General features: G+C 43.6%; 54 protein-coding genes (2 of these 54 cut by a window edge). 47 read left to right on the top strand and 7 right to left on the bottom strand.

Annotation, left to right across the window (positions count from 1 at the left end):
* On the top strand, window positions 1-240 hold the final stretch of the coding sequence (locus BLR88_RS04700; protein ID WP_091260066.1) for a globin-coupled sensor protein. Its footprint begins 1,467 nt before the window's first position; the window shows 240 of its 1,707 coding nt (coding positions 1,468-1,707); its start codon lies off the left edge, out of view; it ends in the stop codon at window positions 238-240.
* Window positions 241-652: 412 nt separating this feature from the next.
* Here BLR88_RS04700 and BLR88_RS19390 read toward each other — a convergent pair whose 3' ends face one another.
* A complete protein-coding gene (locus BLR88_RS19390) occupies window positions 653-790 on the bottom strand; it encodes a hypothetical protein (RefSeq protein WP_175493556.1) in 138 nt (45 codons plus the stop codon).
* Window positions 791-1,009: 219 nt separating this feature from the next.
* Between BLR88_RS19390 and BLR88_RS04695 the strand changes: the two genes are divergently transcribed.
* Complete coding sequence (locus BLR88_RS04695; protein ID WP_091260065.1) at window positions 1,010-1,444, top strand: DUF2935 domain-containing protein; 435 nt, start codon at window positions 1,010-1,012, stop codon at window positions 1,442-1,444.
* Window positions 1,445-1,507: 63 nt separating this feature from the next.
* Here BLR88_RS04695 and BLR88_RS04690 read toward each other — a convergent pair whose 3' ends face one another.
* A complete protein-coding gene (locus BLR88_RS04690) occupies window positions 1,508-3,199 on the bottom strand; it encodes a PucR family transcriptional regulator (protein ID WP_091260063.1) in 1,692 nt (563 codons plus the stop codon).
* Window positions 3,200-3,369: 170 nt separating this feature from the next.
* On the opposite strand from BLR88_RS04690, the gene BLR88_RS04685 reads away from it, so the two are divergent.
* The 18 genes from BLR88_RS04685 to BLR88_RS04600 all read left to right on the top strand — a co-directional run bounded on the left by BLR88_RS04685 (window position 3,370) and on the right by BLR88_RS04600 (window position 23,569).
* Window positions 3,370-4,839: a CoA-acylating methylmalonate-semialdehyde dehydrogenase gene (locus BLR88_RS04685; protein WP_057898620.1), complete on the top strand. Its 1,470-nt coding sequence runs from the start codon at window positions 3,370-3,372 to the stop codon at window positions 4,837-4,839.
* A gap of 16 nt (window positions 4,840-4,855) precedes the next feature.
* Entirely contained in the window at window positions 4,856-6,214 is a 1,359-nt protein-coding gene (locus tag BLR88_RS04680) for an aspartate aminotransferase family protein (protein ID WP_091260061.1), read from the top strand.
* 305 nt (window positions 6,215-6,519) lie between these two features.
* On the top strand, window positions 6,520-7,146 hold the full coding sequence (locus BLR88_RS04675) for a hypothetical protein (protein ID WP_057898622.1): 627 nt from the start codon (window positions 6,520-6,522) through the stop codon (window positions 7,144-7,146).
* Between the two features lie 173 nt (window positions 7,147-7,319).
* Complete coding sequence (locus BLR88_RS04670; RefSeq protein WP_409359883.1) at window positions 7,320-8,309, top strand: ketoacyl-ACP synthase III; 990 nt, start codon at window positions 7,320-7,322, stop codon at window positions 8,307-8,309.
* A 221-nt stretch (window positions 8,310-8,530) separates the two neighbouring features.
* Complete coding sequence (locus BLR88_RS04665; protein WP_057898624.1) at window positions 8,531-8,914, top strand: FixH family protein; 384 nt, start codon at window positions 8,531-8,533, stop codon at window positions 8,912-8,914.
* A 371-nt stretch (window positions 8,915-9,285) separates the two neighbouring features.
* Entirely contained in the window at window positions 9,286-10,263 is a 978-nt protein-coding gene (locus tag BLR88_RS04660) for a glutaminase (protein WP_091260056.1), read from the top strand.
* Window positions 10,264-10,340: 77 nt separating this feature from the next.
* Window positions 10,341-10,928 carry a TetR/AcrR family transcriptional regulator gene (locus BLR88_RS04655; RefSeq protein ID WP_091260054.1) on the top strand — a complete coding sequence of 196 codons (588 nt, stop codon included), beginning with the start codon at window positions 10,341-10,343 and terminating at the stop codon, window positions 10,926-10,928.
* Between the two features lie 91 nt (window positions 10,929-11,019).
* Complete coding sequence (locus BLR88_RS04650; RefSeq protein ID WP_082706175.1) at window positions 11,020-11,418, top strand: DUF5367 family protein; 399 nt, start codon at window positions 11,020-11,022, stop codon at window positions 11,416-11,418.
* Window positions 11,419-11,989: 571 nt separating this feature from the next.
* Window positions 11,990-12,682, top strand: a complete 693-nt coding sequence (locus BLR88_RS04645) for a response regulator transcription factor (protein WP_057898679.1) — start codon at window positions 11,990-11,992, stop codon at window positions 12,680-12,682.
* A gap of 1 nt (window position 12,683) precedes the next feature.
* Entirely contained in the window at window positions 12,684-14,879 is a 2,196-nt protein-coding gene (locus BLR88_RS04640; protein ID WP_457911990.1) for a sensor histidine kinase, read from the top strand.
* A gap of 309 nt (window positions 14,880-15,188) precedes the next feature.
* On the top strand, window positions 15,189-16,058 hold the full coding sequence (locus tag BLR88_RS04635; RefSeq protein WP_057898681.1) for a 5-oxoprolinase subunit B family protein: 870 nt from the start codon (window positions 15,189-15,191) through the stop codon (window positions 16,056-16,058).
* Entirely contained in the window at window positions 16,055-17,038 is a 984-nt protein-coding gene (locus BLR88_RS04630) for a 5-oxoprolinase subunit C family protein (RefSeq protein WP_057898682.1), read from the top strand. The genes BLR88_RS04635 and BLR88_RS04630 overlap by 4 nt, the downstream gene beginning before the upstream one ends.
* Before the next feature lie 5 nt (window positions 17,039-17,043).
* On the top strand, window positions 17,044-17,289 hold the full coding sequence (locus BLR88_RS04625; protein ID WP_057898683.1) for an acetyl-CoA carboxylase: 246 nt from the start codon (window positions 17,044-17,046) through the stop codon (window positions 17,287-17,289).
* Between the two features lie 67 nt (window positions 17,290-17,356).
* Complete coding sequence (locus tag BLR88_RS04620; RefSeq protein WP_057898684.1) at window positions 17,357-18,697, top strand: acetyl-CoA carboxylase biotin carboxylase subunit; 1,341 nt, start codon at window positions 17,357-17,359, stop codon at window positions 18,695-18,697.
* Between the two features lie 26 nt (window positions 18,698-18,723).
* Window positions 18,724-19,500, top strand: a complete 777-nt coding sequence (locus BLR88_RS04615; RefSeq protein ID WP_082705961.1) for a LamB/YcsF family protein — start codon at window positions 18,724-18,726, stop codon at window positions 19,498-19,500.
* Window positions 19,501-19,619: 119 nt separating this feature from the next.
* Window positions 19,620-21,686: a sigma 54-interacting transcriptional regulator gene (locus BLR88_RS04610; RefSeq protein ID WP_057898685.1), complete on the top strand. Its 2,067-nt coding sequence runs from the start codon at window positions 19,620-19,622 to the stop codon at window positions 21,684-21,686.
* Window positions 21,687-21,700: 14 nt separating this feature from the next.
* Window positions 21,701-22,585 (top strand): 5-oxoprolinase subunit B family protein, encoded by an 885-nt coding sequence (locus BLR88_RS04605; protein ID WP_091260053.1) that lies wholly within the window; start codon window positions 21,701-21,703, stop codon window positions 22,583-22,585.
* Window positions 22,586-23,569: a 5-oxoprolinase subunit C family protein gene (locus BLR88_RS04600; protein ID WP_091260050.1), complete on the top strand. Its 984-nt coding sequence runs from the start codon at window positions 22,586-22,588 to the stop codon at window positions 23,567-23,569. It begins immediately after the preceding gene.
* A gap of 75 nt (window positions 23,570-23,644) precedes the next feature.
* On the opposite strand, the gene BLR88_RS04595 is transcribed toward BLR88_RS04600, so the two are convergent.
* Window positions 23,645-24,679, bottom strand: coding sequence for a glucose-1-phosphate thymidylyltransferase (locus BLR88_RS04595; protein WP_091260049.1), 1,035 nt, complete (start codon window positions 24,677-24,679; stop codon window positions 23,645-23,647).
* A gap of 16 nt (window positions 24,680-24,695) precedes the next feature.
* Entirely contained in the window at window positions 24,696-26,003 is a 1,308-nt protein-coding gene (locus tag BLR88_RS04590; RefSeq protein WP_091260047.1) for a UDP-glucose dehydrogenase family protein, read from the bottom strand.
* A 207-nt stretch (window positions 26,004-26,210) separates the two neighbouring features.
* Between BLR88_RS04590 and BLR88_RS04585 the strand changes: the two genes are divergently transcribed.
* From BLR88_RS04585 to BLR88_RS04550, 8 genes are all read left to right on the top strand, one after another.
* Window positions 26,211-27,308 (top strand): CotS family spore coat protein, encoded by a 1,098-nt coding sequence (locus tag BLR88_RS04585; RefSeq protein WP_057898690.1) that lies wholly within the window; start codon window positions 26,211-26,213, stop codon window positions 27,306-27,308.
* A gap of 129 nt (window positions 27,309-27,437) precedes the next feature.
* A complete protein-coding gene (locus tag BLR88_RS04580) occupies window positions 27,438-28,268 on the top strand; it encodes a HipA family kinase (RefSeq protein WP_091260045.1) in 831 nt (276 codons plus the stop codon).
* The gene (locus BLR88_RS04575; RefSeq protein ID WP_057898692.1) at window positions 28,265-29,512 is read left to right on the top strand and encodes a glycosyltransferase family 4 protein; all 1,248 of its coding nucleotides are present in this window, start codon (window positions 28,265-28,267) and stop codon (window positions 29,510-29,512) included. The genes BLR88_RS04580 and BLR88_RS04575 overlap by 4 nt, the downstream gene beginning before the upstream one ends.
* On the top strand, window positions 29,490-30,950 hold the full coding sequence (locus BLR88_RS04570; RefSeq protein WP_236781990.1) for a glycosyltransferase family 4 protein: 1,461 nt from the start codon (window positions 29,490-29,492) through the stop codon (window positions 30,948-30,950). The genes BLR88_RS04575 and BLR88_RS04570 overlap by 23 nt, the downstream gene beginning before the upstream one ends.
* Window positions 30,950-31,894, top strand: a complete 945-nt coding sequence (locus BLR88_RS04565) for an NAD-dependent epimerase/dehydratase family protein (protein ID WP_057898693.1) — start codon at window positions 30,950-30,952, stop codon at window positions 31,892-31,894. The genes BLR88_RS04570 and BLR88_RS04565 overlap by 1 nt, the downstream gene beginning before the upstream one ends.
* A gap of 283 nt (window positions 31,895-32,177) precedes the next feature.
* Window positions 32,178-32,900 (top strand): glucosaminidase domain-containing protein, encoded by a 723-nt coding sequence (locus BLR88_RS04560; protein WP_057898694.1) that lies wholly within the window; start codon window positions 32,178-32,180, stop codon window positions 32,898-32,900.
* 294 nt (window positions 32,901-33,194) lie between these two features.
* The gene (locus BLR88_RS04555) at window positions 33,195-33,761 is read left to right on the top strand and encodes a helix-turn-helix domain-containing protein (RefSeq protein WP_057898695.1); all 567 of its coding nucleotides are present in this window, start codon (window positions 33,195-33,197) and stop codon (window positions 33,759-33,761) included.
* A 3-nt stretch (window positions 33,762-33,764) separates the two neighbouring features.
* Window positions 33,765-34,463, top strand: a complete 699-nt coding sequence (locus tag BLR88_RS04550) for a YhfC family intramembrane metalloprotease (protein ID WP_057898696.1) — start codon at window positions 33,765-33,767, stop codon at window positions 34,461-34,463.
* Window positions 34,464-34,663: 200 nt separating this feature from the next.
* Here BLR88_RS04550 and cydS read toward each other — a convergent pair whose 3' ends face one another.
* From cydS to BLR88_RS04540, 3 genes are read right to left on the bottom strand one after another with little or no spacing between them, the layout of a single operon-like run.
* Complete coding sequence (cydS, locus tag BLR88_RS20515) at window positions 34,664-34,771, bottom strand: cytochrome bd oxidase small subunit CydS (protein WP_408863232.1); 108 nt, start codon at window positions 34,769-34,771, stop codon at window positions 34,664-34,666.
* Window positions 34,772-34,784: 13 nt separating this feature from the next.
* Window positions 34,785-35,798: a cytochrome d ubiquinol oxidase subunit II gene (locus BLR88_RS04545; RefSeq protein ID WP_057898697.1), complete on the bottom strand. Its 1,014-nt coding sequence runs from the start codon at window positions 35,796-35,798 to the stop codon at window positions 34,785-34,787.
* On the bottom strand, window positions 35,795-37,156 hold the full coding sequence (locus BLR88_RS04540; RefSeq protein ID WP_091260043.1) for a cytochrome ubiquinol oxidase subunit I: 1,362 nt from the start codon (window positions 37,154-37,156) through the stop codon (window positions 35,795-35,797). Before BLR88_RS04540 ends, BLR88_RS04545 begins: the two co-directional genes overlap by 4 nt.
* A gap of 609 nt (window positions 37,157-37,765) precedes the next feature.
* Between BLR88_RS04540 and BLR88_RS04535 the strand changes: the two genes are divergently transcribed.
* From BLR88_RS04535 to phnW, 19 genes are all read left to right on the top strand, one after another.
* Window positions 37,766-38,353: a DUF1641 domain-containing protein gene (locus BLR88_RS04535; protein ID WP_057898699.1), complete on the top strand. Its 588-nt coding sequence runs from the start codon at window positions 37,766-37,768 to the stop codon at window positions 38,351-38,353.
* Window positions 38,354-38,914: 561 nt separating this feature from the next.
* Window positions 38,915-39,505, top strand: coding sequence for a TetR/AcrR family transcriptional regulator (locus BLR88_RS04530; protein WP_091260040.1), 591 nt, complete (start codon window positions 38,915-38,917; stop codon window positions 39,503-39,505).
* Window positions 39,506-39,561: 56 nt separating this feature from the next.
* Complete coding sequence (locus BLR88_RS04525; RefSeq protein WP_246615625.1) at window positions 39,562-40,830, top strand: FAD-dependent monooxygenase; 1,269 nt, start codon at window positions 39,562-39,564, stop codon at window positions 40,828-40,830.
* Between the two features lie 286 nt (window positions 40,831-41,116).
* Window positions 41,117-41,851 carry an alanyl-tRNA editing protein gene (locus BLR88_RS04520; protein WP_057898701.1) on the top strand — a complete coding sequence of 245 codons (735 nt, stop codon included), beginning with the start codon at window positions 41,117-41,119 and terminating at the stop codon, window positions 41,849-41,851.
* 30 nt (window positions 41,852-41,881) lie between these two features.
* Entirely contained in the window at window positions 41,882-42,691 is an 810-nt protein-coding gene (locus tag BLR88_RS04515) for a TrmB family transcriptional regulator (RefSeq protein ID WP_057898702.1), read from the top strand.
* Window positions 42,692-42,772: 81 nt separating this feature from the next.
* Window positions 42,773-43,501, top strand: a complete 729-nt coding sequence (locus tag BLR88_RS04510; RefSeq protein ID WP_057898703.1) for an AzlC family ABC transporter permease — start codon at window positions 42,773-42,775, stop codon at window positions 43,499-43,501.
* Window positions 43,492-43,824, top strand: coding sequence for an AzlD domain-containing protein (locus BLR88_RS04505; protein ID WP_057898704.1), 333 nt, complete (start codon window positions 43,492-43,494; stop codon window positions 43,822-43,824). Before BLR88_RS04510 ends, BLR88_RS04505 begins: the two co-directional genes overlap by 10 nt.
* Window positions 43,825-44,364: 540 nt before the next feature.
* Window positions 44,365-45,975, top strand: coding sequence for an AraC family transcriptional regulator (locus BLR88_RS04500; RefSeq protein ID WP_057900305.1), 1,611 nt, complete (start codon window positions 44,365-44,367; stop codon window positions 45,973-45,975).
* Window positions 45,976-46,327: 352 nt separating this feature from the next.
* Window positions 46,328-47,347: an ABC transporter substrate-binding protein gene (locus tag BLR88_RS04495; protein ID WP_057898705.1), complete on the top strand. Its 1,020-nt coding sequence runs from the start codon at window positions 46,328-46,330 to the stop codon at window positions 47,345-47,347.
* A 10-nt stretch (window positions 47,348-47,357) separates the two neighbouring features.
* Window positions 47,358-48,365 (top strand): FecCD family ABC transporter permease, encoded by a 1,008-nt coding sequence (locus BLR88_RS04490; RefSeq protein WP_057898706.1) that lies wholly within the window; start codon window positions 47,358-47,360, stop codon window positions 48,363-48,365.
* 46 nt (window positions 48,366-48,411) lie between these two features.
* Window positions 48,412-49,386 carry a FecCD family ABC transporter permease gene (locus tag BLR88_RS04485; protein WP_057900306.1) on the top strand — a complete coding sequence of 325 codons (975 nt, stop codon included), beginning with the start codon at window positions 48,412-48,414 and terminating at the stop codon, window positions 49,384-49,386.
* A gap of 51 nt (window positions 49,387-49,437) precedes the next feature.
* Window positions 49,438-50,301 (top strand): alpha/beta hydrolase, encoded by an 864-nt coding sequence (locus BLR88_RS04480; RefSeq protein WP_057898707.1) that lies wholly within the window; start codon window positions 49,438-49,440, stop codon window positions 50,299-50,301.
* 226 nt (window positions 50,302-50,527) lie between these two features.
* Window positions 50,528-51,133 (top strand): nitroreductase family protein, encoded by a 606-nt coding sequence (locus BLR88_RS04475; RefSeq protein WP_057898708.1) that lies wholly within the window; start codon window positions 50,528-50,530, stop codon window positions 51,131-51,133.
* Between the two features lie 161 nt (window positions 51,134-51,294).
* Window positions 51,295-51,519 (top strand): hypothetical protein, encoded by a 225-nt coding sequence (locus BLR88_RS04470; RefSeq protein ID WP_057898709.1) that lies wholly within the window; start codon window positions 51,295-51,297, stop codon window positions 51,517-51,519.
* Window positions 51,520-51,881: 362 nt separating this feature from the next.
* The gene (locus tag BLR88_RS04465; protein WP_057898710.1) at window positions 51,882-52,958 is read left to right on the top strand and encodes a putative 2-aminoethylphosphonate ABC transporter substrate-binding protein; all 1,077 of its coding nucleotides are present in this window, start codon (window positions 51,882-51,884) and stop codon (window positions 52,956-52,958) included.
* A 20-nt stretch (window positions 52,959-52,978) separates the two neighbouring features.
* On the top strand, window positions 52,979-54,022 hold the full coding sequence (locus tag BLR88_RS04460) for a putative 2-aminoethylphosphonate ABC transporter ATP-binding protein (protein WP_057898711.1): 1,044 nt from the start codon (window positions 52,979-52,981) through the stop codon (window positions 54,020-54,022).
* A gap of 31 nt (window positions 54,023-54,053) precedes the next feature.
* Complete coding sequence (locus BLR88_RS04455) at window positions 54,054-55,748, top strand: putative 2-aminoethylphosphonate ABC transporter permease subunit (protein WP_091260082.1); 1,695 nt, start codon at window positions 54,054-54,056, stop codon at window positions 55,746-55,748.
* Window positions 55,749-55,769: 21 nt separating this feature from the next.
* The gene (gene phnX / locus BLR88_RS04450; protein WP_082705964.1) at window positions 55,770-56,567 is read left to right on the top strand and encodes a phosphonoacetaldehyde hydrolase; all 798 of its coding nucleotides are present in this window, start codon (window positions 55,770-55,772) and stop codon (window positions 56,565-56,567) included.
* A gap of 48 nt (window positions 56,568-56,615) precedes the next feature.
* Window positions 56,616-57,671 carry the 5' portion of a 2-aminoethylphosphonate--pyruvate transaminase gene (gene phnW, locus BLR88_RS04445; RefSeq protein ID WP_175493558.1) on the top strand. The gene runs 42 nt beyond the window's last position, so the window shows 1,056 of its 1,098 coding nt (coding positions 1-1,056); it begins with the start codon at window positions 56,616-56,618; its stop codon lies off the right edge, out of view.

Genomic DNA, 57,671 nt, shown 5'->3' with positions numbered 1-57,671 from the left:
AAGGTTTGTAGACTGGGTAAATGGTATTTTGATGCTACGACCCGTGAAAGATTGGAGAGTTATAAAAGTTTTAATTTATTAGATGTTCCACATCAACAGGTACATGAACAGGCACGATTAGCTGCGGAATCGTATAAGAATGGAAATATTCTTCAAGCCGAAAACCATTTGCGCTTACTTTCTAAAGCCTCTGAGGAAGTGTTATCGTACATTGATGATTTGTTAAAGTCGTTAGAATAAAAGCAAGTAGAGCTGTCTCAAAAGTTATGAGCCAGCCTCTTTGGTATGAAACGGTACATACATATAGAGACTTATTTCTTTTGTTCATGTTAGTTGGCATTAGCGTATGGGGGATTTTCACCTGGTCGCTCCATATTTCTCAAGGTTAAGCATGGGGTGTCGATGATTATGTTAAAGCCCCACCTTTTGGCATTTGTAGACCTCCTGGTTATGACATTTATTTTTTATAGAGTAAAAACAACGGAATTCATATTTGTTACTATTTGGTATATATAAGCTTCATTTTTTTTCAAACGATAGGATAACGGACTGTCCGATCAGGCAGTCCGTTTGTATGTTTTGCTTGATGCTTCCGTGCAAAAAATTGATCATCCAGCACTGTGAAATTTCTAACATTAGATTGTGAGAAGCGTCAACCTTTTGTGGATTCCAGCCATTCGGCATAACATTCGTCACACAGAAGTTCATTGCGTTCAGTATTGGAATCATAAAAAGTAACGCAATGGGCATTTTGCATATCATGACCGCAATAATAACATGTATCAGCCATTGTGTACCTCCTTCATTTGTCCTGCGAAATTTATGGCTACCTTTATTTTTTTATATGGAACAGAAAATAATGAGGAGGAATGCAGATATCCATATTTTTCAAGATTTTTGTGTAGGATGATGGCTATTCGGGGTGCGTTCTGGAGAAGATATTCACCATTTCTGTTTTGCCTACATATGTTAATCAGGGCCACATTTTCATACAGGAGGAGTTGACACGATGCAATTTTATTATGGAGAAAAAATGCCGCTCCGGATTCTGGATGAAGGCGAATTTTGGAAACTACAGGAAGCAGAACATACACAGGTGATTCGCGCTTTGGTACCGAATCTGGAGCCTGTTTTTGTTCAGGCGCTCCAGGGTTGGGAACAGGCTTTTTCACAAACGCAAGCCGCTTTTGTCAGATATATTGAACGAGTCGTTAGATTAGGTCATCGTGTAGATTCGATGGTATACAATGAAATCATGCAGCTCGTATGCTGTGCGCTCGGACAGAGCCATCAGTTTGTTCAGTTATTAAATCAACTGGGAACGGAAAGTAGTGCATTAAAAAATAACCCGACTGCAGTCACGGTTTTGAATCATATTCGTCGCGAGTCCGAATACTTTATTGGAATCGCGGAAGCATTGCTGGGCCATTATGCGTATACGTAGGAGAACAAAAGGGATGAAGGAACTGACGTTTTAAGCATTCAGTTCCTTTTCTTCATGTGGCGACTATGTTGTGATATCGCCTGATTTATCCGGGTATAGCAACTTATATGCGCGCAGCGCCAATTGGAGCGCCAACTGGTTTTCTGGAGACATAAAATCTTGTCCAAGCAGTTCTTTGATTTTTTCTAGTCGATAATAGAGAGACTGTCTAACGATATAAAGTTTTTCGGCCGCAAGCTTTTTTGAGCCGTTGTTTTCTAGATATACCTTCAACGTGTAAAGGAGATCGCTTCCTTTAAGCCGATCTTCTTCAATTAATGGGCCGAGGTAACGATGCACAAATGATTCAAGAATATTACCTTCCTGAAGATGAATAAGCAACTGAAACACGCCCAGTTCATCATAAAAAATTAGCGGCTTTTGATAATAAGGGTACAGCAAAAGCGCCTGCGTTGCTTCCTGGTAACTGAGATGCGCATTTTTAAACTGGCGATAAGATTGTCCGACTCCGATGCGCAGATGAAAATGGCCGATTTTTTGGTTTGCGTTTGCCTCTTTGATATAGTCTAATACTTGTTGTAGTCTTTCTTTGGTTTGGAGTTTTTTCTTTGATTGCCCGAATGATGTCAAATCAAGGGCCATGACTACAAGCTGGTTATTTTTAAGAGTGATGAATGGACGAAAGGCATGCTGTTCAAAAGCGGAACGCAATAGCAAAGAAAGATGGAACCCTATCGATTCAAGCGATTCCTCTGAAATGCTTTCCTTCTCATTGGGAATGTGCTCAATTTCAAATAAGCAAACCCAGTAGTTCATTTTGTTGAGTTTGTTGTAATCCGGGCCAATAAGTGTTTTGATATGCTCTTCCTCGTTGAGTCGATTGTGCAATAAATCATTCACCCACAAATTTTCGGCATGGAGTTTTCGCTCTTCCATATAACGCTTTCGTAATAAATCCTGGGCGATAGAAAGAGAGGCCGAATCCAATAACAAATCATGATATTCGCTCGGCTCTTGTTTGCTCGCCATCGCGATTAATGCCCAGACTTGTCCCATGGCACCTACAGGCTGTAGAAGCATGGTTTTGTCTTCCTTTTTTAAACGATAAGAAGATAGATTGAAAGGATGCTGGCATAATTTTTGCAAATGTCCATAAAGAAAAGTCAGCCAATCATTTTGGGCAATCGGCTCCAAGGTGGGTATAAAAACCGGCTTTCCTTGGGTTGGGAGGTAAACGATTTGCGTTTTCGTACTGTCGTGCAGCAATTTTAAAACATTCAAAGCACCTTGAGAAGTAAGGGATAGACGGTGAAATTCCCTTGAAACACTTTCAAGCTTTTGTAGCATTTGATAATGGCGATTAATGATTAACGGGTGCAAATCCTGCGTGATATCCACAAAGCGGACCGTTTTCAGAAAGATAATCAGCGGAAAGTTATGCTTGTTGGCAAGCTTAATCATCTCGTCAGGAACGGACTCTACGTATTGCCCGATTTCTAAACATAAGCAGGAGACGTTCGCGTCTATTAATTTTTGCAGATAGGATGCGAAACGTTGTCCATCCGATTGAAAACCAATGCCGGTTGCCAGAATCATTTCTTCTCCGTGAATTAGGGTGTCAAAATGAGAGGTTTCAAGAATATGAACCCAGCGGATACGGCGATGCAACCCGTGTTTTCCGGCAATGATGCGTGCTTCTTGAAATAGGGGGCGCTTTAATACATCGTTTACTGTGAGTATAAATTCAGAATGCACTGCGATTCATCCCCATTCCATTCATTTTTTATTTTTAATGTTATTATAAGTTTAAAATAAATGGTATTATTTTTGACATTTTGTCTAGTGTAAGCGTTTCATAAGCTTTGCTATAGTGAAAGAAACGCTACAGCATGTAAACAGATGTAAGAATAATGGGGGTGTGTTTTATGACAATTGCAAAAGATAAAGTAATGACATTGAAAAATTTTGTAGGTGGTAAATGGGTGGAAGCTGCTACTTCTCGTTACGAGGAAGTACCTAACCCAGCAACAGGCGAAATTATTGCTTATGTTCCGATATCCTCACGGGAAGATTTAGACAGAGCGGTACAAGCGGCGAAGGAAGCGTTTAAAACATGGAAGAAAACACCGGTGCCGCGCCGCGCCCGGATTCTCTTCAAGTATCAGCAGCTCCTTGTTGAACATTGGCAGGAATTGGCTCGTCTCATTACGATTGAGAATGGCAAAAGCTACGAGGAAGCGTATGGCGAAGTGCAGCGTGGCATTGAATGCGTGGAGTTTGCGGCGGGAGCTCCTACGCTGATGATGGGCACCCAGCTTCCTGATATTGCCGCTGGGATCGAGTCCGGTATGTACCGTTATCCACTCGGGGTTGTAGGCGGTATTACACCGTTTAATTTCCCGATGATGGTTCCGTGCTGGATGTTCCCGCTGGCGATTGCTTGCGGAAATACGTTTGTGCTAAAGCCGTCGGAGCGTACGCCGCTTTTGGCGAACCGTCTTGCCGAACTGCTTATGGAAGCCGGGCTTCCGGATGGAGTGTTAAATATTGTGCATGGAGCGCATGATGTGGTAAACGGTATTTTGGAACACCCGGACATTCAAGCAGTATCGTTTGTCGGCTCACAGCCTGTAGCGGAATATGTATATAAAACAGCAGCCGCGAATTTAAAACGTGTGCAGGCTCTTGCCGGCGCAAAGAACCATTCGATCGTTATGCCGGATGCTGATTTGGATTATGCCGCCAAAAATATCATCAGCGCCGCTTTCGGTTCCGCCGGTGAACGGTGCATGGCTTGCTCTGTCGTAGTGGCTGTCGGAGAGATCGCGGATGAACTCGTAAGCCGCCTGAAAGAGGAAGCGGATAAAATCAAGATTGGAAACGGGCTTGAAAAAGGCGTTTTCTTAGGACCTGTTATTCGCGATTCGCATAAAGCGCGCACGATCGGTTATATCGAAGCGGGCGAAAAGGAAGGCGCATTGCTTGTCCGTGACGGAAGAAAAGATGCAGCGGTAAATGGTCAAGGCTATTTTATAGGTCCTACAATTTTTGATAACGTAACAACGGAGATGTCCATCTGGAAAGACGAGATTTTTGCCCCTGTTCTTTCCGTTGTCCGCGTAAAAGATTTGGATGAGGCGATTGAGCTTACCAATAAGTCTAAATTTGCCAATGGTGTATGTCTTTATACGAACAGCGCGAAAGCGGTACGTCAGCTCCGTGATGAAATCGATCCGGGCATGATTGGCATCAATCTCGGAGTGCCCGCGCCGATGGCTTTCTTCCCATTCTCAGGTTATAAGAATTCGTTCTATGGAGATCTTCATGCCAACGGCCGCGATGGGGTTGAATTCTATACTCGTAAAAAGATGGTCACCGCGCGCTATTCGTTTTAACTGAGGAGGTGAAAATATGTCTATGTTGCAAAACAAAGTTGAGGATGTAATTGCCAGCGACCGAAAATATTTGTGGCACCATATCACGCCTTATAATGAAAAGGTTCCTCCTACGGTAGCTGTAGAAGCGAAGGGGGCATGGATCACGGATATCAATGGAAACCGTTATCTGGATGGAATGGCCGGATTATGGTGCGTGAATGTCGGATATGGAAGGGAAGAGCTGGCGGAAGCAGCGTATGAGCAATTAAAAGCGATGCCGTATTTTCCGCTCACACAAAGCCATCTTCCCGCCATTCAACTGGCTGAAAAACTAAATGAATGGCTCGAAGGAGAATATGTTATTTTTTTCTCTAACAGCGGTTCTGAAGCGAACGAGATAGCCTTTAAAATTGCGAGACAATATCATGAGCAAAACGGCGAGCCGAGCCGCTACAAGTTTATTTCCCGCTACCGTGCTTACCACGGAAACTCCATGGGTGCTCTGGCGGCGACGGGCCAGGCAGTGCGGAAATATAAGTATGAACCCCTGGCACCCGGTTTCATTCACGTTCGTCCCCCGGATAGTTACCGTCGCCCTGCTGGGCAAAGTATAGAAGAATTTAATATCCAATGCGCCCAAGCGATTGAAGAAACGATAATTTGGGAAGGCAAGGAAACAGTGGCCGTCGTGATTATGGAGCCCGCGATTACAGGTGGCGGTATTATCGTTCCGCATCCGGTTTACATGGAAAAAGTGCAGGAGATTTGCAATAAATACGGTGTGCTGCTAATTATTGATGAGGTGATTTGTGGATTCGGGCGTACAGGCAAGAAATTCGGTCATATGCATTTTGGTGTACACCCGGACATTGTGACAATGGCCAAAGGCTTGACAAGCGGTTACCTTCCGCTTTCTGCGACGGCGGTTCGCAGGGATATTTATGAGGTGTTCAAAGCATCGGACGAATACGGTTATCTGCGTCATGTTAATACGTTTGGCGGCAATCCGGCGGCTTGCGCGCTCGCTTTGAAAAACCTGGAGATTATGGAGCAGGAAAATTTAATCGAACGTGCACGTGTGCTCGGTGAACGTTTGCAGGAAGAAATGAAGGAAATGGAGAATCATCCCTTGGTCGGGGATATTCGCGGCTTTGGATTTCTGCTTGGCATTGAACTGGTAGAAGATAAGAAAACGAAAGAGCCTGCCGCACCGGCGAAAGTAGGCCAGATTATCGCGGATTGTAAAGCGAATGGTCTGATCGTTGGCAGAAACGGCGATACTGTAGCGGGCTTTAATAACGTAATTGTCCTCTCCCCACCACTATCCGTTACAGACGAAGATGTAGCATTTATTGTGAGCACATTGAAGCGCGTGTTGAAAAAACACTTATAGCGGTAAGATGTGAAAAATGGAAATTGATTTTTCGTAAGAATGAATCCCCGAATTAGGCGGAAAGCAGTCTGATTCGGGGATTGGTTTTTAATTTACCATATTTTTATTATGTAAACTAAAAATATGGATTACAAAAGATTTAAGATAAAGAAATCCCACTCTTTATTTCTGCGCGTACTTTCGCTTTTTTGTAGCGGTTAGATCATCGACAACATGATGGAGCCCTCTTGATAGCGAAGAAAGTACAGAAGACAAGGTATGGTTTGAACTTGAAAAAAATATATATGAAAACGAGGTGGGATAACTTGATCCGAAACTTTTTGACCAGTCTCGTTGTTGCGCTTGTTTTTGCTCTATCTATGTCGGCATGCACTTATTTTTCCGAACATGATTTTAGGAATATGTCTGCAGAAGTATCAAGCAACGTGCCTGATGCCCAAATGACGCAAGGAGAAGATGCTGCAATTCAAGGCACGTTCGATATGTCAGAGCCCCTGCTGACGGTGTCTGCGCAAAATGCTGCGGATTTTGGGTTGCAGGCTGCGGAATACATGAATGATTTGATTATAACTAGTGCCGACTTACAGGGGAGTATGCAAAGTGAATTTAAGCTAGAAGATTGGAGCAAAGGACTTGGTGAGAAGCTTAACGCTTACGAGGCTGCAGTAAAGAAAGCTATGTCTATTCCGAAACCGCACCCGCAGTTGAATAGGCTGTATGATTCTTATTTGGAAATGATACGTCAGTATGAGAGATTTGCAATTTTAATGCGGAAAGGCATCGAATCGGGGGATTTGACGACAATCAAAGCGGCTTTTGCACAGGCTGAAAGCATGGAAAAGCACTACGACCGGTTGATGCGGAATGCATCCGGCAAAGCAGTCGGTGCGCCGGAGGAATCAGTGATATCATCGGTGAACGGCAGCTGGTAAAAATAAAACGCTCTTTGAGATGATCGTCTCAAGGAGCGTTTTATTGGTTATTCTATAGTTTTAAGGAGTTTTCTTTACGATATTTTTCATGGGGCTTTTTCTTTAAAAATTAGCACCTGATATTAATAGCTAGTGTTATAATGTTGTATTATAAATCTTAGGAGGGAATGGATATGCAGAGTTTCTTATCTAAGGCCAAGCTTACAGCTATTGGAACTTATGTTCCGGAGCGCGTACTTACGAATTTTGATTTTGAAAAAATGGTTGATACGAGTCATGAATGGATTTTCAGCCGAACCGGCATCCGGGAACGGCGCATTGCTGGGCCGCAGGAGTTTACTACAGATTTATGCGTGGCGGCCGTAAAAGATTTAATACAAAGATATGAAAAGTCCGTACGAGATGTAGATTGTATCTTAGTTGCCACGACGACGCCAGATTATGGTTTTCCGAGTGTTGCCAGCCAAGTGCAGGCTCGGTTAGGAATAGAGAATGCAGGGGCAATTGATTTAAATGCGGCGTGTGCGGGCTTTGTGTATGCGTTGCAGATGGCGAACGCTCTGATAACGTCAGGCGTAAACAAAAAAGTGCTGGTTATTGGTGCGGAAACAATGTCCAAAACAGTGGATTACAGCGACCGTACTACTTGCATTCTGTTCGGGGATGGAGCAGGCGCTGTATTGGTAGAATATGACGAAACGAATCCAGTTTTTTTGGCTTCGCATATGACTTCTAACGGAGAAGGTGGCCTGTACCTGTACCGAACCGGACTGTCTCAGAAAATGGAAGGGCAAGAATTAAAAAGCAACGGCTGCATTGTCCAAAACGGGCGAGAGGTGTATAAATGGGCCGTTACCAGTGTGCCTTTGGGAATGCGGTGTTTGATAGAAAAAAGTGGATACCAATTGGAGGACGTGGACTGGTTTGTCCCACACAGCGCGAACTTACGCATGATTGAGTCGATTTGCCAGCGCAGCGGTTTTCCGCTGGCAAAGACGTTGTGGAGTCTAGAATATTATGGGAATACATCATCCGCTAGCATTCCGCTGGCATTGGACAAAGGGGAAAAAGAAGGGAAACTACATACGGGAGATAAGGTTATGCTCTACGGGTTCGGAGGAGGACTTGTGCAGGCGGGTCTATTGATAAATTGGACGCTATAAATGTCTTAGTCTTTAAATGTTCATCCTATCAATCAGAATGCAGGAACGGATGCGCTAACCGGCTCCCACATAAACATAAGTTTCCGATAGACTAATCAATTTTCTTCGGCGCGGAATAAGCGCGAAGAAAGGCCGATGAACAGCCTGGTTGTGCTAAAATAAAGACGAAACCGAAACACTCCAGACTTTTTTATCAATTGTCGGAAAGGGAGAGAGACCGCTTGAGAAGATGGAAGTTTATAGCCGGGTTATTGCTTTGTTTTATACTTGCGCTTGCTGCCTGCACTGGGGAAACCGACACGCACGAAATGCCGTTAGAAGGGAAGTTCGTGATCAAACCAGAATCTAGCAAAGCGGGCGAAACGGTTACGATTTATGTTGAAGTCACCCAGGGCAAAGAAAAAGTGGACGATGCTTCCAGCGTCGAATTTGAAATAGGAAAGGTCGGGCAGAAGACTGGCGAGCGGATACAGGGTAAACATCTTGGAGAAGGGCGGTACGGCATTGAGAAAGTTTTTAAAGAAAAAGGAAAATATAAGGTATCTGTGCTTGTGAACGCCCGCGGTCTTGCTATGCCGTCCACGCAAACGGTGACCATTGAATAAGACAGCGTTCCTGTATACAAGGCGCAACGAGAGAAAGCGGAAAATACGTTCCGCTTTTTATTTTTGAAAAAAAAGAGGGTGCTAAGAGGCGCACCGAGCAAGGAAGGATAACCGGGGATTTAAAAGAGGTATCCTACGAGGTTTTCACTGATTATTTTATCGTGATAACAAGGGAGATGAAACAAGAATCGCTCGTCAAATTCTACTCTCTATGTGCAATAAACGACAAAAAACAATAAAAAAGCGCCTGGATTTGTGAAGATACGATCGATATGTGTAGTAGAAATGTGGGTTAGTTGCATCAATTTTGGAAAGAATATGTTTATGTATTGGCATAGCAGATTTTTGAGAACGGGAAGAGGGAAAAATTTATGGATGATAATCGCTACCAAACGGAAGACAAGTGCGTCGAACAGCTTTGTTGTTGGGTTCGACAGTACCGTAAGTATACCCTTGAAGGCGCATGCGCGTCGTATATTCCCGCGCTTCAGCATGTCAACCAGAGCCAGCTCGGCATTTGCATTATTGGTCATAACGGAGAAGTAATCAAGGCAGGTGAAGCGGATGTTACGTTTACCATGCAAAGCATCTCGAAAGTTATCAGTTTTATGGCCGTTTGTCTCGATAAAGGAGTTTCCTACGCTCTGGAACGGGTTGATGTAGAGCCGACAGGAGACCCGTACAATTCGATTATGCGCTTGGAATTAAAAAAGCCCAGCAAACCGTTTAATCCGATGATTAATGCGGGCGCTATTACGATCGCATCTTTGCTTCCGGGAACGACAAAAGAAGAAAAGTTTGATTCTTTGTTAGAATTGCTTGCGAAGTTGTTAGGGCGTCATCCCAAGGTGGATGAAACAGTATTTATGTCCGAGTGGAACACCGCCCATTATAATTTTGCGCTTGCCCACTTTCTAAAAGCTGAAGGATTCCTCGAATGTGAAGTGGAAGAGGCGCTGTACGTATATTTACGGCAATGCGCCATTGAAGTGACCACCGAAGATTTGGCGCGCATCGGGTTGATTCTTGCCTGTGATGGCTACCATCCGTTGAAAGAGAAACAGATGATTCATCCGGAACTTGCCCGTCTGACAAAAGCGATTATGCTAACGTGTGGCATGTACAACGCTTCCGGAAAATTCGCTGCTTTTGTAGGAGCCCCTTCCAAAAGCGGAGTTTCTGGTGGAATTATGACGGCGGTTCCATCGCGGATCCACAAAGCTACGCCGTTTCACAACGGCTGTGGCATCGGCATCTACGGTCCGGCGATCGATAAGGCCGGCAACAGCGTCGCAGGCGTTAAGCTCCTTGAGCATATATCGAAAGAGTGGGAGTTGAGCGTGTTTTAATATTGACATTCCAAACTATTCATATTACAGTCATTTATATAAATTAGTTATTTAACTAACTAAGAGGAGAGAAGGAAATGGCCAGACCAAATGTCACTTCGAAAGGAACATTAATTGATTCGGCTAAGAGATGTATTGTGGAGCATGGAATAGAACAGCTGACGTTAAAAGCGGTAGCAGAAAAAGCAAATGTGACACAGGGAACCGTATATTATCACTTTCGTACAAAAGAACAGCTTATTTTTGAAGTCGTTCGAGATGTTTGCTACACTTCATGGGCCAATTTAAAAACCGATCCGAAGCCAGCAATTGAAAAGATTAAAGAAGGACTCATTTCTGCCCAATCACGAACAAAGGAAGATTCCTGTTACCATCAGTTATTTTTAACGTTAATTGTATTTGGATTCCAGAATGAAATGATAAAAAATCAATTGAGTCAACTTTTGGACGATGAAAATGCGTTTTTAACAGATCAACTCTCTAATATATGGAGTTGTTCTCCTATTGAAGGAGTATCTTTAAAAACTTGGGGGATTTTATTGAACGCATTAGTTGATGGTCTTGCATTACAATCTTTAATTTCATCTAACTTTTCATCTGAAGAGGTCTACAAGGAATTGGAAGTTATTCTGCTGAAACTAACAGAAAAGACGCAAAAGCATTGATTTAGTTGCTCTTATCTTGTTAAATTACTTGGGTGAAAATAACTTTATACGATAGTGTCTTTTAAATAAAGGAAGGGCAAAGAGGATGAACATGTTTACACACAAATTAGGTCTTACATTTCTTTTTTCTTTTCTTGTTTGGTTAGGTGCAACGATGTTCTTTGTACTTTTTGGAGACTTAGTCCTAGTGGATCCTAGTAAAGATAACTTTTTGGGAACTTTCTTACTTCTAGAAGCTGCGACAGCTATTGTTTTATATGTTGTGTTACTTATTTATAAAAAACTTGACAAATCACCGTATGCAAGTATTAAACTTGGAATTTGGGGTTCTGCGATCGGTTTGTTTATTGACACTTTTTCAGTATGGAATCATTCGATTGTTTTTCCAAAACTTTCAGAAGATCAAGTCATTGCGTTCACGATCTGGATGGTATGTGCCTATGCTATGTATCTGATCATTCCACTGGGATTATCAAATAAGAAGGAGTAGAATAGAGAAACTAAATGTTATTATTTCTGCTCTTCTTAAAATCTTTAAACGATATAGGTGCTTAACGTTTCGACATTTCAGGCAGGCAACTAATGTTAGTTATAGAAGAGGGGAAAATTGACGCCACTTTCTTTAATTACACGGAAACTGGGGGCTGTCTCAAAAGTCATGAGCCAGCCCCTTTGGTATGAAACGATACCTACATATAAATATTCATTTGTGCAAAAAATCTAAATATATTGTTTCGAGCGATAGAAAACTTCCTCACTTACACTTTTGGAACACCCTAAGTTAATTAGTCAACATGAATCTGTGAAAGTAAATATAAAACAAAAAAGAAAACGGGCCGATAACTTGGTTTATGTTGCTTGTGGTTTCCTTCACAAGTATGCCATGTACCTACATGAGAATTTATGAAAAAGGGTTATACAATGGTATATCCTTAAGAAAGAGTATAAATCTTAAGAAAGTCTTAAGGATTCCCTTAATTTAATGTTAAGAAATACATCTTACAATATAGAAAGTCCCGGGAACTGACCATGATATGCTTTTGAAGGGAGCGTGAAAAAATATGAATCATTATTCCATATTAGTTGTCGATGATGAAAAAGAGATCAGGGATGGTATCGAAATATATTTAAAAAATGAAGGGATGACGGTTATAAAAGCAAAAGACGGCATCGAAGCGATTGAAAAATTGAACGAGCATGTTATTCACCTCATTATTTTAGACATCATGATGCCGCGCCTTGACGGTATCGCAACTACATTTAAAATACGTGAAGAAAAAAACATTCCGATTATTATTCTTAGTGCCAAAAGCGAGGATATGGATAAAATTCTAGGTCTTCAGGTTGGTGCTGATGACTATGTCACGAAGCCGTTTAATCCCTTAGAGCTTATTGCTCGAGTGAAGTCACAGCTAAGAAGATACGTGACTCTGGGCACTTACGAAGGAATAGAAAAAGTGATTCATCTCAATGGTCTTACATTAGATCAGTCGGCAAAAGAAGTAACGGTTGACGGTGAAGTTGTGAAATTAACGCCGACTGAATATAAAATCGTTGAATTGCTTATGACAAATGCCGGACGTGTGTTTTCTATTAACGAAATTTATGAACGGGTATGGAAGGAACCAGGTTTTAATGCTGAAAATACTGTAGCCGTTCACATCCGTAAGATTCGTGAAAAAATCGAAATCAATCCAAAACAACCAAAATATTTAAAGGTGGTATGGGGAATTGGATACAAAATCGAAAAGTAAGATGATATTCGTGATTTGGATTTTATTATTTACTTTCGGATTAAGCGGTATTATCTCAGGGTTATTTAACGGAAAAGACTATATAAAAAAAGATTATTTTCAGACTCAACAGTTTGAAGATGAACTAAATCAGTTTGTTGATTATCTAAAGATGTTTGAATTAAATAATATAAATAAAGAAGAACTCAAAAAGAAGATTACCGTTACAGCTGAGGAAATTGAAGAACACCGCTATCGCTATGGAGATTTATCGACACAAGTCTCAAATATAAAAGGTCAATATGAGCATAAAATTCAGGATGCACTGTTAGCAGGCAACAAAGAAGTAGCTGATGCCTATATTGCTGAAAGAGATAAGAAAATAGAGGATATTACAAACAATTTTAAAAGCGACGAACATGTCCGGGCAAAAATCGTTAAAGAAAAAGAACAAAAGATTGACGAATATTTTCGTGAGATAGAAAATTACCGTTCGGATTTTATGAGATACAAAGCGCTTTTTACGTATTATTTAAAGAACACCGCAACGGGAGAAGTTTATACGAATGTAAATATAAGCAGTGGCGATTCAATAGATACGTTTATAAACAATAAAAATATGATATTTATTCAAAGCTATCCTTCGTCAAAATATGCTTACCTTTCAACTGGCGGACAATATCGCTTTGTTGGTGATAATGATGTGGTCACTCCGTTAATAGAAAAGGAAACGAGCACGTTTGAGGGGAAGATTGCGTTACCGAAAGCAGCGTCTTCAGAAAACCCTATTCTGGCAGATTATTATGATTTTCAACAAAAACAAAAAATCTTTTTTATCTACACCATTAGCGGTATTCTCGCTTTTCTGCTGAGTTTTTATTTAAACAAAAAAACAAGGGTCATTCAATGCATTCCTACAGGGAAATGGCAGCCTTACTACAACTGTATTCCGATAGACGTAACAGTAATGGCTTTAGTATTTACGGGACTTCTCACGCTTTTGCTATTCATAATGGATAATACCCTATCCTTACATCAAAATTTATATATCTATATTAGAGATACACTCTTTCGTTTAATCGTTACAACCCTTTTTGTTGCACTAACACTTATTCAAGGAAAATTTTTGTTAGAGAGAGCAAAGGCCCCGGCGAACCTAAAAGCAGATTGGCAAAAGGCCCTGCTACACAGAGCATACCAAGGCATAAAGGAAGCGTTTCTCATCCGAAGTATTGGTATGCAACTATTTATTCTGTTATCGGTTGTGTTTGCTTTTGGCGTTGGTGCGGCAATTGTTCTTATAGAGCCCATATATATATGGATTTATATCCCTTTATTTATTGTGATCTGCGTTCCAATTTTCATCATAATTATAAAGCGTAGCGGTTATTTTAATCGTATTGTTACCAACACGGACGAGTTAGTACATGGAAATTTCGAGCAGGATATACCTGTGATAGGGAAATCGGCGTTAGCCGTTCTTGCAGCCAATATTAATGCATTAAAGCATGGTATAAAAGTATCACAAAAGGAACAGGCGAAAAGTGAACGATTAAAAACGGAACTAATTACAAATGTAAGTCATGACTTGCGAACACCGTTAACTTCTATCATTACATACACAGAGCTTTTGAAGACATCAGATGTAACAGATGAAGAGCGTGACGCATACATTGAGATTATTGACCGTAAGTCTAAACGATTAAAAGTGCTCATTGATGACTTATTTGAAGCATCCAAAATGGCAAGCGGGAACATTGAGCTTGAAAAAGAAAAAGTAGATCTTGTCCAGCTTTTACAGCAGGCATTAGCTGAATACAATGAAACAATCGAAGAGTCAACATTGCAATTTCGGATCACTACCCCTGATACACCTGTTTATGCTGTTGTCGATGGACAAAAACTGTGGCGGGTGTTTGACAACTTAATTGGAAACATCCTCAAATATTCATTAGAAAATACGAGAGTATATATTTCAGTGAAAAAAGCAAATGACAAAGCGGTAATTGCTTTTAAAAATATTACTAAATACGAGCTTAGTGAAGATATAGACGAACTGTTTGAACGATTTAAACGCGGTGATACATCTCGTCATACAGAAGGCTCAGGACTTGGGCTTGCTATTGCTAAATCGATTATAGACCTTCACGAAGGCAGTTTAGACATTGAAGTAGATGGTGACTTATTCAAAGTAACCGTTTCATTGAATACCAAATAAGGCAAAAGCCCGGAATTCAACCGAATTCCGGGCTTTTGATGTGTAATGACTTTATAACGACATTTAAAAGTTGGTTGTGAAGGTGTGAAATGATAAATTTCAAATTTGAAAGATATTTTTCAATTTTGAAAGATTATGCTTGGGTGTTTGGTTCGTTTCGAATAGGATAGGCCAGCCAATGCTTTGAATTAACTGTATATAAAATTTATTTATTATATTTTGTCTATTTGGTATCGTTTTTGCTATTGAATTTTTATGGAGTAAGTCAAAAAGAAGCTATGCCATTTCTTGAGTGAGGTGAAACGAACGATGGTACGTTATGAGTATGGCGGAGATGAATTTGTCTTTGTGGAACTGGCGGAAGAAATGAGCCTTGAAGTGAATTTCCAAGCCATGGCCATCACTCGAAAATTGAGAGAAAAACAGCTTCCGGGTATCCTGGATATTTGTCCTTCCAATGCTTCCTATATGATTCGGGTTGATCCCGACCAGTTGCATCCGGATGTGCTTATTAAGGAATTGAAGGACTTGGAACACTCTGTTTCGATCGATGACTTTGAAATATCCGCGCGCATTGTTGACGTCCCGATCTTGTTTGAAGATCCGTGGACACACGAAGCATTGATGCGCTTCAGAGACCGTCACCAAGACCCGAATTCTACCGATCTGGAATATGCTGCTCGCATTAATGGGTTCGCATCCAAGGAAGAGTTGATCCAGGCTATCACCGATTATCCCTATCTAGTGTCTATGGTCGGGTTTGTCCCTGGACTGCCTTGGTGCTATCAGATGGTGCCCCGGGAGCAGCAAATCGAGGTGCCGAAATATGTTCGTCCGCGTACATATACGCCGGAGAGAGCTTTTGGCTTTGGCGGAGCCTTTGCCGTTATCTACCCGGTGCAGGGAGCAGGCGGATATCAGTTGTTTGGCATAGCGGCCGCTCCTATTTACGACAAGGAGCAGCGGTTGCCGGATTTTGCAGATTCTATGACTTTTCCCAGGCAGGGAGATATTTTCCGTTATCGCAGTGTGACAAAGGAAGAGTTCGAATCGATCCGGGAACAGGTGGAAGCAGGTACTTTCCGTTATTTAACGACGGAAATTACTTTTACGCCCCATGATGTTATCGAGAATCCGAAACAGTTTTCTGAAAACGTGTTAGGGAGGTTATATGTATGATTAAAGTGATAACCCCCGGGCTTCAAACGACGGTTCAGGATCAGGGCCGAATCGGCTACTACGAAATTGGAATGCCGCCTTCTGGCGCGATGGACAAATATTCTTACGTTATTGCCAATTTACTTGTAGGAAATGACGAGAATGCGGCGGCTTTGGAGATTACATATATGGGTCCGACGCTCGAATTCCAGCGCGATTCTGTTATTGCGGTGACGGGCGGCGAAATCCCCCCGAAGATTAATGGACAGCCGGCCCCGATGTGGGAGACAATCGCTGTTAAAGCCGGTGACCAGCTATCTTTTGATTTTATCAGGCAGGGGGCGAGGGCTTACCTTGCTGTAGCTGGTGGAATTAATGTTCCAGTTATTATGGACTCTCGTTCAACCTATACGCTGTGTGGAATTGGCGGTTTTGAGGGGCGCGCCCTGCAAGCCGGGGATGGACTCTGCATCGGCAGCGACATCCGCCGGAAGATCAGTGCGGGAACCCGCATTCCGGAGACTTTTATCCCAAGATTCTCCAAGTCTTATGAAATCCGCGTGCTTATGGGGCTTTGCAGTTACCGCTTAACAGAGGAAAGCAAGGAGCGCTTCCTGTCCCTGGATTGGACTGTAACGCCGGAAGCGAACCGTGTCGGGTACCGCTTCAAGGGTGAACGCTTGAATTTTGTCCCCCGGGAGCAGCCTTTCGGTGCCGGAAGCAATCCTTCGAATGTTGTTGATTTAGGCTATCCCATTGGCTCCATCCAAGTTCCGGATGGAGTGGAACCAATCGCTTTGTTGAATGACGCGGTAACGGGCGGCGGCTATGCTACTATTGCTACGATTATTAGCGCCGATCTCAATCGGATGGCACAAATTAAGACGAATGAAAAGGTGCGTTTCGTGTCTGTCAGCCTCGAAGAAGCTCTGCGGGCGAGGCGGGAAATGAAGGACAAGATTGCGCAAATAAAACAAGTAATTTCAGAGAATGGGAGGTAAGAACTGTGGCAGAAAGCAAATCCATCCTATCCCCGATTCCTGGCGTGTTTTACCGCAGACCCGCTCCGGACCAGGATGTATATGTAAAGGAAGGAGACACCGTGAAAGTCGGGGATACTATCGGCTTAATCGAAGTTATGAAGAATTTTTATGAAATCAAAGCGGAATCAGACGGCGTCCTTGAACGTTTTTGTGTGGAAAACGAAGAAATCGTGGATGCCGGACAGGAAATAGCCGTGATCAAAAGGTAACAGTGATGCTGATAGGGATTCAAGTTTGTTTGAATCCCTATTCCAACACGTAACATGGGGGTAGAGTATGAGTTATTTTGACAAAATTTTAATTGCCAACAGAGGAGAGATTGCCAGACGGATTATCCGAACCTGTAAGCGGTTGAAGATTCGAACTGTAGCTGTTTATTCAGAAGCGGATATGGACGCGCCTTTTGTCGAGGAGGCGGATGAGGCTGTTTGCATCGGTCCAGCTCAGGTCAAAAAGAGCTATCTGGACATTGAGAAGGTGATCCAGGTTGCCAAAGAAACAGAGGCAAACGCGATTCATCCCGGATACGGGTTTCTGTCGGAAAACCCGCGTTTTGTTCGTCGCTGTGAAGAAGAGGGAATTGTGTTCATCGGTCCGGATGCTAGGACGATCGAGTTGATGGGCAGTAAGATTGAGGCGCGCCGTCAGATGCAGCAGGCGGGGGTGCCAGTGGTTCCTGGATGGGATGGAAAAATTGATTCTGTTACAGAAGCGTTGTCTATCGCCGACCAGTTAGGGTACCCGCTTATGCTAAAAGCGAGCGCTGGTGGTGGAGGGATTGGGATGCAGGTGATCCATAATCCCGATGAACTGCAAAAAGCGTTTGCGTCTACCATGCAACGGGCTCAGTCGTATTTCGGTGATGGGACCTTATTTTTGGAGAAATGGATTTCTGGCCCACGTCATATTGAAGTACAGGTGGCCTGTGATGCCTATGGCCATGCGGTACACTTATTTGAGCGGGAATGCTCGGTACAGCGAAGAAACCAGAAAGTCGTTGAAGAAAGCCCGTCTCCTTTTCTGGATGAAGAAACCAGAGCTAAGCTGTTAGAGACCGCCTTGCGGGGAGCAAGACACATTGGATATTCCAATGTGGGGACGATGGAATTCATTTTCGATGAAAATCGAAATTTTTACTTCTTGGAGATGAATACACGCCTGCAAGTTGAGCATCCGGTGACGGAGGAAATCACCGGTCTTGATTTGGTAGAATTGCAAATCCGTCTTGCTGCCAAAGAAAAGTTGCCATTTCAGCAAGAAGAAATCCGAAAAACAGGTCATGCTATCGAATGCAGACTATATGCCGAGGACCCGAAAACTTTCTTTCCTTCGCCGGGCGTTTTGAAGCGGTTAGCTTTGCCGAAGGAGGAGGTGCGCCTGGACTTTGGCGTGATCGAAGGCAGTACAGTCACACCATTTTATGACCCGATGATTGGGAAAATCATTACGCATGGACGCGATCGTTCCGATGCCATCCACAAGATGGAAAAGGCCCTGGAACAAATCGCGGTGGAAGGTCTGACGACGAACGTTTCCCTGCTTCAAAAGATTGTTCAGGACAAAGATTTCCGGGACGGACATTATACGACACGTTTCCTTGAGAAATTGCTTGTCTGACTATTCCTGAAAAGAGGTGGTACGAGTTGCATAAAGTGGATTTGAATTGTGATATGGGAGAAAGTTTCGGTTTGTATGAGTTGGGTAATGATGAAGAAATGATGCAGTACATTACATCCGCCAATATTGCCTGTGGCTTTCATGGAGGGGATCCGCATGTAATGCGGAAAACGGTGGAGCTGGCCAAACGATACGGAGTCGGCATCGGGGCGCATCCTGCTTTTCCGGATTTGCTAGGGTTTGGTCGCCGCTATATGACATGTACAGCGGCAGAAGTTAAGGATTATGTTACCTATCAATTAGGAGCCCTGCGCGAATTTGCCGTGGCGGCAAACATAAAAATTCAGCATTGTAAACCCCATGGCGCATTATATATGAAAGCTATGGAAGATAAGGCGCTGGCCCGGGCGATTCTAGAAGCGATTGCGGAAGTTGATCCGCAAACCGTTATCTTTGCCTTGAACAATTCCGCTGTACTAGAGGAAGCAAAAAAAATGGGGATTCCGGTCGCACGGGAAGCTTATGCAGATCGCGAGCATACGACGACCGGTTCGATTATTTTAACGAGAAAAGGGTCACAGATTAAGGATTATCATGAGATGGCCCAGCGTGTGGTTAGGATGGTCAAAGAAGGAAAAGTTATGACACATGATGGTGAAGAGATAGCCATTCAAGCGGATACGATCTGCATTCATGGGGACACGCCAGGAGCCTCACAACTGGCCAAAACCATTGTAGAGGCTCTTCGTGAAAACGGGGTTCAGATTGCTCCTATTAGAGAAGTTTTGAATGTGGGCTGTTGATGATCAACAGCCTATTTATTTCTAATATAATTTCATTTATGAAATTAATTTCAATTTTGAAAGATTATTTGTTATAATTTAGAGGAAATGATTTCGTTTGTTAGTAGGAGGTGTATGACGTGATTACCTGGAAACAAATTCTGCGGCCGATTTCGGCGGTGGTGAACCGGGAAAGTACGATTCAGGATGTTCTGCGTGAAATGCACGAGCGGGGAGCCGATATTGCTTTTGTCATGGATAAGGGAAATATTGTTGGCTTCATCCATACGGATTCTCTGTTGGAACAATTGCGACATACACCAGACCTTCAGCAACCCATCCAGTATCGAAAAGATATTCTCAAAGTTCCTTACATGCACCCTGTTGAGTACTATCACAATATTTCTGTTGTACTAGGGGTAAATCCGGGTGGAGAAATCATCGGTTACAGTTTGGTGCAGCAAGCGCGCCACCAGATGAATGAACTGCAACTTAGACACATGAATCAAATTTTAGACGGGGCCGGGGTAGGAATCATCAGAACAAACACTCGTTTTGAAATTGAATTCATTAATGAAACAGCAGAGAATATTCTGGGGCTGTCTCGCTCGTTTCTTTTGTCTCGTAATTACAAAACGCTACTTACTATGGATAAGGATTTGGATCGAGTGATTCAAGGAGAGACATTTATCAGCGTGAACAGTTCAATTAACTTCAAGCAAATCAGCGGGAATTTCTCTCCGCTCCGAATCGACGGTCGGATTACAGGTTTGGTACATGTTTTTTTTCTTCGTGAAGCGTTTGAGGAAGCTGTTCAAGAATTGGAATTTGTGCGTAATTTGTACTCTGATTTGCAGGCGGTTTATTCTTCCTCCCATGAGCAAATTCTTGTCGTCAATCCAAAAGGTGAAGTGATTCGGTTGGCAGGTACATTTTTGCAGGAGTTTTGGGGTTTGGATCAGCCTGAGAAGGTCATTGGTAGAAATGTTGCTGAATTCGAACGCAAGGGAGTATTCCGGCCTAATATCGTCGATCTATGCATAAAGAAAAAAAAGAAGCTAACCATGATTCAGGACACTGTTCATGGACGGAAAGTTTGGTCTGTCGCAACTCCTGTTTATCATGAAGGGAAACTGGAAAAAGTCGTCGTTCTTTCGCGCGATATTACGAAAACGAATCAACTGCAAGAGGAATTGAAGCGAGTTACTAAGAAATCGAATACATACAAACAGGAATTGGACCAGCTGATGAACCGATACAGTGCTGATAAACCTTTAATTTATCGCTCTCGTATTATGGAGGACTTAGTCGAGGAAGTGAAGCGGATCGCTCAGGTCGACTCCACCGTTCTGCTCGAGGGAGAATCAGGGGTGGGGAAAGAAGTGTTTGCCCGTACCCTTCACGCAGCGAGTCGCCGCAAGGATTATCCCCTCATTCGGGTTAATTGTGGGGCGATTCCTGAGAATCTGATCGAGAGCGAATTGTTTGGTTATGAGAAGGGAGCCTTTACCGGCGCGGATCAGAAAGGAAAGCCAGGTCTTTTCGAAATGGCCCATCGGGGGACGATTTTCCTTGATGAAATCAGCGAGTTATCATTAAACATGCAGGTCAAGTTGCTTCGGGTTCTGCAGGAGAAGGAAGTGACACGGATAGGCGGTGTACAGACCATTCCTGTGGATGTCAGGGTGATTGCGGCAACCAACAAAAATATAAAGGATATGATGGAGCAGGGGGAATTTCGAGAAGATCTTTACTATCGGCTGAATGTTATTCCGATTCATATTCCTCCCTTAAGGGAACGTACGGAAGATATTTTTTCCCTGGTTCTTTATTTCTCTCAACAGTTTAACCGAACGTACCAGATGGAAAAAGGATTTTCTCCGGGGGCGCTTGAAGTGTTGGAAAACTATGATTGGCCGGGGAATGTTAGGGAGTTGCAGAATATTGTTGAACGGTTGATTGTAACGAGCCGCGAGGAATTCATCCAGCGTGAAGATGTACTGAGGGTGCTGTACGGTGAAGCAGGGGGGAAGCGCAAGAAAACGATGGTGTTTGAGCTGATGCCGCTTAAGGAGGCCGTAGCCGAACTGGAAAGTCAATTGATTCAGCTTGGGCTCAAGAAATATGGAACAGCGGCTAAAGTATCGGAAGTGCTGGGAGTAAGTCCGGCCACCATTAGCAGACGAATGAATAAGTTGTTTAAATAAAGGGAGGTAGCCATTTGTTTACATTGCCGGAAACGCGGTTTGATTTTGGTGGAGATGAATACATTTACGCGGAAATTTCCCGTGATATGAGCGCAGAAAGCAATTTTAAAGCATTGGCTATCGTCAATGAATTAAGGAAGCGCAATATCCCGGGTATTATCGAAATCGTTCCTTCCAACGCTTCGTATTTGGTCCGTTATAATCCGGAGATTATACCAGCTAGGGATTTGCTTGATTATTTGAAGGACATCGATATTACGAAAAGCAATCCGGCAGAGTTGAATTTATCGGTTCGTATGGTAGAAATCCCTGTCTGGTATGATGATCCGATTACGCGGGAATATTCTAGGCGGTTTAAAAGCCGTCATCAAGAACCTGATATTTCTAATTTCGAGTTTGCTATGAAGGTAAACGGATTCAGAGAAAAAGAAGCGTTTATCGAGGCGCATACACGCATGCCCTATTTAATTACGATGGTTGGCTTTCTGCCTGGGACGGCTTGGGGGTTTCCACTGGGTTTGCATCCGCAAGAAATTATTCAGGTTCCGAAATATCTAAGTCCTCGAACGGACACTCCCAGACAAGCTGTAGGAGTTGGCGGAGCTTTTACTGTAGTTTATCCTGTCAATGGCCCGGGGAGCTATCAGTTAATCGGCATATCAGCAGTTCCTGTCTACGATAATGAAAAACGTCTGGTAGATTTGGAGGATACTTATTTTTTGGCGCGACCGGGAGATATTTGGAAGTATCGCTCCGTTGATGAGCGGGAATATAGCCGGATCGTAGAGGAAGTGAAGCAGGGAACGTATCGCTATCGAATGAAATACATCGAGTTTTCGCCGCAGGAATATGTGACAAAGGGGAAGGTATATATTCGGGAATTGATGGAGGGATTCTGAATGCTACGCATATTGGAACCCGGTTTATGGACCACTGTACAGGACATAGGACGCCAAGGTTATTATCATTTTGGGCTTCCTCCTTCAGGAGCCGCAGACAAGTACTCTTTTATGGTGGGTAACTTGCTGCTTGGTAATCCGTTGGAATTTGCCGGGCTGGAGATGACCTTGCTTGGCCCAAAGGTTGAGTTTTTGAAAAAAACGGTCATTGCTATAACGGGAGCTCCGATGGAGGCGTATCTTAACCAGCAGCCGATTCCCCTATGGGAACCCGTTCAAGTAAACGAGGGAGATATTCTTTCTTTCAAGTTTTGTAAACAAGGGGTAAAAAGCTATCTTTGTGTTTCTGGAGGGATTCAAGTTCCAGAGGTTCTTGGAAGTCGTTCTACTTATACCCTGAGCAGGCTTGGAGGTTTTCAAGGGAGAAAATTGGATGTTGGAGATGAATTGGAGATCGGCGAACCGCTCCCAGGAGCCTTTAAACAGGTCGGAAAACGGCTCCCTTCTGAATTTATTCCTGAATACAAGAATTTTCAAGACCTTCGTGTGGTTATGGGGTTGTCCGGACACCGGGTGAGCGATGAGGGAATCAGAGCCTTTTTGAACTCGGAATGGACAGTATCGACGGAATCGAATCAGGTGGCATATCGCTATACCGGAGCGAAAATCGCTTTCAAGGAGCATGAGCCCCCGTTCGGAGCCGGTGATGGTTTCTCAAATGTCGTCGATTTTGCCTATCCGATCGGGGCGCTTATGGTTCCAAACGAAGAGGAGTTGATTATTTTACTCAACGATGCCACGTCGGGTGGGGGATTTGTCACAATCGGCACCGTAATCAGCACGGATTTGGACATTGTTGCTCAATCCAGGCCAATGTCGAAGTGCCGTTTTTTGGCTATTACCGTAGATCAGGCCATGCAGGTGCGGCTCGAGAGAAAGAAAAAGCTGACGAGATTGGCCGAGCTTTTGAAGGAACACGGATAGATCACAGAAGCAGGCCATGCAGTGAACAATATTACGACATGGCCTCGGTTTCAGCAGCATATGATCAAACACAAGTTATCGTTCATTTGGTTTGGTAAGAATGGAGATCTGTGAATGATCTCCTATGATAAAATGTACATGTTCTGTTTCATTGGGGATTCCCTGTACGATGGTTTTTTGTCCAAAAATGCTGCGGCAAATTAGCGACTGTACATTCGCAATTTTCGTGTTTTGAAGACAGATGCTATTTTCTACCATGCAATCTGTAAGCATGGAGTCATCTTGAATGGAAACATACGGTCCAATAACGGCATTTTTAATTGTACAATTATTTCCAATAAGAACAGGTCCTTGCAAAATACAATTTTCCAGGGTGGTATTTTTTCCTACTTGTACTTTGTGCCCGAGTTGTTCTGTTAACGTCCATTGATTGGCATCCAGCCATCTTTCAATTGTGCCGACATCTGTATATGGTTTTTCAGTAATCGAATAAGAAATAGAGTACCCTTGCTCGATCATCCACTGAATTGCATCAGTAATTTCATACTCTCCTCTTTTTGAAGGCGTAATATGTTGAATTGCTTCGAAAATAGAAGAATCAAGCATATAAGTACCGATAATCGCAAGATTGCTTTTCGGCTTCTCAGGTTTTTCTTCTACCTTTATAATACGTTCATTCTTAATCTCAGCAATTCCGTAATCGCTCGCATTTTCTACTTGGGAGAGAAGAATAGAGCCTTTATGTCCTTGATACGCTTGTATTAATGTGTGCAGAGGTTCCATAATTAAATTATCTCCTAACATCAGTACGAAAGAATCATCACCAACAAACGATTGCACCTGAATAAGCGCATGCGCAATGCCCAACGGTTTCGCTTGGTACATGTACTTTATCGTTACCTCTCCTTTGTATGCGGAAACATAATCAATAATCATTTTTTGCCGAGGATGGATCACGATTCCGATTTCCCGGATTCCTACCTCTTTCATTTTATTTATACAATGATAAAGAATAGGCTGATTTAAAATGGGCAAAAGAGTTTTTGGAACCGTAGAAGAAAATGGCTGCATGCGCGTCCCCTTGCCTGCACATAAAATAACGCCTTTCATATATTTCTCCTTTTAATTAAGCATGGGGTGTGCCTACCCCTACATAATGGTAGCCGAATGTTAACATTTCCGAGGAATTAAGCGCATTTCTTCCATCGAACACAAACGGTTGAGACATGATATGTTTAGCGTTTTGCCAATCTATATTCACGATTTCTTTCCATTCCGTTACGAGCAAAGCAGCGTCCGCTTTTTGTAGCGCCTCCAGTGGAGTAAACGTGTAGTGAATCGCGGGATACAATTTTTTGACGTGTTCGACACCTTTTGGATCATAAGCCGTAATGAAAGCTTTTTCCTTTATAAGATAATCAATGATTTTCAAAGAAGGCGCTTCACGAATGTCGTCGGTTTCTGGTTTGAACGTAAGACCCAGGACAGCGATCCGTTTTCCGGAGAGTGGGCCTATTGCTTTTTGTACTTTCTCCATAAACCAATCTGTTTGTGTTTGATTAACGGAAGCTACAGCTTGTAAAATATGCAGAGGATTTCCGTTTTCGGAGGCTAAGGTAAGCAAAGCCTTTATATCCTTCGGGAAGCAAGAGCCACCATATCCGATTCCTGCCTGGAGAAATTGGAACCCAATCCGACTGTCCATTCCCATGCCTTTTGCTACTTGGATAATATTTGCGCCTATTTTTTCGCATATCCGCGCTAATTCATTGATAAATGAAATCTTAGTTGCCAGAAATGCATTGGAGGCGTACTTAATCATTTCCGCATCTTTGTTGCTAACAAAGAGTATGTTCGTCTTTATATCTTTATACAATTCTTGCATGATTTTCTGCGCTTTCTTTGTGTCACAACCGATAACAATTCTTTCCGGATGCAGCGCATCATATAACGCTTTTCCCTCCCGCAGAAATTCAGGGTTGGAAACTAGATCGAAAGAGAGAGCCAGACGCCTTTTTTCCAGCTCATTTTTAATGATTTTTTTTATTTTGTCACATGTACCTATCGGTACGGTACTTTTGATTACAACTACTTTGTAACTTTCCATTGTTTTTCCAATTTGCTGTGCTACTTCTTCCACATGCGATAAATCTGCTGAGCCATCTGACGAAGAGGGGGTACCCACAGCAATGAATAAAACATCGCATTGTGTGATTGCTTCTTTCATATCGGTTGTAAAAGAAAGGGTTCCGTCTTTTACAAGTTTTTGTAGCGTCTCTTCCATGCCTGCTTCATAAAAAGGCAGAACCGCTTGCTTTAACTTCTTTATTTTTCCCATATCATTATCGATAGCAACAACCGTATGATCATACATAGCAAAAGCAATGCTCGTTGAAGTCCCTACATATCCACATCCAATGACCGCCACTTTCATAAGGCTCACCTCGCTCCTTATCTCTTTATGATTTATACAGCTTACGAAGCAAGCAGGACGAGTGAAACGGTGAAACACCTATATTTCAGCGCCTAGTTTTCGCATTCACAAGATAAATTTTTGAAATTTAAGACGTCAGCCTATACTATAATCCTTGTCTTAGCATATCTTGTCATAGACATTTTAAGCCAAAGAAGGAGGAAAGAAATGACGGATTATCTCATTCAGCCATGGGGAACCGTAGAGGAAGACTTGGCCACCGTACCTCCAGAAATCGAAGATATGGCAAAACAAGTGGCTACACATTATGAAATGGAAGTAACAGGCATGACACTTATTACATCTAAGCCAGATAAAGGAGGAGCAATCTGGCGAATTGAAACGGATAAAGGGCCGCGCAGCTTAAAAGTGTTACATCGTTCTCCGCAGCGCAGCCTTTTCAGCATTGGCGCACAGGAATATCTAGTAGGGCAGGGGGCACGAGTGCCAAAGCTAATTCAGACGAAGGAAGGCCAGAACTATGTGGAACGCGGCGGAAAGCTCTGGATTGTCACAGAATGGATCGAACCATTAACACAAGCCAGCAAAATTGATTTGGAAGGGGCGAAAGTACTTTGTTACGGGCTTGGTGAATTTCATCGTCATTCGCGAGGTTATGTGCCGCCAAAAGGTGCGCAGCGTGCAACTCGTCTTTATCGCTATCCAAAATTGTATCAAAAAATTATTACGAAAATCGGGTGGTTTAGAGTATTGGCTACTACTTATTCCGATATGTCCGCCAGCAAGCATATCCTTTCTATGGTCGATGTGTATGAGCAACAGGCGCGCGAAGCGTTTGAAAAATTAAATCGTTCTCCTTATGCCGATCTAGTAGCCAGAGGTGAAGAGTATTGGGGCATTGCCCATCAAGATTACGGTTGGTCCAACGGACAGCAAGGGCCGGGTGGCATCTGGATTATCGATTTGGATGGAGTCGCATATGATTTACCCATCCGCGATTTACGCAAGTTAATCACAAGTACCATGGATGATATGGGGAACTGGGATGTGACATGGATGCGGGGCATGATTGAAGCATACCATGAAGCAAATCCTATTGAACCTGAGTTGTATCAAGTGCTGATTATTGATATGTCACTACCGAATGAATTTTATAAGCATGTTAAAGAAATGGTATACAGTCCAACAACGTTTCTAAATGATGAATTAAGTAGCCTTCTGCAGCGGCTGGAAGCATCGGATGCAACGAAATGGCCTGCCCTGCAAGAACTAAGCAACAATTGGACATTTACTTCTTCCTTATGAAGTGAACCGGCAGGCACGCCTTATGGATTGAGAGCAACGATGAATCACAGCCTACATGCCGCGAGCATCAAAAGAAGGGGATATAAAGGCGATGAAGATATGAGATGTTCTATATAGGAGGCATCTACTGTGACAACAATAACAGCGGCTCGTTATATAAGGCCGATGCGTACCGGATTTTGTCGGCCGCAGTTATTTGAATGCGATGACGGGAATCAGTATGTAATTAAGTTCATGTCCAATCCCCAAGGAATCCGGATTTTGCCGAATGAGCTGATCGCGTATCGCTTGGGAAAGCTTTTACATCTTCCTGTTGTTGAGGGAAAAATCATTTATATTCCGGAACAACTCATCGTCACAACGCCTGACCTTTCTCCTTTTCACCTGACGCCCGGACCGCACTTCGGCAGCGTCTTTTACCCAAACGCAATACACGCTACGAATGACTCTATCTCTAAGTGTGCAAATCTTTGTCAAGTGCCATTAATCATTGTATTTGATTATTGGATTAATAACAATGACCGGGCCGGGAGCAGCGCCAATTTCATTGTTACTCGGGAAGATGTATGGACCCTGCGTCTGATTGATCACGGAAGTTGCTTCTACGGTGCTGGATGGACCAGTGACATACTAAGGCAAAACAGCTGTCATATTGAAGCATATTGGGGCGAAGTGTATGAAAGATTCGTGCCCTTCATTGATGGTCCCCGCCCGTTTGATGAGGCGCTTGCCTTGCTTGAATCATTAAGCAGAACACAAATCGAAGAAGCAGTCATCGATATACCTGAGGAGTGGGAAGTTTCCCAGGATGAATTGCATGTGTTAACTGAACACTTAATCCAGCGGCAATCGCACGTGCGCGAGGCCATCGAGCAATTAAAGCCGTATTTCCTTATATGGAGTTCAGCAGTCGACTTCTTTGAACACAATGAAATCCGGCCGGAAAGGAGGAAAAAATGAAGATTTTATTAGCCTCATTTTTTGCCCTTCCTAGTATAGGAGGATTATGGACATACGTTCAGCAACTAAAGCAATATTTGGAACGAATGGGGCATGATGTCGATGTATTCGCTCATCATCCAGAAAAGCGAAGCTACTATATGTTCCACCAGACGAATGACTTTGACATTAAAAAAGCTAAAACACAGGTTTCTCCTGTTTTTTCACCGGCTTATTACCAGGTTGATTCACTATCTGATCCAAAGATTGCAGATATGGAACTACAGCGGTGCATTTACGAAGCAGCCGCGCTTCATCTTGGGGTAACAGAGTATGACATCATCCATACACAAGACATTATTTCTACTATGGCAATTGCACGGGTGAAGCGAAAGGAAACCCCTTTGATTGCAACCATTCACGGATGCTATACGGTGGAGATACTAGAGAATGGAGTTATCTCATCGAAAGATTCCCCTCATTGGACATATAGCTCACTGCTTGAATATTACGGAGTTACAGCAAGCGACGTGACGATTGTTCCTTCGCAATGGATGAAAAATCTCCTTGTTCAACAGTTCAACGTACCTTCCCATTATATGAAAGTGATTCCAAATGGAATGGACATTGAGCGGTTCCTAAAAGAGATGGAAAGCGCTGACGAATTTGTGTCGCCTTTGGATAAAAAAATAATCGCTTGTGTTGCCCGGCTTCATAAACTAAAAGGTCACCATCACCTACTTGAGGCACTTGCTAGACTAAAAAACGAAAGAACGGATTGGGTATGTTGGATTATCGGAGCTGGCAGTTTACAGAAAGACTTAGAGCGCCAGAGTCAAGATTTGCAGTTGGAAGAGCATGTCATGTTTTTAGGTGCCCGTAATGATGTCGCCGCCTTGCTGAAAAAGGTGGATATCTGCACCCTTCCCTCTCTACAAGAGAATTGCCCTTATTCTGTCATGGAGGCACAAGTGGCAGGAAAGCCCATTGTAGCATCCGCAGTTGGTGGTATCACGGAAATGGTGCAGCACGAAATAACGGGCCTTCTTTCACCTCCCGGCCAAGAAGAGCCTTTATACCTTAACTTAAAAAGAGTGATGGAAGAAGAAACGTTGCGCCATCAAATCGCAGATAACGCGAAAGAATGGGGACAGAAACAATGGTCTCTGGAGATGATGATGAAGCGTACGCTTGCCGTTTATGAAAAGGCATTGCAGAAAAAGCATAAAGGAGGAAAACGTTTTGAGCTACAGCCGAAAAAATGAGGCATCGGACAGACGCGTGAAACAGTTCGTGGTTTCTGTGAATACGCCAAAGAAAGTATCCTGGTCATTTCCTGTGCTGAAAAAGGCCAATACGAACATAAAACAATTGAGGGTCAAACAGGGTACGGTATGGAAGCGGCCGCGTCCAAAAGATGTAGGGAAAATCGAAATCACTGAAAGTGATGAAACAGTACAAATATTGGAGACACAAGAAGTTACCGAATCGGGTGATACCATACTGCTTTCTCCTGAAATATACGAATTGCCTAAACCGGCCAGAATTTTGATGATTTGTACGGAAAAACTTCCGGTTCCGCCTGTGCGCGGCGGAGCCATTCAAACGTACATTGATGGGGTTGCTCCCATACTCGGTGAACATCATCATGTTACCATCCTTGGTATTGCTGATCCGGAGCTTCCCACACAGCAGAAAATTGGGAATGTAAACTATGTACGGGTTCCTGGTAAAGTATTTGATATTTATATGGAAGAAGTCGTTTCTTACCTGAGTCAGCATACTTTTGATTTGATTCATATTTTCAATCGCCCTCGCTTGGTCGCTCCTGTGCGCAAAGTGGCTCCGCACGCACGTATTGTGCTAAGCATGCACAATGACATGTTTCTTCCGGAGAAAATTAGTTCTTCCGAAGCAGAGACAGCGATTGAGGAAGTAGATCGTATTATCACTGTCAGCGACTATGTGGGCCGAACGATTGCCGGATTGTACCCGCAGGCAGCTGATAAATTACGAACGATCTACTCCGGCGTGGATCTTAAGCGATACATTCCGGATAGTCCTGGTACGGCAAAAAAAGAGCGGGAAGGTCTAAGAACCCTATATGAACTCAGCTCCAAAAAAGTCATTCTCTTTGTGGGTCGCCTGTCACCAAAGAAAGGTGCGGACATCCTTGTGCGAGCCATGACCGATGTAGCCGACAGGTACAAAGATGTGGCCCTCGTTTTGGTAGGAAGCAAGTGGTATAGCGACGATGAAATTAGCGACTATGTAGCGTACGTTCGTGCGCTTGCCGCACGCTCTCCCATTCCGATTGTTACAACAGGATTTGTGCCAGCGGATCAAGTTCATAAATGGTTCTGGGCCGGTGATATATTCGTCTGTCCTTCCCAGTGGGAAGAGCCGCTGGCTCGTGTCCATTACGAAGCGATGGCCGCCGGATTGCCGATTATCACGACAGCGCGTGGCGGAAACGCAGAAGTCGTTGTTCACAATGAGACCGGGCTTATTATCAGCGAGCCGGAAAACCCAAAAGCATTTGCCGAAGCAATTACTACTTTGTTTTCCAATCCGAAACTTATGGAACAAATGGGAAGCAAAAATCGCCGCTTGGCTCTTGAACGCTATAGTTGGAACCGTGTGGCACATGAAATTCTTGATGTTTGGGAAGCAAAAGTTGTCATTAGAAAGAAGGCAAACTAATGGGAAAGGTACTGGTTACCGGATGCGGCGGCTTTATCGGCTCAAGTCTTTGCTATGCGCTGTTACAGGACGGATATTATGTAACAGGTATCGACATATTTACATCTAATTACGAACGCTGGATAAAAGAACGCAATCTGGAGTCGTTAAAACAGTTTAGCCGCTTTCGCTTTATGGAAGTTGATCTTGCCGCCTTTCCGCTTGCATCGCTTCTTGACAAGGTGGACTACGTTTTCCATTTGGCGGCGATTCCGGGCGTGCGCACGAGTTGGGGGGAACACTTTGCAAAATATGCGAAGAACAATGTTTTAGCTACGCAGCTGTTGCTAGAAGCAGTAAAACATTCTTCGATTAAAAAAATGATATACGCCTCTTCGTCTTCCGTATACGGGGGGATGATGGGGTCTACGGATGAACAGCGAACTCCGCATCCAATTTCCCCTTACGGCGTGACAAAACTAGCGGCTGAACACTTGTGCCAATTGTATGCGCGCAATTTTCACGTCCCCGTCATTTCGCTTCGGTACTTTACCGTATTTGGCCCAAGACAACGTCCGGACATGGCTTTTCACAAAATGATTTATTCCATTTTGCAAGATGCGCCTGTTACGATTTTTGGCGACGGAGAGCAGTCACGAGATTTTACCTTTATTAAGGATGCGGTGACGGCCAACATTTTAGCCATGCAATCGCCCTATATAGGTGAGGTATTTAATGTTGGAGGTATTTCGCGGTTGCGGATCAACGAAATCATTGATATTATTGAAAAGCAAACGGGACAGAAGGCCAAACGACAATATTTGCCGGAGCAGCCGGGCGATCCGAAACATACATGGGCAGATATTACCAAAGCAAAAAATATGCTACAGTATGATCCGCAGTTTGATGTGGAAAAAGGAATGTACTTGCAAATTCAGGACGTTAAAACGTTGTATAACCTTTAAAGAAATAAGTTTAGGTTGCATTGTTTCTGTTTCCTCCTGCGCCAAAGCAGGAGGTTTTTTAACGTATAGGAAAAAGGCGAAGACGAGCGGCAATGCCCGCGAGTTTTTCTCATTTAACTCTATTCTTTGGTTTTGAGTCGAAAAAATGAAAAATAAAAAATGAAAAAGCAAAACTAAATGGAAGAAATGAAGTCTAATAAAAAATGATAGGAGTATTTAATAGACTCTATTCTCTTACATAGGTTACATATATTTTCAGCAAAAAATGAAAAGGAGGATGTGAGTGCAAACCTTTCGTACTGTTTTATACGTTAAGAGAAAGGGATTGTACAATAAATATATGGTAAGAAAAGTCGTATTTGTTGCGGTTGCTACGAGTATGGTATATACAGGAGGAATGCTCCCGGTTTCTAGTAAACATATTACATATGCGCAGAGCAATAAAGGGTCTTTGTACTCTGTCACTTCTGTACCTTTATCTCAATTACTGGAAGAGAAACAGCCGATTATCGGAGAATCAATAGCTACAGAAGAACAAATGCTTGCATTCGCTCGTGCTGTAAACCCCAGCTTTCCTGCGGAATTGCCTAAGCTGTATCTCGAAATTGGTAAAAAATACGGTATACGGGGCGATATCGCCTTTTGTCAGATGATAAAAGAGACGGGATATCATCGATTTGGAGGAATTGTTGAGGCCAACCAGTATAATTATGCCGGAATCGGTGCCACTGGGAATAGTAAAACGAATAAGGGAAACTCATTCCAAAGCCCGGAACAAGGAGTGCTGGCACATATTCAGCATTTGTATGCATATGCTACAAAACAAAACCTTCCCCAAGGTGAAAAGTTGGTAGATCCGCGTTTTAAGTATGTAGCCAGAGGGATAGCGCCAAGCTGGCAAGATTTAAATGGTCGCTGGGCTGTTCCGGGAAAGGGGTATGGAGAAGATATTCTAAGAATTTATTATCAAATGCTCCAAACACCGACTTCGTCTGAAATACAATAAATCATTAAACTCTAGTAACACCCAATATATCAAAGATCGTTTTTTTCTCATATCGGTGGGGGGTTCGCCTGTTTTTTTGTAGGAGGTTAAACAGGCGAAAGAGGATCTTTGATAGCTATTGGGTGTTTTTTTGTAATGATCAGATTTTTATCCGGTATTATATGGTGAATGGTCTGACTGTTTTTCTTGCTTTGGTGTAGAAGTTGCTGCTGATTGTGATTTACTTTAAGGATTGACAATACTAGTCAATTTTTATTATCATTATTAATAATAATAAAAAAGAGGTGAACAATAATGAAACAGTCAAAGGCAGACTTACTCCTTCATCCAATCCGACTGCGTATCGTTCAAGCTCTCATCGGTGGTCGACATCTAACGGCTCAGCAATTAATAGAGTTGTTACCAGATGTCCCGCAGGCTAGCTTGTATCGACACCTTAATAAGCTTTTTGAAGGAGATATTATTTATGTAATCGATCAACGTCAAGTGCGTGGAACAACAGAGAAAGTTTATGCACTGATGGAACAAGGAGCAAATTTGACAAAGGATGACTTAGCAGACTGTAGCCGTGATGAGCATATGTTATATTTTTTAACTTTTTTAGCTTCTCTTCAATCTGATTTTCAAAGGTATCTTCAGCAGGAACAGTTTGATTTGGAAGCAGATGGGGTTAGCTATCGAAAGGCTACATTGTACGTAAATGATGAGGAGTTTTCTCAATTGATAAAAGCGCTTCGTTCCGTTGTTGAACCATTTTTTAAAAACCATCCTGCCCCGGGTCGACGTCCCCGGACACTTTCAACGATCATCATTCCTCAGCCGGAACAAACGTCTTCAAATGATAATAGAGAAGGGGATTAATTTATGCCTAAAAATGAAAATGCTTTATCTGATCAATCACTTCAAAACATTGCTCGCAAGTTTCTCTTTGTTATCCCTTTTTATCTAGCTGTTCCTCTATCAATCGGGATTTTTTTTCACTATGTGTTTGGCTACATTCATTGGAAAGCATTTGGTTTGGGTGCTCTTGGCTGGGTGGTTGCGCTTATGTTGCGCGGACCAGTCACTGTACTTATGAAAGGATTGCCTAAAGAGAGAGCCATGCTTTACATTGGTTTATCTTCTGGACCTTTAGAGGAAGGGGTTCGTTTGATCCTTTTGTTGCTGACTGGATCTTCTTTTTCTTGGGCTCTCTCAGTTGGGCAAGGATGGGCTGCGATTGAAGTATTGTTTACCATTATCAATGGATTGGCTTTGATCTATGTTCTTCAGCAAAATGACGAAAAGGCGATTCAGGCAAAAGAGTTTTTAGAATCACAAGGAACGCTTTATTTAAATCCATGGTGGGGTGTGGTTGAACGGATCTTTGCTACTGCCTTTCATATTGGAGCGACCCTGCTTATAGCGAAAATCCCCTTGCTAACCTTGATTCTTCTTATTGTGCATAGCTTGTTTAATCTTACCATTGTCTGGATAGCCCGTAAAAACATGATTTTCGCACAATTATTAGCAGCAATTGTAGGTACGGGATTACTAGTATCTGGATTCATTGTGTTCAGATGATAGTGAACGACTCACCGCTTAGCTAACGCTTGAAGCGGGAGTCGTCTTGGCTTATTACGTTAAATCTAATGCTTAACTGAATCAAATAAGTCAGATTTGAATATCCTGCTGAGGACTGCTTTATTTGCATTGGTTCAGCGGGTAGCCCCTCGATTTGGGAACAGATATCATGTTCGATCGATTGCCAGTTGATTTTTGTTTTATTTGATATGCTTTAAAAACTTTCCTTTGGCTCCCCATATAAACATGCCAATAACAGAGAGGGCTACTACGAGAATGGGCGCATACGTAATCAGAAATTGTTGCATCGTATCTTCCTCCTTATCGTTGACCTTGGACGTATTTTTTATCGAACAGAAACAGTCGCAACAACAAATATAAAGAAGGCAGAAGCAAGCACAATCCGGCGATAAAGGCGACGATGAGCGCGATAGCCATCGTTTGATTCGTAAATCCATCATAAATGGTTAAGTAAGGATACAATAGGTACGGGTAATGGGAGAATCCGTAGCCGAAGAAAGCAAACCCGTATTGTAATGTCACAAGACCAAACGCGGTGCCGTACCGCTTTTTCTTATAGAAAAGATACACTGCGGCCGCGAAACACAGAACGGATAACACAAATACCCAGGCGATGTCGAGCATCCGCGCAAAGTGCATGGAATTGTGCTGCTTGAGTGTAAATAGTACGACAAACGCGGCTAAAATTGATGGCAAACTCCAGAGCAATGTATAGATGCGGAGCAGTGCTGTTGCTTTTTCGTCCCCGGCAGCATGAGCATAATAGGTCAAAAAACTGGCCGAGATAAACAGTACGCTAACAATGGCTAACAATACCACACTCCACGAATAAGGACTGGCAAACAGTTTGCTGTATAGCAAGCGTACGCTTTGGTCTGTTACTTCGATGAAACCTCCTTCGGATATCGTCAGTACGGTTGTAAATGAGGCGGGAATGAGAATACCGGTTACACCATACAGAAAGGTATAGAGTTTATTGTCTTTGGCCCCGTATGTGCCGAACGCATAATAGGAGCCGCGAATGGCAAGCAACATAATTGAAATGCTGGCCGGAACCAGCAGTGCCGTGCCATAATAGTAGGCGGTTTTCGGGAAAAAGCCCACGATTCCAACAAAGAAAAACACAAGGAATACATTTGTTACTTCCCATACTGGCGATAGGTAGCGTTGAATGACTTTGTGAATAATATGCTTTTTGCCAGACCAGTCGCTGTATGTGCTGAAAAACCCGGCACCAAAGTCGATCGAGCCGATGATGACATAGCCGAACAAGAACAGCCAAAGAACCGAAATTCCAACCAATTCGAGCGTCATACGTTCACCTCCTGTGAGGCGTTCATTGTTTTGAGTTCATGTTCTACCGGATTGTTTTTAAATATTTTCCGTAAAATGAATGTACTTGCAATGGCGAGTAGAACATAAAGGATAATAAAGAAGATGAGCAGCACATCCACATAATCGGCGGTTGTTGCGCCAGCTACTGTTTTCATGTACCCGCGCAAAATCCACGGCTGTCGTCCTACTTCAGCAAAAATCCAGCCGAGTTCAATGGCCAGGAGCGCAAGCGGGCCCGACAATAGCACAAGAAACATGAGCGCTTTATGATACAGATTGATGTTGCTACGTTTCTGTTTTTGTTTCCACAGTACAAGATAGGTGAAAGCAACGATTGTCAGCAAAATCCCGATGACGACCATTAGGTCAAACAAATAATGTATATAGAGCGGGGGGCGTTCATCCACTGGAAATTCATTCAGGCCGGTTACTTCAGCGGAAGGGCGGTTATGCGCCAAAATGCTTAACCCGTACGGAATCTCGATCCCGTTTTTGATTTCGTTGTTCTCATCCAATGTACCGAATAAGATCAGCGGAGCTTCTGGTTTTGTCTCAAAATGCCATTCGGCAGCCGCTAGTTTTTCTGGCTGATATTCGGCCAGAAATTTTCCAGAGAAGTCACCGACTACGATTGTAGCTAAGGAAAACACAAAACCAGCAACGAGCGTCAAATGCAATGCCTTCTTATGGTACACATGCGTTTTTTTGTTGCGTAACAGATGATAGGCCGCAATGGACGCCAGCACGAAGGCCGATGTCATATAGGCCGAAGCCAGTACGTGAGCCACTTTCGTAGGCATTGCTGGATTAAACATGGCCACGAGCGGTTGAATATTCGTAATGACCCCGTTTTTGAGCTCAAAACCTTGCGGCGTGTTCATAAATGCATTCACAACAGTGATGAAAAAGGCAGACAGCGAGGAGCCGATCGCGACCGGGATCAGCAAAAGAAAATGCTTCATTGGTTTTTTAAAGCGATCCCATGTATATAAGTAAATGCCAAGAAAAATCGCTTCAAAGAAGAAGGCGAATGTTTCCATGAACAAAGGTAAACTGATCACCTGACCTGCCAGTTCCATAAATTTCGGCCACAGCAGGCTCAATTGCAAACCAATGGCCGTTCCGGTTACGACGCCGACAGCTACGGTAATGACGAAACCCCTTGTCCAGCGGCGCGCCAGCAGGATAAAATGCGGATCGTTTTGTTTAATGCCGATCCATTGGGCCAGCGCAATCATTAATGGAATGCCGACACCAATGGTGGCAAACAGAATATGAAACGCCAACGTCACCTCGGTCAAAATTCGGCTGTATAATGTTGCATCGTATGCAAACATGACAATCCCCCTTATTAGCGAAACAGTCGACCAAGCATCGACAGGAGCATAACCATTGCCACAGTTATGGAAACCATTAGTAGATATCTTTCCTGTTTTCTAATCATAAGGTATCCTCCTTGTATGCCCCGGGGTGTTTACCTGTATTGTACAGAAAAAACGGGAAAAAATTGCGGGGAAGGTATGGCAACTTTTCAAAAGTTATGTTGACATTGTGTGAATGATGCTTTCTCCTTTTCAAAGCTCCTATTTGCAATGTAAGCATTATTCTAATATATTATTTAAATAGGGGATTGTAGTAATTAGCTTACATATTTAAGAAGGGCTGTTTGGCACATAATGGAATCCTCCATAATACGGTTTGCGTATAGTTATACTTTCTGGCTGTTTGCAACAGGAGTATAATAAACTTGGGCTAGTTGGATTTTATGTAACCGGTCTCCTTGTGAGCCTTTTCCGTTTCGCCATATGCGGGAGCGATTGTTACGTATGAGCAGGCATGTATCTTAGAGATTGTGAAACTAATCACTAAGGATACACTCCTTATGCAGCAGAATCGAATGGTGAAAAGGTTCACGCAAAATGTTTTTGACGAAAGGAAGAGAATAAATGGACACAGAAATTAAACAGCAAAATTTGAAGCAAGATTCAGCTCTATGGATAAACGAGCTGTCCAACCCGGAAGTTCAAGAAGCATTGGCTATGCTTATTCAGAAGCTCCCTCAAGTGAAAGAAGCAATCGTAAAAGTGGAACAAGGCGTAGAAGTGGTTTCAGCTTTTGCCAGTGATACCGATTCTATTAATTATTTGGCTGAACGCGTGGATAGGTTCTCAAAACTTGCTCTTAACAAGGAAAATATGGAAGCCCTTGCGGTTATGATTGAAAGTCTCCCGAGAATTGCAAAATGCGTAACGTTGCTTGACCGATTATTTTCGACCATTGAACCTCTCATCACAGATAAGGAATCCTTGGCATACCTGGCAGATACGGTTAAACTGGTCACCACGCCAGTGACGGAACGTGTTCAAGAGGGCGTATCGATCGTGAAGGAAGCAAAGGAAAGGGCAGCACAGAATCAAACGAATATATCCATATTTGGCCTGTTGAAATTGTTAAAAGATCCTACAGTTCAGGATGGACTAAAATTCGTTCAGGCTTTGCTGGAGGTTTTATCAGAAAAGAAGGTTGTCAAATAATTTGATGTAATCCTTGTTCTGAACGTTGTCTGATAAGAATTTATACGATATTCTTCACATGAATTCAAACAGGCAATGGCGAACGGAAAAATGAAAAATGATTCAGCCTGTAAATCCTGTTCCTTGCAGAACCCTGTCTTCAATCTGACACCAACACATTCGTTGGTGTCTTTTTTCTCGATATTTATTTAGGTAATAGTAACATAGATAATCACTGGTTATATAAACGTGATGATAAGCCAATTTTCATTTTTCCTACCAATCAAAAGTAACTTGGTGGAAGAGCCGGAGGCGATATCTGAAGCGGTGGTTGAAAGACCGGAGTTGGCCGAACATGGAAGGAGACCGCTTTTTTTGCTCGTGAAATGTAGAAAACAATAATTTGATCGTGTAGAACGGGTCGGGGATCAGAATATAAGCTTTTCTTAAACAGAACCCTGTCAAGTGTTTGGTGAATTCATTCATGAATGGAGGATATAATTGACAAAATAGAAAATACACAATATTATTAAGTAAGTACTTAATTAATTGAATCTTAGTTTCTGCAAAGGATGAATCGCAATGAAGATGAGAACCAACCGCCAACTAAAGGCTTTAGAAACGAAAAACAGGCTGATCGATGCCGCACTCAGAACGTTTTCACGCAAGGGCTTCAGTCAAAGTACGACTAAAGATATTGCTAAAGAAGCGGGGGTTACTGACGGTTTAATTTATCACTATTTTCAGTCGAAGGAAGATCTGCTTTGGGCGATCTTAGATAAGTACACGCTCCTTCATTCTTTGCAAGAAGTGTTGAATAAGATGGACAATCAGGCATCGCTTGAGCATAATCTGACGGTTTATTTCCACTCATTGTTTCGCAGCTTGCACGAGCAGCAAGATCTGATTGTTATGTGTTTTGGCGAGGCACAACATAATTCTGACGTTCGCAAACGGCTTGAGGGGGTTATTCGACAAGGTGTGGAACTGTTACATGCTTATCTTGCACCCCGTGTTCGAGTGGCAACGCATGATCTGCTGATCGCCATCCGTAATATACAGACCGCCATGGTTCTTTATTTTCTGATGACCGATCGGTTCGCCGATAATGAAACGGATCGTAATAAATATATTGAGACATCCGTTCGCCAGTTTTTAAAAGTTTTACAATAATTTTTTTACAATATTTATTTACTAAGTATTTAATTAATTAAATGGAGGTTGTCCAAATGAAAAGTACAGAGATGAGTAAGTCAACCCCACTGAACAGATTTGATGTTGATGTAGTCGTCGTCGGAGCTGGACCGGGTGGCTGCATGCTCAGTTATTTGCTTGCCCGGAGTGGGGTGAAAACCGCACTTTTGGAACGGCACAATAGTTTGGACCGTGAATTTCGAGGCTATTTTTTTCAACCTTTAGTGTTAAAGCTATTTGATCAGCTCGGATTGCTGGAAGACATTTTACGCATCCCACATGAGCGCGTTGATATGTTTAAGTTTGTGGATCACGGAAAAACGTTGTTTGAAGTTCGTTTTGACGAACTTGAGCCTCCTTACAATTACGGGTTAAATATTTCGCAGCCTCCGTTGTTGGAATATTTCATACAACAATCTTCTCGATTCTCGAATTTCACCTATTTTGGCGGAACGACAGCAAAGAATTTAATCAAACGAGGTGATTCCGTACATGGAATTTTGGCGATAAACCAAGAGGAGGAGATCGAACTGCACAGCCGGTTAGTGGTCGGCGCCGACGGACGCTATTCCACGATTCGGAAACTGGCGGACATAAGCCAAACGATGGACAAATTTGAGTTTGACTTTGTCTGGTTCGATATGCCCAAAGCCTTGGGAAAAGACTATCCGTTGCAAATAAAGATTGAGGACGAAGGTATGCTGATCTATATTCCGAAAGGAGAGGATCAGGTACAGGTCGGTTGGGTGATTAAGAAAAAAACATATCCCGAGCTTGTAAAAAAAGGAATCGATGATTTTATTCGCACATTGATTGTCATCGAGCCGGATTTGCAAGACGTGTTGCCTTATCATCTTAAAAGTTTCAAGCAGTGTTCTGTCTTGGACATTCAGGTAGGGATGACAGATACATGGGTGCGGGATGGACTGCTATTGCTTGGAGATGCGGCTCACATCGCTTCGCCGTTTTCGGGACAAGGAAACAGTTTGGCGATTCAAGATGCGGTCATAGCTCACGACTCTATCATGAAAGCGATGACTACTCAAGGATCTGGTGTTTTGCAAGAATCCTTTTTAAAAAATTACGAGCTATACCGCAAACCGGCGGTGGCGGAAATTCAAAGAATTCAAGCGATGCAGGCCCGCTTGATTGCAATAAAAAATCCGACCTTTCTCGGATTGCGTCGTACGGTCGCACCCGTGGCGCGGCGTACTTCCCTCTTTAAGAAAATGAGGGATAAAATTGCCATGGGAGTTCAGAAGATAGAAGTGAATACATCGTTCTTTTTATCCCAGGAATCGTGAAAGAACATGGATAGGGAACGATTCGATTCCCCTCGTCGCTTTGATTGAAATGCTTGACATTTTGGAAGTATCTGAATTATAGTGGGTAATAATATAACTACTTATATTTGGACGGTTTATTTTTGATACAGGAAATAAAAAAATAAGTGGGTGGCATTTGACAAGTGTAGCTATGTGATATACATAGAGTCGCCCGAAAAACGGTTCACTTCGTGTTGAGCCGTTTTTCTTCCGTTCATTTTAAGTAGTTAGTATAATAACTCCGAAAGAGAAAGGGAGATGACCCTTGACGAAGGAATTATTTTTGACCGACAGCTATCGAAGGGAATGTGAAGCCTCCGTTTTAGAAATCGCGGAGGACAAGGTAATTTTGGATCAAACCGTTTTTTATCCTACAGGGGGAGGGCAGGAGCATGACACTGGCATGCTCGTACAAGGCGAGCAGATGTTTGAGGTCTACCGGGTGAAACGGGAAGGGGGGCGAATTGTTCACTATGTGAGAAATGCGGAGAAATTGGAAAAGGGCCCTGTCTTTGCTCGAGTTGACTGGGAGCGCCGCTACGGACTGATGCGGCACCACACACTTTTGCACGTACTCAGCGCGGTCGTTTACAAAAAGTACGGCGCGTTGTGTACCGGTAATCAAATTTATCCTGACCGAGCCCGCATTGATTTTAACCAGCTTCACGATTTGACACCGGAGCAGCTTAACGACGTCATGGAAGAAACAAATCGCATAATTGATTCGGATTATCCGATTTCGTACCGCACGGTAAGCAGGGAGGAAGCAGAAAATATTCCCGGCATGATCAAGACGATGGTCAGCCTGCTTCCGCCCTCTGTTACCCATGTCCGTCTTGTCTCTATTGATTCTGTCGATGAACAAGCATGCGGAGGTACGCATGTGAAACGTACCAGAGAAATTGGTCAAATGGAGATTACCAATGTAAAAAGCAAAGGAAAAAACAACAAGCGCCTGGAAGTGAGAATTATTCATGCTCCACAGGAGGTACGGTCATGAACACGAACGTAATGATTGGGTGTGTGATATATGGAGGAAATCTTTAAGGAACTGCAAAAGTTTGGTTTTTCGCTGTATGAGTGCAAAGCTTACGTTAGTCTGCTCAAGGTTCATCCGGTAACAGGATATGAAATCAGCAAGCGTTCAGGCGTGCCTCGATCAATGATTTACGAGGTGTTGGGGAAACTGATGGACAAAGGCGCTGTCCATCTTGTCCCTTCCGAACCGGTAAAATACTCCCCGGTACCCGCTGATAAGTTAATCGACCGGTTGAGGAAACAATTCGATCGCTCATTTTCCTATTTAGAGAAAAAACTGACCATGCTGCAGCAGGAACGGGAAATGGACGTGATATGGCATATTCGCAGCGACGAACTGGTCTTGAATGAAATGACAGAGATGATCGGCAGGGCCGAAAAGGAGTTATGGCTTTCCGTCTGGGAACCGCAAGTTCCGATGATTCAAGAGGCGGTAGAACGACATCTTCGGGAAGGGGTTCATGTCTTCTCCGTTCTTTTCGGGGCGCCGGACATAAAAATCGGGGCAACCTTTCACCATGATTACATGACGCCTGAAGTCGTAAAAGAGCGGACGAACGGCCATTTGACGATTGTAGCCCGAGACGGCCAAGAAGTGTTAATCGCCAATTTTTCGGATGAATCCACCTCTTGGGCAGTTAAGACACACGATCCGGTGCTCGTATTAGTTGCGACAGAATATATTCGACACGACATTATGATCGAAGAAATTACCGCTGAGTTTGGTTCAGAAAGGTTGGATGCACTTTGGCGAAATAACCCCGATTTGGTTTATGTCGTGAGGGGAAAACGGTTCGACTAGCAGAGAACCGTTTTTTAACACATGCATGTTAGTGTTTATAACAATAACTTCTTATATAGAAAAGTTCTCAATGGAGGAATCATGAGCGAGAAAGAAGTTTACTTGGATTACCCGACAAGTAACGACGAAAGTTTTATTCAAGGTGTGAAGGATTGCTTGCCCACGGTATTAGGTTATTTGAGCATCGGATTTGCTGCTGGTGTGGTGGAGAAAACGGCCGGTATGTCCTTGGCTGAAATTGCTCTAATGTCTTTACTGTTGTATGCTGGTTCGGCTCAGTTCATCGCTGCCGGGATGATGGCAGCAGGTAACCCGGCTACAGCTATTATTTTCACCGTGTTTTTTGTCAATTTGCGCCATCTTCTAATGAGTGCGGCGATCGCCCCTTATTATCGTCATCTGCCTGTATGGAAAAACGTCTTGATCGGATCTCAATTAACGGACGAAACGTTTGGCGTTGCCGCTACTCGGCTGTCTGGAAAGGCAAGGGGAAGTGACCGATGGATGTTCGGTTTAAATTTTACCGGTTATCTCAACTGGTTGCTAGCCAATATGGCTGGAGGGATTTTTGGCCAATGGCTCACTTCGCCGGAGAAGTTCGGTCTGGATTTCGCTTTACCTGCCATGTTTGTCGGCTTATTCATGCTACAATTGATAGAACGTTCAAAGTTTGGCGTTGATCTGGTCGTTGCGATCAGTGCAGTCGTTATAGCGATCGCTGGAACTGTTTTCGTATCCGAAAACGCTGGAGTATTGATCGCTATCATTATCGCTGCAAATATAGGGGTGTGGATCGAGAAATGGAAGTGAGATGGAGTTTTCTATGGATGCTTCTGGGAGCCTCACTTGTTACTTTCATACCAAGGGTTTTACCGCTCGTTGTGCTGAGCCGGATTCGTTTGCCGGATTGGGTGCTTCGCTGGCTTAATCATATTCCGATTGCCGTTATGTCCGCCTTGCTGGCCCAAGAGCTGCTTATTTCGAACGGATCTTTCTCGCCGTCGCCCACTGGGCTCATTGCCGCCCTGCCAGCGTTTGCTGTCGCTTATTTTACTCGAAGTTTGCTTGCCACGGTCATGACAGGGATCGTGGTAATGGCGTTGCTTCGTTACATATTATCATTTACCTTGTAACGATTTTATTTCAAAGGGACGGCAATCATTAGCTTTCTACCGCGCCGCATTGTCGGATTTGTTTCCGATTGTGGGTCATCCTATTAATGAACGTATTAATTTCGACATTCATATCTATATTAGTTGATTAGATGATTACTATTTTCAGCCTTGATAGGCTTTATGCCTTTCAAGGTTTCTTTTTTGGAGAGGGCTACTCAGTCACAAATGAGTTACCTTCTCCACATCATACCTCGAAAACTATGGCGAGAAGAATTTTAACATGCTTCCGATATAGAGCATAGAACAAGCTTGATAGCTTGGTAAAATGACTCTCGTTGGAGAAGCCTCCACCTCGCGATGCAAGCCAATAATCTGCTGTTGCAGGGGAGGCCAAGATAGGAGAAAAGGACACAGATTAAGCCACTGAGCATAATAGATCGGTCTCGCAGAGAGACAGATCTATTTTTGTATCTTGAATCTGTTTGATCGTTGTTCGTACTCTATGTTAATTTATCAATATGATAATGATTATCATTTTCGTATTGGATAGAGGTGTCCATATTGCTAAATCCACGTATTGATAAAGAACATACGTCTATTTTTTTGGACGATCTTTGGTGTAAATTGCGAAGCATCGAATTAGTGCGTGTCGGACAGATAGAGCAACAACTCATTGAGTCGCATGTCTTGATTATAGTAAAGAACGGCGAGGGACGTTTGACGATCGATTATACGGATTACCGATTGAGACAGGATGCCGTTCATTTCGCTTTACCCGGACAAACCATTGGAATATCTACAGAGGAAGGGGAGAGGGGGGAGCTATATGTCATCAGATTTGATGTATCTTGGGATTCGGATTCGAGAGAAGCGTTCCCACTGCAAAGAGAGCTTCCGATTTATCAAGATACCCAGATGGTTATGTTATGCGAGTTGATGTACAGGAGTTGCCGCAGTGAACATTCATTGGAACGGTTTCGTGGGCAGTCCGCATTTCAGGAATTGCTGTATTGGCTGCTGAAAAATATTCGGCTTTTTCCTGAGTCAGACCAGCGAACAGCGCTGGATCGCACCAAGGCCTATATCGACAGCCATTACAACGAAAGCCTGACGATTGAGTTCTTGGCTCGCATGGCGGATATTAGCCCTAAATATTACGTCGACTTATTTAAAAAAACGTACGGTAAAAGCGCGATCGATTATATAACGGAAGTGAGGCTCAACAATGCCAAGAAGATGATGATACAATCGGATGCCCGGCTGCGCGATATCGCTCATCAAGTGGGCTATAATGATGAATTTTATTTTAGCCGCAAATTTAAAAAAGAGGTAGGGGTATCTCCTACAGTCTATATGAAGAATCGTCGTCGCAAAATCGTAGCTTATACGTCTGCGATTCTCGGCCAAATGCTTGCGCTCAACATCATTCCCTATGCCGCTCCGCTTCACCCGAAATGGACGGCTTACTACCACAAAATGTATCGGACAGATATTCCGCTGCATCTCAGCGCATACCGGTTCAATCAAGACTGGGAATCCAATATTGAGGCGCTGAACGTTGCTCAACCGGATGTTGTGATATGCGACAAGGACAATCTGCATCCCAATGAGAAGAAACAGCTGGAAAAAATTGCACCAGTATTTTACATTCCCTGGAAAGAAAAGAATTGGCGGGAGCAATTTCAGCTGACGGCGCAATTCCTTGGAGCTGCGCGAGAAGCAGATTACTGGCTGGATAACTATGAGCATAAGGTGAAGTCTGCCAGAGAACGACTGAATCGGGAATTAGGAAACGACACCATGCTCATTATGAGTATTCATAAGAAAAGTTATTATCTTTGCCCCGCCCGCGGGATGAAAGATGTGTTATACGATGATTTACAGCTGAATATGGTGCCTCGATTCAATGATGCTGAATACAAACAAGCTGTCACCTTGGAGCAATTAGCGGAAATGGATGCTGATCGGATTCTACTGAATATATGCCAGGAACCGCAATCATTGAACCAATGGCAATTGCTGCAAACTTCCCGGCTGTGGCAAGACTTGAAAGCCGTCCGCAGGAACCATGTATATTTAATTTCCTCCGATCCATGGCGGGAATATTCTGCGTATGCCTGTGAACGAATAGTGGATGACCTGTTGAAGCAACTATTTCAGGCCGTTTAGAGAGCCCTTTTCTGATGCCGCGTTTTATGGAGATTGTCCAAATTAATTCTGGATATTGTCCATGTTCGATTGTGAAAGTCGTAGTTTATAATTTTAATGAGAATCATTATCATTGAAATGATAATGATTCTTAAAAAAGAGTCGGAGTTCATTATTTAGGAGGAATGTCATAACACCTGTTTGCTTATTAAGAAAGAGTACATAGGCTTTCAGGATTGTCCGTCTGGAGGTGGAATGTCTTCATTACGGAGAGTACAGTGCAGCATGCAAATGACAAGGTTTTAACACATAATTTACGGAAGCTCCTACAGGGATGCTTCTAATGATATGACAGTAGAGAGGGAGCAGTAGAATGAATAAGAAAGTATGGGCATTAGGTTTGGCAGGTATGATGATGTTTGGGGTGGCAGCTTGCGGAGCGAAAGAGGAGGCCAAGCCAGCAACCGCTGCAACGACGAGTTCGCAAAGCAAAGGCATGTCTGAAAACAATTCTTCCAAGAATACGGTGAACGCTACAAACGAAATGAGAACCATTCATTACTTAGGCAAAGAGTACAGCGTTCCAGTGAAAGCAGAAAAAATTGTCATTACCGGGTCGGTGGAATCAATGGAAGATGCGCTGGTACTTGACGTTAAACCTGTGGGAGCTATGACAACCGGCGGCAGGTTCGCGCCACTGTTTGCCAAGATTATCGAAGGTGCGGAAGGGGTCGGGGAGAAGACTCAGCCCAATATGGAAACCATCCTGAAGCTTAAGCCGGATGTTATTCTGGCCAGCACTAAGTTTCCTGCCGAAACAGTGGAAAAACTGAACAAGATAGCCACAACGATCCCCGTCTCACACATTTCCACTAATTGGGAATCTAACCTAAACTTGTTGGCTGAGCTTACAGGGAAGCAGGAGCAAGCCAGACAGGCATTGCAAAAGTACAATGAGGAGGTTCATGGGCTTAAAGAAAAGATCGGAGTTGTTTTTAAAGACAAGAACGTTCTGGTTATGAGGGTGCGGGCAGGCAGCATCATGATCTATCCTGAAAATGTGTTCTTTAATCCATCAGTATATTCCGATCTGGGGGCTATGGTTCCGAAAGAAGTGAAGCAAGCGAAGGCTCAACAAGTGATTTCTCTTGAAAAGCTGTCTGAGATGAACCCGGATTACCTTTTTGTTCAATTCTCGGAAGCTGAGAATAAAGACACACCTAAGGTGCTTGAAGATTTGCAAAAAAATCCGATTTGGAAAAGCATCAATGCAGTAAAAAATGACAACGTGTTTGTCAATTTGGTCGATCCGACTCTTCAGGGCGGTACGGTTTACAGTAAAATTGCCTTCTTGGAAGCCATTAAAAGCAGCAAATTAGTTCAAACAAAGTGAGTAGAGCGCTATGCGATCAAGGATTTCTCCATCTGCCCTGATCCTATGGAGTTCACCATTTCTCATTGTACTTACGATTCTTTTGTCGATTTTATATGGAGCCAAGAACATAGAGATAAGCACGATTCGTGATGCGTTGTTCTCTTTTGATCCAGGAAATGTGAATCACCAGATTATTATGCATTCCAGATTCCCAAGGGTGGTCGGGGCTCTGTTAATTGGAGCTTTTCTGGCCATTTCAGGAGCGCTTATGCAGGGTATGACAAGAAATTATCTTGCATCTCCCTCTATTATGGGGGTTTCTGACGGCTCGGTTTTTGCGATTACGATCTGTATGATCTTTATGCCGAATTCTTCGTCTATAGAAATGATTCTGTACTCTTTTATGGGATCGGCGCTTAGCATCGTCCTCGTGTTCGGGATGGCAATTCTGCTTCCCGGAGGGCTCTCGCCGGTTCGGATGGCGATTTTAGGTACGATCATCGGTACGTTTCTAAGCAGCATTTCCGCAGCGTTATCGACCTATTTCCAAGTCTCGCAAAACATCAGCTTTTGGTACAATGCGCGGCTGCACCAGATGGATCCAGAACTGATTAAGCTCGCGATCCCTTTTGCCGTGGTCGGCATTGTGATGGCAATCCAGCTTTCCAAATCCATTTCTGTTCTATCTCTTGGTGAAGAGATTGCCGTTAGCTTGGGGCAAAAAACGACGCTGATCAAGTTTGCTGCTACATTCAGCGTTGTCATTTTGACGGGCATCTCGGTGGCGCTTGTAGGGAAGATTGGATTTGTAGGGCTTATCGTACCTCATATCGCCCGTTTTTTGACAGGTGCCGATTATAAATGGATAATTCCATGCTCCGGGGTGCTTGGAGGACTCTTTCTTGCACTGTGTGATGTGCTCAGCCGATTCCTTAATTATCCGTTCGAGATGCCGATTGGTGTGGTCACGTCTCTCCTTGGCGTTCCTTTTTTTCTTTATTTAATCAGAACGAGGGGAGGCGGGACGCGTGAATAATGTTTCTAGAAGTCGCTATGTCATCGCGTTAGTTATCGGTATTGCCATGATGTTAGTTACTATGTATATGAGTTTGACGAGCGGCGCTTTTGATATTAAGGTCATGGATATTATTCGGACATTATTGCGAATGGATTCGCAGCCTGATCAGGACTTGGTCATTTTTGAATTTCGTCTGCCAAGAATCATCATCGCCATGCTGGTTGGAATGGGGTTGGCCATCGCAGGGGCTGTCATTCAGAGCATTACGAGAAACGGATTGGCTGATCCGGGGATTCTGGGAATTAACTCGGGCGCAGGTGCAGCTATGGTCATTTTTTTGTTTTTTTATCAAGGACAAAGTAAAGGAGACGAATGGACGTCTATTCTGGCGATGCCGCTATTTGGCTTGATAGGCGGGCTTCTCGCAGCGTTCCTTATCTACCTGTTTTCTTGGAAGAATGGAAAGCTGGAATCGCAACGTCTCTTGCTGACCGGTATTGCAATAGCATCAGGCTTAGGGGCTGTTTCGCTTTATCTGACATTGAAAATGAATCCTAACGACTTTGAGATGGCAGTGGTATGGAATTCGGGCAGCATTTACAATGCCAATTGGAAATATATCATTTCTATTCTTCCATGGTTTGTACTTCTTGTTCCTGTCATTGTGAGCAAGTCATATATTCTGGATTTATTTCAATTGGATGAAGACAGCGTCATAAGCGTGGGTGTAGCCTCGCAAAAAGAAAAAGCGGTGCTCTTATTAAGCAGTATCGGCATTGTGAGCGCATGTGTATCCGTATCGGGGGGGATCGGATTTATTGGTCTGATGGCCCCTCACATCGCGAAGTATCTTGTCGGCAATGCACATAGACGAATCATTCCAGTATGCGGAGTTGTCGGGGCACTGTTAGTGATGATCTCTGATTATATCAGCAAGACGGTCTTTGCCCCGGCAGAATTGCCCGTAGGTATCGTCACTGCAATCATTGGCGTTCCGTATTTTATTTTTTTGCTTTACAGGAAAAAGGGGCGGAGCTAATTGAGAAAAGTTTAAAGGATTCTATTAGGATTAGGGGAGGAAATGCTAACAATGGCTCGCAAGATAATCAAGCAGATTGAAACGCCGGTCAAACATACTGCAGGCAGTGAGGTTACAATACCGCATACAGAACAGTGGGAGCTGCATTCTAGCGTCCACAACCGTAAATATCGAATCTTTGTCGCTAAGCCCAATGAGGCTCCGCCACCCTCGGGATATCCGGTGATCTATTTGCTGGATGCCAACTCTGTATTTGGAACGATGGTAGAGACTGTGCGCGTACAGGCGCGTGCGCACGAGAAGACCGGAGTTGTTCCGGCAGTTATCGTTGGGATTGGCTATCAGACCGAAGCCCCGTTTGATTCCGCACGTTATTACGATTTTACTCTGCCGACTCCAGCTGAAGATCTGCCCAAAAGCCCTGACGGAAGAGCATGGCCGGAGCTCGGAGGAGCAGAATTATTTTTGCGATTCATCGAAGAGGATCTGAAACCCGAGATCGAGCGCACGTTCAAAATTGATAAAAGTAGACAAACTATCTTTGGCCATTCACTTGGTGGTCTCTTTGTGTTGCAAGTGCTTTTTACTCATCCGCATGCTTTTCAAACGTATGTCGCGGGCAGCCCCTCCATTCATTGGAACAAGTCGTTCATTTTTGAAGCGGAGCGGCAATTCGTTTCCTTTCTGGAGCAGGAAAGTATAAATGTTAGCCTCATGATCGCGGCGGGAGAGCTAGAAAAATCACATAAGAGTCGCATGAACGAAAACGCGAAGGAGCTTTCAGAACGTCTATCTGCCTTCGCAGACTGTGGAGTGCACGTAGAGTTCAAAGAGTTCGAGGAGGAGGGCCATATATCGGTGCTGCCGGTCTTGATCAGCCGCGGTGTACGGTTTGCATTGACATCTATATCTTGATAAAAGATTTGTATACCGTTGACGAGAATAACAATCCTTTAACGGTGACCATGTGACAGCTGAGGAGAAGCAAAATACTGGCTCGCTCGTTATGATCGTTTTCTGTCAGAAGCCCAAAAACGACTGTCTCCGGATATTAGAACGTGTGCTATACACTCTAAGCTTGACTGAGAGACTAATGTTTTATATGATAATGATAATTATTATTGATTAGAGGTGTGGATGTATGAATCATTCAATAGCGAAAGGAAAAGTAGCAACTGTCATTCAGGAGCGAAGAACGATAAAAAAATTCAAATCTGATTCGGTGTCCCTTGAGATTCTGAATGAGCTGCTTAATGTGGCGGTATGGGCGCCCAATCATGGACTACGGGAACCGTGGCGCTTCATTGTTTTTAAGGATAGTGGAAAGACTGTATTAACAAATGCGATCAGCGAGTTTTTAATTCATGGTCCTTTGAAGATGGATGTGGAGACCGTTAATAAGCGAATGGATTATTTTAAAAGTATTCCGTTGCTTCTGCTTGTCGTCATGCCTCTTCATCCGAACGAACATGAGAGAGACGAGGATTTTGCCGCTGCCAGTGCTTTGATTCAAAATTTGCAGTTAGCGGCATGGGAAATAGGGATTGGCGTTTTATGGCGAACGAATCCATTTTTGCAGGAAGAGGATGTGAAAGAAAAGCTGGGTGTAGGAAGGGACGAGCGCATCGTCGGTTTGCTACAAATCGGTTATCCGGAGCAAATTCCGCCTGCACATCCAAGAACGGCGGCCGAGAATTTGCTGACAGTTATAGATCATCCGGACGTTCCCGTACAAACCGGCTCATGATTTCTGCGCTTTTTCATGACAGAAAATGCCGTTTGAAAGCACACTGGCTTTAGCTGATCGATAGCACAGCTTTTAACATTCTTCCGAAATTCATCTCTCACTTTGTTTGCGTACTTTCGTACAGTCTGGAAGCAATGCCCCGTTTCTTTTGCGATGGCTCAATGATGAATAAATACTTTTTTATCACTCTTGGGCTAATGATTTTTGTGTTGAATGCATGTCTTTTTCAAGAGAAAGTCCAAGCTAAAACCGTAATTAATGGTTCTGATTATGAGGCGAATTTTGATGGAGTACAAGATGATACCGCTGCTATTCAAAACGCTATTAACATGGCTCCAGAAGGCTTTATCATTCAACTTCCTGTTCCAAAACTGAGGTTACGATAACAGGAAATAAAGGTAAACAATTAAAGAAGTCACTCTTTGATTGTAGACAAAGTCTAACTTTCAGACAGGTCTACAAGCTGCAAAGAGACACTCTTTTTTCTATGAATATTTTCACATCAGACAAAAACTCGCAGTGCGTGCCAAAAACTTTTTTTGCATGTCTGCGAGTTTTTTTACATTTAATTAACACGAATGGTAACACACCAAGGTGAAAGGAAAAGAGAAAAACAAATTAAAAACAGGTAAAAACAACGAAACAAACAAAAATTAATGTGGAATTAATATTAGATTAACATTTCTTCTTTATAGTGAGAGGTGTCAAGCAATTACAAATTTGATAAAACGAAGCGAGGGAGAAAAAGATGAAGCGATGGAGCAAGCTGTTGCTGGTGATGACGCTATTGCTGTTAGCTATCTTGACAGGATGCGGCGGTGGAAAGGCAACGACGGGAGAAAAAACGCAGGGAAATGGGGAAGGAAAAGCAAAAGAGTTAACGATCTATACGGCACTAGAAGATGACCAAATTCAAACGTATTTGGAATCATTCAAGAAAAAATATCCTGATATTAAACTGAATATTGTGCGCGACTCGACTGGTGTCATTACTGCTAAGCTTCTCGCGGAAAAAGAAAATCCGCAAGCGGATGTTGTGTGGGGGACAGCAGCGACAAGCCTGCTGGTGTTAGATCAAAATCAAATGCTGGAAGGTTATTCACCAAAAGGAATTGAACGTATTGTTCCACAGTTTAAAGATAAAGCAGAGCCTGCGCATTGGGTGGGAATTGACGCTTGGGAAACAGCGATAATTGTAAATACAAAAGAGTTAGAAAAGCGTAAGCTTCCGATTCCGCAAACGTATGCTGATTTAATTAAGCCAGAATACAAAGGGTTAATCGTCATGCCGAACCCGTCTTCTTCCGGCACAGGGTTTCTGACGGTTTCAGGTTTACATCAATTGCTTGGGGAGCAAAAGGCATGGGAGTACATGGATAAGCTGCATGAAAATATTGCGCTATATACGCATTCCGGTTCCAAGCCAGCGAAAATGGCGGCGCAAGGGGAATATCCAATCGGGATTTCCTTTGGTTATCGTGGGATTACGGAGAAGAAAAAAGGAGCGCCGGTGGAAGTTGTATTCCTGAAAGAGGGCTCTGGATGGGATCTGGAGGCAAATGCGCTGGTGAAAAAGAAGGAGATCAAGCCGGAAGCGAAGCTATTTCTTGATTGGGCGATTAGCGGTGAAGCGATGAAAGAATACAACAAGAACTTTGCGATTGTTAGTGTGAAAAATGAAGGACAGGGCATTCCGGAAGGGTATACTCAAGATCCGTTAAAGCAACTCATTCCTTATGATTTTAATAAAGCAGCGACTGAGCGTGATAAGATTTTAGCGGAATGGGACAAGCGCTATAGCGCAAAAAGCGAACCGAAAAAGTAGAAAGGAGAAGAGATGGGCTTATGAACGATGCATACCTTTCTGTACATAACATTTCCAAGCAATTTGGTACATTTACCGCGTTACGTGATATTAGCTTTGAGATTCGTAAGGGTGAGTTTGTTTGCCTGCTTGGTCCGAGTGGGTGTGGAAAAACGACGCTTCTTCGAATTTTAGCCGGATTGGAACAGCCGAATCAGGGGCGAATTTTCGTCGGGGGGAAGGAAGTAACGTCCCTTCCTCCTGCACAGCGTAATTTCGGGATGGTATTCCAATCGTACGCTTTGTTTCCGAATTTAACGGCCTATCAAAATATTGCGTATGGCTTGAAGAACAGAAAGCTGTCCAAACGGGAGATTGATGAAAAAGTGCGGGAAGCACTGGCAATGGTGGATTTAGAACATATCCGAGACAAGTATCCGTCTCAGCTTTCGGGAGGACAGCAGCAGCGCATTGCACTGGCGCGTGCCATTGCTTTGTCACCTGATTTTCTACTCTTGGATGAACCATTGTCGGCACTCGATGCAAAAGTACGCATGAAACTGCGGCGAGAAATTTGCGCCTTGCAAGACAGATTAGGAATTACAACGATTATGGTTACACATGATCAGGAAGAAGCATTAACAATGGCAGATCGGATTATGGTGATGAATCATGCAGAAATTGTGCAAGTCGGGACACCGGAGGACGTATATCAGTATCCAAACTCTCCGTTTGTGGCTGACTTTATCGGAGCCATTAATTTCTTATCTGCTTCCCAGTTGAGCGACGTTACATCAGGAAAGGAAGCGTTGATGGCCGTACGTCCTGAACATATTCGCATCATGGAAGTGGAAAGTGAAGTTGGCTTGCAGGCTGTGATTCGGGATGTCGAATTTCGTGGCCCGTTTTACCGGGTCATGCTGCAAATGATAGACGAGCGCAATACACTAACGGATCAGATGGTGATGCTTGATGTATCGGCGCATGTATCAGAGCGGATTCGCCTGGAAAAGGATAAAAGGTTATCACTTGAATTACCAATGGAAAGGCTGATCTCATTTGAAGAAAGCATGGTGGCAAAATGAGCGCGGGGAAGCGAGATTGCTGGATTCGCCGATGATTCGCCAGAAAACCGGAAAAGATGAATGGATTCAAAAAGCGCTGTTACTTGTAATGCTTGTTTCGCTCTTTGTCAGTATAGTCATACCCCTTGGTGTTTTGTTTCGCCAGGCATTATTCGATAAAACAGGAGCGTTTGTCGGGTTTGCCCATTTCATTTCGTATTTTTCCAATTCAACGCTGGCACAGTCTCTTGTGAATACGATATACGTTTCCACTGTTACGACAGTTGTATCCGTCATGCTAGCGTTCCTGTATGCTTATGCGCTCCATCGTACGGCGATGAGGGGGAAAGGATTTTTCAAATATGTGGCCTTGCTTCCGCTGTTTGCACCGACGATGATGTATGGCATTGGATTGACCTATTTGTTTGGCAATCAGGGAGTGGTAACAACAGGGCTGTTCGGGTACTTCTCTAAGGGTATTAATATTGATCTGTACGGTCCGGTTGGCATCATTCTGGCGGAAATTGTGTACACATTCCCGCAGGCGTTTCTGATCGTAAGCGTTTCGCTGGCGGTCGCGGATTATACGTTGTACGAGGCGGCGGATACGCTAGGTGCAGGCAAAATCCGCAAGTTTTTCACCATTACATTGCCTAGCATTAAATATGGGCTTGTTAGCTCCGCATTTGTTACATTTACACTGTGTTTTACCGATTTCGGTGCTCCGAAAATTGTTGGTGGACAATATAACGTGTTGGCAACGGACATTTATAAGTATGTGATTGGACAGCAAGATATGGGCATGGGTTCCACTGTGGGAATGCTCTTGTTGATTCCGGCCGTGCTCGCATTTATCGTAGATCGCTTGGTAGAACGAAAGCAAGGCTCATTTATTACGGCTAAGTCCATTCCTTACCGAGCGGACAAAAAGCCGCTGCGTGATCGTCTTTGTTTTGTGTATTGCTCATTTGTAGCAGGCGCCATTCTTGTTCTGCTTGGCGCGGTAGCGCTGGCGGCGTTCGTGAAAGTATGGCCGTATGATGTAACGTTTACGCTGGCACACTTTGATTTTACAACGGTCGCTGGCGGCGATGGAATGACTTCTTATTGGAATAGCGTGCTGGTAGCTGCGTTAAGTGCAGTTGTCGGAACCGTGATCACGTTTGTAAATGCGTACTTGATTGAAAAAACTAGATTTATGCCGATGCTGCGTCAATTTGGTTATTTTATCTCGATTTTGCCAATGGCGGTTCCAGGGTTGGTGATTGGTCTCGCCTACATCTTTTTCTTTAACCAGCCAGGCAATCCGCTGAATTGGATGTATGGAACGATATATATCATCATATTGGCGAACATTACGCATTTTTATTCGGTGGCATTCATTACGGCAACAAGTGCGTTGAAAAAGCTGGACAAGGAATTTGAACTTGTTTCTGAGTCTATGAGGGTGCCGTTTTATAAAACGTTTTTCCGGGTTACCGTACCGTTGACATTGCCAGCGATTCTTGAAATAGCTGTCTATTATTTTGTGAATTCGATGGTTACGATTTCGGCTGTAGTCTTCCTTTATTCAGCGGATTTCAAACTGGCATCGGTGGCGATTGTCAATATGGATGACGCCGGCGATATTGCCCCGGCAGCAGCGATGTCAATCCTGATTGTGCTAACAAATATTATTGTGCGAACCATATATGAAGGGCTGACGTTCAAATTGCGTCAGCGTACGCAAGCATGGCAAAAACGATAAATGATAGAGGAGGAGAAGACAATGATACAGGCTGTGATTTTCGACTGGGCAGGAACAATGATTGATTACGGATGCTTCGCCCCGCTGGCGGCATTTATGGAAGCTTTCAAACACAAAGGTGTGGAGATTACCGTGGAAGAAGCGCGGGAGCCGATGGGGCTTTTGAAGCGTGAGCATATTGCGGCGATTTGTGCTATGGAGCGTGTTGCCGGTGCATGGGAGGAAAAGCATGGCAAACGCCCGGATCATGCAGATATTGATGAGTTATATGCCGATTTTGAAGCCAGATTGTTTTCCGTGCTTGCGAATCATGCGAAACCGGTTCCGGGAGCCGTCCAGTTGGTCAATCGTTTGCGTGAACAAGGGATGAAAATCGGCTCTACGACAGGATACACGACAGATATGATGCATGTTATCGTACCGAAAGCGAAGAAGCACGGGTATGAGCCGGATACGCTTGTGACACCGGATGAAGTGCCGGCAGGCCGTCCGTTCCCCTGGATGTGCTATACGAACGCGATGCGCTTAGGTGTATATCCAATGTGGCGGATTGTAAAGGTAGGCGATACGCTGAGCGACATTCAGGAAGGAAGAAACGCTGGAGCATGGACGGTAGGTGTAATTAAAGGAAGCAGCGAGCTTGGTATGACAGAGGAGGAAGTACATGCATGTGATACAGATGTACTCAGCAGAAAAATGACGGATGTCCGTGATAGATTCCTCCACGCCGGGGCCCATTTTGTCATTGAAACGATCGGTGAACTGGAAGAAGTGATTGCCGAGATAAATGAGCGCATGCGGCAAGGCGAACGCCCGTAATCAGAGAAAGAAAGGAAGAAGAAAATGTCCAAAGTGATGCTCCATCAATTGCCAGACAATTCTTATTTGTTATTAACGCCTGGACCGCTTTCAACAACGAAGCGGGTCAAAGCAGCAATGTTGCGTGATTGGTGCACATGGGATGACGATTACAAAGAACTCGTACAAGCCATTCGCCGGAAGCTGGTGCAATTGGCTGGTTCGAATATGGAAGACTATACGGCTGTGCTCATGCAGGGAAGCGGAACGTTTTGCGTTGAGTCCGTTATTGGCACAGCGATTCCGGAAAACGGCAAGCTGCTTGTGCTGACCAACGGTGCGTACGGCCAGCGGATTGCACAGATGGCCCGCATGCTGCGCATTGAAACGATGGTTCTCGATGCAGGAGAAGTTGCGCCGGTAGATGTCGCGCGCCTGGAAGAAGAACTAAAGCACGATCCGGATATTACGCATATTGCAGTGGTACATACGGAGACGACCACTGGGATGCTGAATCCGATCGCGGATGTTGGGAAGGTAGCTAAAGCGTATGGCAAATGCTTTATTGTCGATGCGATGAGCAGCTTCGGCGGCATTGCGCTCGACGTAGCGGCACTGGATATCGACTTTTTAATCAGCAGTGCGAACAAGTGCATTCAAGGTGTTCCGGGCTTCGGATTTATTCTGGCAAAAAAAGAAGTGCTTGCTGGGTGTAAAGGACAGGCCCGCTCATTATCGCTTGATTTATATGACCAGTGGAACACAATGGAGAAGCAAAATGGAAAATGGCGTTTTACTTCTCCGACGCATGTTGTACATGCTTTTTACGTTGCATTGCAAGAATTGGAGGAAGAAGGCGGTATTGCGGTACGGGAAGCGCGCTACCGGCAGAATCAGCGCACGTTGATAGAAGGGATGAAGCACCTTGGATTTATGCCGTTGTTGGATGAGCAGCATCAATCGCCGATCATTACATCCTTCTATTATCCAGAAAGCTCATTATTTACGTTTAAAGAGTTTTATGCCCGGTTGAAGAGGGAAGGATTTGTGATTTATCCAGGAAAAATTACGACGATGGATACGTTCCGCATCGGAAATATTGGAGAAGTGTACCCGGATGATATG

Origin of the sequence: Aneurinibacillus thermoaerophilus, from assembly GCF_900099925.1 — a bacterium.
In the GTDB taxonomy this organism is placed as follows: Bacteria; Bacillota; Bacilli; order Aneurinibacillales; family Aneurinibacillaceae; genus Aneurinibacillus; species Aneurinibacillus thermoaerophilus.
This window is presented reverse-complemented; position numbering and strand designations above follow the sequence as displayed.

What these genes read in the sequence shown, in the direction of transcription:
- BLR88_RS04685 (WP_057898620.1), top strand. Translation starts at nt 3,370, where the DNA reads ATGACAATTGCAAAAGATAAAGTAATGACATTGAAAAATTTTGTAGGT.
- BLR88_RS04515 (WP_057898702.1), top strand. Translation starts at nt 41,882, where the DNA reads ATGGAGGAAATCTTTAAGGAACTGCAAAAGTTTGGTTTTTCGCTGTAT.
- BLR88_RS04655 (WP_091260054.1), top strand. Translation starts at nt 10,341, where the DNA reads ATGGCCAGACCAAATGTCACTTCGAAAGGAACATTAATTGATTCGGCT.
- BLR88_RS04545 (WP_057898697.1), bottom strand. Translation starts at nt 35,798, where the DNA reads ATGACGCTCGAATTGGTTGGAATTTCGGTTCTTTGGCTGTTCTTGTTC.
- BLR88_RS04565 (WP_057898693.1), top strand. Translation starts at nt 30,950, where the DNA reads ATGGGAAAGGTACTGGTTACCGGATGCGGCGGCTTTATCGGCTCAAGT.
- BLR88_RS04485 (WP_057900306.1), top strand. Translation starts at nt 48,412, where the DNA reads ATGATGTTAGTTACTATGTATATGAGTTTGACGAGCGGCGCTTTTGAT.
- BLR88_RS04595 (WP_091260049.1), bottom strand. Translation starts at nt 24,679, where the DNA reads ATGAAAGGCGTTATTTTATGTGCAGGCAAGGGGACGCGCATGCAGCCA.
- BLR88_RS04695 (WP_091260065.1), top strand. Translation starts at nt 1,010, where the DNA reads ATGCAATTTTATTATGGAGAAAAAATGCCGCTCCGGATTCTGGATGAA.
- BLR88_RS04455 (WP_091260082.1), top strand. Translation starts at nt 54,054, where the DNA reads ATGATTCGCCAGAAAACCGGAAAAGATGAATGGATTCAAAAAGCGCTG.
- BLR88_RS04525 (WP_246615625.1), top strand. Translation starts at nt 39,562, where the DNA reads ATGAAAAGTACAGAGATGAGTAAGTCAACCCCACTGAACAGATTTGAT.
- BLR88_RS04530 (WP_091260040.1), top strand. Translation starts at nt 38,915, where the DNA reads ATGAAGATGAGAACCAACCGCCAACTAAAGGCTTTAGAAACGAAAAAC.
- BLR88_RS04480 (WP_057898707.1), top strand. Translation starts at nt 49,438, where the DNA reads ATGGCTCGCAAGATAATCAAGCAGATTGAAACGCCGGTCAAACATACT.
- BLR88_RS04660 (WP_091260056.1), top strand. Translation starts at nt 9,286, where the DNA reads ATGGATGATAATCGCTACCAAACGGAAGACAAGTGCGTCGAACAGCTT.
- BLR88_RS04550 (WP_057898696.1), top strand. Translation starts at nt 33,765, where the DNA reads ATGCCTAAAAATGAAAATGCTTTATCTGATCAATCACTTCAAAACATT.
- BLR88_RS04535 (WP_057898699.1), top strand. Translation starts at nt 37,766, where the DNA reads ATGGACACAGAAATTAAACAGCAAAATTTGAAGCAAGATTCAGCTCTA.
- BLR88_RS04575 (WP_057898692.1), top strand. Translation starts at nt 28,265, where the DNA reads ATGAAGATTTTATTAGCCTCATTTTTTGCCCTTCCTAGTATAGGAGGA.
- BLR88_RS04495 (WP_057898705.1), top strand. Translation starts at nt 46,328, where the DNA reads ATGAATAAGAAAGTATGGGCATTAGGTTTGGCAGGTATGATGATGTTT.
- BLR88_RS04670 (WP_409359883.1), top strand. Translation starts at nt 7,320, where the DNA reads ATGCAGAGTTTCTTATCTAAGGCCAAGCTTACAGCTATTGGAACTTAT.
- BLR88_RS04640 (WP_457911990.1), top strand. Translation starts at nt 12,684, where the DNA reads ATGATATTCGTGATTTGGATTTTATTATTTACTTTCGGATTAAGCGGT.
- BLR88_RS04460 (WP_057898711.1), top strand. Translation starts at nt 52,979, where the DNA reads ATGAACGATGCATACCTTTCTGTACATAACATTTCCAAGCAATTTGGT.
- BLR88_RS04650 (WP_082706175.1), top strand. Translation starts at nt 11,020, where the DNA reads ATGTTTACACACAAATTAGGTCTTACATTTCTTTTTTCTTTTCTTGTT.
- BLR88_RS04585 (WP_057898690.1), top strand. Translation starts at nt 26,211, where the DNA reads ATGACGGATTATCTCATTCAGCCATGGGGAACCGTAGAGGAAGACTTG.
- BLR88_RS04475 (WP_057898708.1), top strand. Translation starts at nt 50,528, where the DNA reads ATGAATCATTCAATAGCGAAAGGAAAAGTAGCAACTGTCATTCAGGAG.
- phnX (WP_082705964.1), top strand. Translation starts at nt 55,770, where the DNA reads ATGATACAGGCTGTGATTTTCGACTGGGCAGGAACAATGATTGATTAC.
- BLR88_RS04680 (WP_091260061.1), top strand. Translation starts at nt 4,856, where the DNA reads ATGTCTATGTTGCAAAACAAAGTTGAGGATGTAATTGCCAGCGACCGA.
- BLR88_RS04600 (WP_091260050.1), top strand. Translation starts at nt 22,586, where the DNA reads ATGCTACGCATATTGGAACCCGGTTTATGGACCACTGTACAGGACATA.
- BLR88_RS04620 (WP_057898684.1), top strand. Translation starts at nt 17,357, where the DNA reads ATGAGTTATTTTGACAAAATTTTAATTGCCAACAGAGGAGAGATTGCC.
- cydS (WP_408863232.1), bottom strand. Translation starts at nt 34,771, where the DNA reads ATGCAACAATTTCTGATTACGTATGCGCCCATTCTCGTAGTAGCCCTC.
- BLR88_RS04505 (WP_057898704.1), top strand. Translation starts at nt 43,492, where the DNA reads ATGGAAGTGAGATGGAGTTTTCTATGGATGCTTCTGGGAGCCTCACTT.
- BLR88_RS04590 (WP_091260047.1), bottom strand. Translation starts at nt 26,003, where the DNA reads ATGAAAGTGGCGGTCATTGGATGTGGATATGTAGGGACTTCAACGAGC.
- BLR88_RS04635 (WP_057898681.1), top strand. Translation starts at nt 15,189, where the DNA reads ATGGTACGTTATGAGTATGGCGGAGATGAATTTGTCTTTGTGGAACTG.
- BLR88_RS04645 (WP_057898679.1), top strand. Translation starts at nt 11,990, where the DNA reads ATGAATCATTATTCCATATTAGTTGTCGATGATGAAAAAGAGATCAGG.
- BLR88_RS04630 (WP_057898682.1), top strand. Translation starts at nt 16,055, where the DNA reads ATGATTAAAGTGATAACCCCCGGGCTTCAAACGACGGTTCAGGATCAG.
- BLR88_RS04510 (WP_057898703.1), top strand. Translation starts at nt 42,773, where the DNA reads ATGAGCGAGAAAGAAGTTTACTTGGATTACCCGACAAGTAACGACGAA.
- BLR88_RS04490 (WP_057898706.1), top strand. Translation starts at nt 47,358, where the DNA reads ATGCGATCAAGGATTTCTCCATCTGCCCTGATCCTATGGAGTTCACCA.
- BLR88_RS19390 (WP_175493556.1), bottom strand. Translation starts at nt 790, where the DNA reads ATGGCTGATACATGTTATTATTGCGGTCATGATATGCAAAATGCCCAT.
- BLR88_RS04465 (WP_057898710.1), top strand. Translation starts at nt 51,882, where the DNA reads ATGAAGCGATGGAGCAAGCTGTTGCTGGTGATGACGCTATTGCTGTTA.
- BLR88_RS04470 (WP_057898709.1), top strand. Translation starts at nt 51,295, where the DNA reads ATGATGAATAAATACTTTTTTATCACTCTTGGGCTAATGATTTTTGTG.
- BLR88_RS04555 (WP_057898695.1), top strand. Translation starts at nt 33,195, where the DNA reads ATGAAACAGTCAAAGGCAGACTTACTCCTTCATCCAATCCGACTGCGT.
- BLR88_RS04540 (WP_091260043.1), bottom strand. Translation starts at nt 37,156, where the DNA reads ATGTTTGCATACGATGCAACATTATACAGCCGAATTTTGACCGAGGTG.